At 63.3% G+C, this 54,120-nt stretch carries 60 protein-coding genes and 1 tRNA gene (1 of these 61 only partly in view); 24 read left to right on the plus strand and 37 right to left on the minus strand.

Annotated elements, in window-relative coordinates:
- Positions 1-107 precede the first annotated feature (107 nt).
- Complete coding sequence (gene xylF, locus NKI06_RS23305) at positions 108-1,148, minus strand: D-xylose ABC transporter substrate-binding protein (protein WP_352987381.1); 1,041 nt, start codon at positions 1,146-1,148, stop codon at positions 108-110.
- 265 nt (positions 1,149-1,413) lie between these two features.
- Between xylF and NKI06_RS23310 the strand changes: the two genes are divergently transcribed.
- Positions 1,414-2,649: an ROK family protein gene (locus NKI06_RS23310; RefSeq protein WP_023683969.1), complete on the plus strand. Its 1,236-nt coding sequence runs from the start codon at positions 1,414-1,416 to the stop codon at positions 2,647-2,649.
- 30 nt (positions 2,650-2,679) lie between these two features.
- Here the strand turns inward: NKI06_RS23310 and phoB are convergent, their stop codons facing one another.
- The 7 genes from phoB to NKI06_RS23345 all read right to left on the minus strand — a co-directional run bounded on the left by phoB (position 2,680) and on the right by NKI06_RS23345 (position 13,929).
- Positions 2,680-3,369: a phosphate regulon transcriptional regulator PhoB gene (gene phoB / locus NKI06_RS23315; protein WP_023822590.1), complete on the minus strand. Its 690-nt coding sequence runs from the start codon at positions 3,367-3,369 to the stop codon at positions 2,680-2,682.
- 16 nt (positions 3,370-3,385) lie between these two features.
- Positions 3,386-4,090 (minus strand): phosphate signaling complex protein PhoU, encoded by a 705-nt coding sequence (phoU, locus tag NKI06_RS23320; protein WP_352519829.1) that lies wholly within the window; start codon positions 4,088-4,090, stop codon positions 3,386-3,388.
- A 40-nt stretch (positions 4,091-4,130) separates the two neighbouring features.
- Positions 4,131-4,955: a phosphate ABC transporter ATP-binding protein PstB gene (gene pstB, locus NKI06_RS23325; RefSeq protein ID WP_023715020.1), complete on the minus strand. Its 825-nt coding sequence runs from the start codon at positions 4,953-4,955 to the stop codon at positions 4,131-4,133.
- A gap of 17 nt (positions 4,956-4,972) precedes the next feature.
- Positions 4,973-6,289: a phosphate ABC transporter permease PstA gene (gene pstA / locus NKI06_RS23330; protein ID WP_023715021.1), complete on the minus strand. Its 1,317-nt coding sequence runs from the start codon at positions 6,287-6,289 to the stop codon at positions 4,973-4,975.
- Positions 6,286-7,746 carry a phosphate ABC transporter permease subunit PstC gene (gene pstC, locus NKI06_RS23335; protein ID WP_023806534.1) on the minus strand — a complete coding sequence of 487 codons (1,461 nt, stop codon included), beginning with the start codon at positions 7,744-7,746 and terminating at the stop codon, positions 6,286-6,288. The genes pstA and pstC overlap by 4 nt, the downstream gene beginning before the upstream one ends.
- Positions 7,747-7,841: 95 nt before the next feature.
- Entirely contained in the window at positions 7,842-8,870 is a 1,029-nt protein-coding gene (locus tag NKI06_RS23340; protein WP_023670113.1) for a substrate-binding domain-containing protein, read from the minus strand.
- A 496-nt stretch (positions 8,871-9,366) separates the two neighbouring features.
- Positions 9,367-13,929 (minus strand): PAS domain-containing hybrid sensor histidine kinase/response regulator, encoded by a 4,563-nt coding sequence (locus NKI06_RS23345; protein ID WP_502900609.1) that lies wholly within the window; start codon positions 13,927-13,929, stop codon positions 9,367-9,369.
- A 188-nt stretch (positions 13,930-14,117) separates the two neighbouring features.
- On the opposite strand from NKI06_RS23345, the gene NKI06_RS23350 reads away from it, so the two are divergent.
- Positions 14,118-14,474, plus strand: a complete 357-nt coding sequence (locus tag NKI06_RS23350) for a hypothetical protein (protein ID WP_050485907.1) — start codon at positions 14,118-14,120, stop codon at positions 14,472-14,474.
- Between the two features lie 118 nt (positions 14,475-14,592).
- Here the strand turns inward: NKI06_RS23350 and NKI06_RS23355 are convergent, their stop codons facing one another.
- Positions 14,593-15,504, minus strand: a complete 912-nt coding sequence (locus tag NKI06_RS23355) for a DUF2865 domain-containing protein (RefSeq protein ID WP_352987384.1) — start codon at positions 15,502-15,504, stop codon at positions 14,593-14,595.
- A 291-nt stretch (positions 15,505-15,795) separates the two neighbouring features.
- Between NKI06_RS23355 and NKI06_RS23360 the strand changes: the two genes are divergently transcribed.
- The gene (locus NKI06_RS23360) at positions 15,796-16,011 is read left to right on the plus strand and encodes a hypothetical protein (protein WP_352987385.1); all 216 of its coding nucleotides are present in this window, start codon (positions 15,796-15,798) and stop codon (positions 16,009-16,011) included.
- Positions 16,012-16,144: 133 nt separating this feature from the next.
- Here the strand turns inward: NKI06_RS23360 and tolA are convergent, their stop codons facing one another.
- From tolA to NKI06_RS23390, 6 genes are all read right to left on the minus strand, one after another.
- On the minus strand, positions 16,145-16,513 hold the full coding sequence (tolA, locus tag NKI06_RS23365) for a cell envelope integrity protein TolA (protein WP_023690097.1): 369 nt from the start codon (positions 16,511-16,513) through the stop codon (positions 16,145-16,147).
- Positions 16,514-16,733: 220 nt separating this feature from the next.
- Positions 16,734-17,615, minus strand: coding sequence for a glutathione S-transferase family protein (locus NKI06_RS23370; RefSeq protein ID WP_352987386.1), 882 nt, complete (start codon positions 17,613-17,615; stop codon positions 16,734-16,736).
- 24 nt (positions 17,616-17,639) lie between these two features.
- The gene (locus NKI06_RS23375; protein WP_023818427.1) at positions 17,640-18,221 is read right to left on the minus strand and encodes a VOC family protein; all 582 of its coding nucleotides are present in this window, start codon (positions 18,219-18,221) and stop codon (positions 17,640-17,642) included.
- Positions 18,222-18,810: 589 nt separating this feature from the next.
- Positions 18,811-18,885: transfer RNA gene (locus NKI06_RS23380), tRNA-Glu, on the minus strand.
- 92 nt (positions 18,886-18,977) lie between these two features.
- Entirely contained in the window at positions 18,978-19,385 is a 408-nt protein-coding gene (locus NKI06_RS23385) for a VOC family protein (RefSeq protein WP_352522072.1), read from the minus strand.
- A gap of 13 nt (positions 19,386-19,398) precedes the next feature.
- Positions 19,399-19,779 carry a hypothetical protein gene (locus NKI06_RS23390; RefSeq protein ID WP_023690093.1) on the minus strand — a complete coding sequence of 127 codons (381 nt, stop codon included), beginning with the start codon at positions 19,777-19,779 and terminating at the stop codon, positions 19,399-19,401.
- Positions 19,780-19,804: 25 nt separating this feature from the next.
- Between NKI06_RS23390 and NKI06_RS23395 the strand changes: the two genes are divergently transcribed.
- Together NKI06_RS23395 and rpoH are read left to right on the plus strand one after the other, a co-directional pair.
- Positions 19,805-20,863 carry an RluA family pseudouridine synthase gene (locus tag NKI06_RS23395; protein ID WP_352987387.1) on the plus strand — a complete coding sequence of 353 codons (1,059 nt, stop codon included), beginning with the start codon at positions 19,805-19,807 and terminating at the stop codon, positions 20,861-20,863.
- A 188-nt stretch (positions 20,864-21,051) separates the two neighbouring features.
- Entirely contained in the window at positions 21,052-21,963 is a 912-nt protein-coding gene (rpoH, locus tag NKI06_RS23400; protein WP_023670124.1) for an RNA polymerase sigma factor RpoH, read from the plus strand.
- A gap of 308 nt (positions 21,964-22,271) precedes the next feature.
- Here the strand turns inward: rpoH and NKI06_RS23405 are convergent, their stop codons facing one another.
- The 4 genes from NKI06_RS23405 to NKI06_RS23420 all read right to left on the minus strand — a co-directional run bounded on the left by NKI06_RS23405 (position 22,272) and on the right by NKI06_RS23420 (position 24,790).
- Positions 22,272-23,144, minus strand: a complete 873-nt coding sequence (locus NKI06_RS23405; RefSeq protein WP_352987388.1) for an MBL fold metallo-hydrolase — start codon at positions 23,142-23,144, stop codon at positions 22,272-22,274.
- Between the two features lie 145 nt (positions 23,145-23,289).
- Complete coding sequence (locus NKI06_RS23410) at positions 23,290-23,949, minus strand: peroxiredoxin (protein WP_023670126.1); 660 nt, start codon at positions 23,947-23,949, stop codon at positions 23,290-23,292.
- 190 nt (positions 23,950-24,139) lie between these two features.
- The gene (locus NKI06_RS23415; protein WP_023670127.1) at positions 24,140-24,505 is read right to left on the minus strand and encodes a cell division protein ZapA; all 366 of its coding nucleotides are present in this window, start codon (positions 24,503-24,505) and stop codon (positions 24,140-24,142) included.
- A gap of 12 nt (positions 24,506-24,517) precedes the next feature.
- Positions 24,518-24,790, minus strand: a complete 273-nt coding sequence (locus NKI06_RS23420; protein WP_023670128.1) for a DUF4164 domain-containing protein — start codon at positions 24,788-24,790, stop codon at positions 24,518-24,520.
- Between the two features lie 273 nt (positions 24,791-25,063).
- Between NKI06_RS23420 and tkt the strand changes: the two genes are divergently transcribed.
- From tkt to NKI06_RS23460, 8 genes are all read left to right on the plus strand, one after another.
- On the plus strand, positions 25,064-27,055 hold the full coding sequence (gene tkt, locus NKI06_RS23425) for a transketolase (protein WP_352987389.1): 1,992 nt from the start codon (positions 25,064-25,066) through the stop codon (positions 27,053-27,055).
- Between the two features lie 155 nt (positions 27,056-27,210).
- Complete coding sequence (gene gap / locus NKI06_RS23430; RefSeq protein ID WP_027050775.1) at positions 27,211-28,221, plus strand: type I glyceraldehyde-3-phosphate dehydrogenase; 1,011 nt, start codon at positions 27,211-27,213, stop codon at positions 28,219-28,221.
- Positions 28,222-28,426: 205 nt separating this feature from the next.
- A complete protein-coding gene (locus tag NKI06_RS23435) occupies positions 28,427-30,313 on the plus strand; it encodes a potassium/proton antiporter (RefSeq protein ID WP_352987390.1) in 1,887 nt (628 codons plus the stop codon).
- 145 nt (positions 30,314-30,458) lie between these two features.
- Positions 30,459-31,661 carry a phosphoglycerate kinase gene (locus tag NKI06_RS23440; RefSeq protein WP_352987391.1) on the plus strand — a complete coding sequence of 401 codons (1,203 nt, stop codon included), beginning with the start codon at positions 30,459-30,461 and terminating at the stop codon, positions 31,659-31,661.
- Positions 31,662-31,782: 121 nt separating this feature from the next.
- Entirely contained in the window at positions 31,783-32,808 is a 1,026-nt protein-coding gene (locus tag NKI06_RS23445) for a class I fructose-bisphosphate aldolase (RefSeq protein WP_352987392.1), read from the plus strand.
- A gap of 173 nt (positions 32,809-32,981) precedes the next feature.
- Positions 32,982-33,722, plus strand: a complete 741-nt coding sequence (locus NKI06_RS23450; RefSeq protein WP_352987393.1) for a DUF899 domain-containing protein — start codon at positions 32,982-32,984, stop codon at positions 33,720-33,722.
- A 63-nt stretch (positions 33,723-33,785) separates the two neighbouring features.
- Positions 33,786-34,499, plus strand: coding sequence for an SGNH/GDSL hydrolase family protein (locus NKI06_RS23455; RefSeq protein ID WP_352987394.1), 714 nt, complete (start codon positions 33,786-33,788; stop codon positions 34,497-34,499).
- Positions 34,500-34,524: 25 nt separating this feature from the next.
- Positions 34,525-34,845: a hypothetical protein gene (locus NKI06_RS23460; protein WP_156941061.1), complete on the plus strand. Its 321-nt coding sequence runs from the start codon at positions 34,525-34,527 to the stop codon at positions 34,843-34,845.
- A gap of 9 nt (positions 34,846-34,854) precedes the next feature.
- Here NKI06_RS23460 and NKI06_RS23465 read toward each other — a convergent pair whose 3' ends face one another.
- The gene (locus NKI06_RS23465) at positions 34,855-35,016 is read right to left on the minus strand and encodes a hypothetical protein (RefSeq protein WP_023670137.1); all 162 of its coding nucleotides are present in this window, start codon (positions 35,014-35,016) and stop codon (positions 34,855-34,857) included.
- 204 nt (positions 35,017-35,220) lie between these two features.
- On the opposite strand from NKI06_RS23465, the gene NKI06_RS23470 reads away from it, so the two are divergent.
- The 3 genes from NKI06_RS23470 (at position 35,221) to NKI06_RS23480 (ending at position 36,828) form a co-directional block, all read left to right on the plus strand.
- Complete coding sequence (locus NKI06_RS23470) at positions 35,221-35,391, plus strand: hypothetical protein (RefSeq protein WP_023670139.1); 171 nt, start codon at positions 35,221-35,223, stop codon at positions 35,389-35,391.
- A 181-nt stretch (positions 35,392-35,572) separates the two neighbouring features.
- On the plus strand, positions 35,573-35,983 hold the full coding sequence (locus NKI06_RS23475; protein WP_031205930.1) for a hypothetical protein: 411 nt from the start codon (positions 35,573-35,575) through the stop codon (positions 35,981-35,983).
- 125 nt (positions 35,984-36,108) lie between these two features.
- Complete coding sequence (locus NKI06_RS23480) at positions 36,109-36,828, plus strand: helix-turn-helix transcriptional regulator (protein WP_023683994.1); 720 nt, start codon at positions 36,109-36,111, stop codon at positions 36,826-36,828.
- A gap of 63 nt (positions 36,829-36,891) precedes the next feature.
- Here NKI06_RS23480 and NKI06_RS23485 read toward each other — a convergent pair whose 3' ends face one another.
- The 3 genes from NKI06_RS23485 to NKI06_RS23495 form a co-directional block, all read right to left on the minus strand.
- Positions 36,892-37,584, minus strand: coding sequence for a DUF1013 domain-containing protein (locus tag NKI06_RS23485; protein ID WP_023670142.1), 693 nt, complete (start codon positions 37,582-37,584; stop codon positions 36,892-36,894).
- A gap of 326 nt (positions 37,585-37,910) precedes the next feature.
- Positions 37,911-38,051: a DUF1127 domain-containing protein gene (locus NKI06_RS23490; protein WP_023670143.1), complete on the minus strand. Its 141-nt coding sequence runs from the start codon at positions 38,049-38,051 to the stop codon at positions 37,911-37,913.
- Positions 38,052-38,407: 356 nt separating this feature from the next.
- Positions 38,408-39,418: an NAD(P)H-quinone oxidoreductase gene (locus NKI06_RS23495; RefSeq protein ID WP_032903975.1), complete on the minus strand. Its 1,011-nt coding sequence runs from the start codon at positions 39,416-39,418 to the stop codon at positions 38,408-38,410.
- 136 nt (positions 39,419-39,554) lie between these two features.
- On the opposite strand from NKI06_RS23495, the gene NKI06_RS23500 reads away from it, so the two are divergent.
- The 3 genes from NKI06_RS23500 to NKI06_RS23510 all read left to right on the plus strand — a co-directional run bounded on the left by NKI06_RS23500 (position 39,555) and on the right by NKI06_RS23510 (position 41,380).
- Positions 39,555-39,749, plus strand: a complete 195-nt coding sequence (locus tag NKI06_RS23500; RefSeq protein WP_023670145.1) for a DUF1192 domain-containing protein — start codon at positions 39,555-39,557, stop codon at positions 39,747-39,749.
- A 96-nt stretch (positions 39,750-39,845) separates the two neighbouring features.
- Positions 39,846-41,084: an MFS transporter gene (locus NKI06_RS23505; protein WP_023683997.1), complete on the plus strand. Its 1,239-nt coding sequence runs from the start codon at positions 39,846-39,848 to the stop codon at positions 41,082-41,084.
- A gap of 32 nt (positions 41,085-41,116) precedes the next feature.
- Entirely contained in the window at positions 41,117-41,380 is a 264-nt protein-coding gene (locus NKI06_RS23510) for an ArsR/SmtB family transcription factor (protein WP_023690079.1), read from the plus strand.
- A gap of 29 nt (positions 41,381-41,409) precedes the next feature.
- Here the strand turns inward: NKI06_RS23510 and NKI06_RS23515 are convergent, their stop codons facing one another.
- The 5 genes from NKI06_RS23515 to NKI06_RS23535 all read right to left on the minus strand — a co-directional run bounded on the left by NKI06_RS23515 (position 41,410) and on the right by NKI06_RS23535 (position 44,227).
- Positions 41,410-41,874, minus strand: a complete 465-nt coding sequence (locus NKI06_RS23515) for an SRPBCC family protein (protein WP_023690078.1) — start codon at positions 41,872-41,874, stop codon at positions 41,410-41,412.
- Between the two features lie 16 nt (positions 41,875-41,890).
- A complete protein-coding gene (locus NKI06_RS23520) occupies positions 41,891-42,265 on the minus strand; it encodes a nuclear transport factor 2 family protein (RefSeq protein ID WP_032904808.1) in 375 nt (124 codons plus the stop codon).
- Positions 42,266-42,288: 23 nt separating this feature from the next.
- Complete coding sequence (locus tag NKI06_RS23525; RefSeq protein WP_031197100.1) at positions 42,289-42,615, minus strand: ArsR/SmtB family transcription factor; 327 nt, start codon at positions 42,613-42,615, stop codon at positions 42,289-42,291.
- A gap of 5 nt (positions 42,616-42,620) precedes the next feature.
- A complete protein-coding gene (locus NKI06_RS23530; RefSeq protein ID WP_023690076.1) occupies positions 42,621-43,277 on the minus strand; it encodes a glutathione S-transferase family protein in 657 nt (218 codons plus the stop codon).
- A gap of 116 nt (positions 43,278-43,393) precedes the next feature.
- Positions 43,394-44,227 (minus strand): alpha/beta fold hydrolase, encoded by an 834-nt coding sequence (locus NKI06_RS23535; RefSeq protein WP_352840773.1) that lies wholly within the window; start codon positions 44,225-44,227, stop codon positions 43,394-43,396.
- Between the two features lie 114 nt (positions 44,228-44,341).
- Between NKI06_RS23535 and NKI06_RS23540 the strand changes: the two genes are divergently transcribed.
- The 3 genes from NKI06_RS23540 (at position 44,342) to NKI06_RS23550 (ending at position 45,789) form a co-directional block, all read left to right on the plus strand.
- The gene (locus tag NKI06_RS23540; RefSeq protein WP_023754138.1) at positions 44,342-44,869 is read left to right on the plus strand and encodes a winged helix-turn-helix transcriptional regulator; all 528 of its coding nucleotides are present in this window, start codon (positions 44,342-44,344) and stop codon (positions 44,867-44,869) included.
- 79 nt (positions 44,870-44,948) lie between these two features.
- Positions 44,949-45,182 carry a hypothetical protein gene (locus NKI06_RS23545; RefSeq protein WP_023684002.1) on the plus strand — a complete coding sequence of 78 codons (234 nt, stop codon included), beginning with the start codon at positions 44,949-44,951 and terminating at the stop codon, positions 45,180-45,182.
- 175 nt (positions 45,183-45,357) lie between these two features.
- Entirely contained in the window at positions 45,358-45,789 is a 432-nt protein-coding gene (locus tag NKI06_RS23550) for a GlcG/HbpS family heme-binding protein (RefSeq protein ID WP_023690074.1), read from the plus strand.
- Positions 45,790-45,911: 122 nt separating this feature from the next.
- Here NKI06_RS23550 and NKI06_RS23555 read toward each other — a convergent pair whose 3' ends face one another.
- The 4 genes from NKI06_RS23555 to NKI06_RS23570 form a co-directional block, all read right to left on the minus strand.
- Positions 45,912-46,313 (minus strand): hypothetical protein, encoded by a 402-nt coding sequence (locus tag NKI06_RS23555; RefSeq protein ID WP_023670154.1) that lies wholly within the window; start codon positions 46,311-46,313, stop codon positions 45,912-45,914.
- A gap of 193 nt (positions 46,314-46,506) precedes the next feature.
- Positions 46,507-47,454: an agmatinase gene (locus NKI06_RS23560; protein ID WP_023733045.1), complete on the minus strand. Its 948-nt coding sequence runs from the start codon at positions 47,452-47,454 to the stop codon at positions 46,507-46,509.
- A 196-nt stretch (positions 47,455-47,650) separates the two neighbouring features.
- On the minus strand, positions 47,651-47,833 hold the full coding sequence (gene rpmF, locus NKI06_RS23565) for a 50S ribosomal protein L32 (RefSeq protein WP_008834724.1): 183 nt from the start codon (positions 47,831-47,833) through the stop codon (positions 47,651-47,653).
- Positions 47,834-47,986: 153 nt separating this feature from the next.
- On the minus strand, positions 47,987-48,694 hold the full coding sequence (locus NKI06_RS23570) for a biosynthetic peptidoglycan transglycosylase (protein ID WP_352987399.1): 708 nt from the start codon (positions 48,692-48,694) through the stop codon (positions 47,987-47,989).
- 131 nt (positions 48,695-48,825) lie between these two features.
- On the opposite strand from NKI06_RS23570, the gene NKI06_RS23575 reads away from it, so the two are divergent.
- On the plus strand, positions 48,826-49,743 hold the full coding sequence (locus NKI06_RS23575; RefSeq protein WP_352987395.1) for a polyprenyl synthetase family protein: 918 nt from the start codon (positions 48,826-48,828) through the stop codon (positions 49,741-49,743).
- A 96-nt stretch (positions 49,744-49,839) separates the two neighbouring features.
- Here NKI06_RS23575 and NKI06_RS23580 read toward each other — a convergent pair whose 3' ends face one another.
- Both NKI06_RS23580 and NKI06_RS23585 read right to left on the minus strand, forming a co-directional pair.
- A complete protein-coding gene (locus NKI06_RS23580; RefSeq protein ID WP_352987396.1) occupies positions 49,840-50,841 on the minus strand; it encodes an NADP-dependent oxidoreductase in 1,002 nt (333 codons plus the stop codon).
- A 68-nt stretch (positions 50,842-50,909) separates the two neighbouring features.
- A complete protein-coding gene (locus tag NKI06_RS23585) occupies positions 50,910-51,725 on the minus strand; it encodes an oxidoreductase (RefSeq protein WP_352741129.1) in 816 nt (271 codons plus the stop codon).
- Positions 51,726-51,827: 102 nt separating this feature from the next.
- On the opposite strand from NKI06_RS23585, the gene NKI06_RS23590 reads away from it, so the two are divergent.
- On the plus strand, positions 51,828-52,412 hold the full coding sequence (locus tag NKI06_RS23590) for a TetR/AcrR family transcriptional regulator (protein ID WP_352987397.1): 585 nt from the start codon (positions 51,828-51,830) through the stop codon (positions 52,410-52,412).
- 112 nt (positions 52,413-52,524) lie between these two features.
- Here the strand turns inward: NKI06_RS23590 and NKI06_RS23595 are convergent, their stop codons facing one another.
- The 3 genes from NKI06_RS23595 to NKI06_RS23605 all read right to left on the minus strand — a co-directional run.
- A complete protein-coding gene (locus NKI06_RS23595; protein ID WP_352459715.1) occupies positions 52,525-53,382 on the minus strand; it encodes a sigma-70 family RNA polymerase sigma factor in 858 nt (285 codons plus the stop codon).
- A complete protein-coding gene (locus NKI06_RS23600) occupies positions 53,382-53,855 on the minus strand; it encodes a carboxymuconolactone decarboxylase family protein (protein ID WP_023673089.1) in 474 nt (157 codons plus the stop codon). Before NKI06_RS23600 ends, NKI06_RS23595 begins: the two co-directional genes overlap by 1 nt.
- A gap of 98 nt (positions 53,856-53,953) precedes the next feature.
- Positions 53,954-54,120: the end of an ABC transporter ATP-binding protein gene (locus tag NKI06_RS23605; RefSeq protein ID WP_352987398.1), read on the minus strand. 934 nt of this gene lie beyond the right edge of the window; only the last 167 of its 1,101 coding nucleotides appear in the window; its start codon lies beyond the right edge, outside the window — the gene reads right to left on this strand; it ends in the stop codon at positions 53,954-53,956.

Consider the following 54,120-nt stretch of genomic DNA (forward strand, 5'->3'; position numbering starts at 1 on the left):
GCCCCACCCCCTTTATGTTGCCCGCCTTGGGGTAAAACAAAAATTCCTGGAATAAAACCCGCCGGGGGTTCCCCCCCGGGGCGCCTCATTTCTTCAAGTCGTCGAGATCAGTTGCAAGCCGCGACGCTGCCGGCGGCGACGCCCGTGCAGACTTCGTCCTTCTTGATCCAGCCGGCGTCAATGACGACGTTGAGGTTGTCCTTGGTGATCGCGACGGGGGTCAGGAACAGCGACTTGACGGTGTTGCCGCCAGGCGTGGTGAAGTCCTTGGCGCCGGCAATGTCGCCCGTCTTCTTGCCATCGGCAAGCTGCGAGGCGATCTCGGCGGCGTTCTTGCCGAGTTCGCGCGCGTCCTTCCACACCGACACCGTCTGCGTGCCGAGCGCGATGCGGTTCAGAGCGGCATGGTCGCCGTCCTGGCCCGAGACCGGAACCGTTCCGGCAAGGCCCTGCGCCGTCAGCGCGGCGACAACGCCGCCGGCGGTGCCGTCATTGGCCGCAACCACGGCATCGACCTTGTTGTCATTGGCGGTCAGGAACTGTTCCATGTTCTTCTGGGCATTGGCCGGCAGCCAGCCATCGGTATAGGCCTCGCCGACATTCTTGATCTTGCCCGAGTCGATGGCTTCCTTGAGCACTTCCATCGAGCCCGAGAACAGGAAATCGGCATTCGGATCCGAGCCCGAGCCCTTGATGAAGACATAGTTGCCTTCGGGCTTCGCCTTGAACACTTCGCGGGCCTGCATGCGGCCGACTTCCTTGTTGTCGAAGGTCAGGTAGAAGACGTCCTTGTTCTCGATCAGGCGGTCATAGCCGACGACCGGAATGCCTTCGTCCAGCGCCTTCTGCACCGCCGGGCCGACGGCCGAGGCGTCCTGCGCCAGGATGATCAGCGAGTTGGCGCCCTGCGAGATCAGGCTTTCGACGTCGGTCAGCTGCTTGCCGGGATTGGACTGCGCGTCGGCCGAAATGTACTTGTCGCCGGCAGCCTCGATCGCCGTTTTCATCGCCGCCTCGTCGGTCTTCCAGCGCTCTTCCTGGAAGTTCGACCACGACACGCCGATGACCTTGTCCTTCGCCTGCGCGACCGACATCAGCGCCAGCGACATGGCGACACCCGCCAGCATGGCGGCTGCAAATCTGTTCATTATAACCCTCCCTGCGCCGCCCACGGCGCGACAAAACCGGCCCGAAGGCCTGCACAAAGAGGCTCCATTTTTTCGAGCCTCGAAAAAATACTGGTTCAATGATAAGGCACTGTCAACATCGATTATGATGGATTCTGATGGCGTTGCCGAATTTTTTCGAGCTCCGCAATAAACAATGACAGGGCTGCCGGCGTCTGCCAATATTTGGCTGGTGCCGTCGAACGCCTTCACTATCATGAGGCGCGAGGAGGCCGGGAGGAAACAAATGTCGGTTGGGATCCGCCACGACGATCTGCGCCGTCGCAACCGTGCGATGGTGATTTCGGCCGTGCGCCGGGCCGGCCAGCCGTCGCGGACCGAGATTGCGGCGACCACCGGCCTCAGCCATTCGACGATATCGGCAATCTCGTCTGATCTAATTCAAGAAGGCATCCTGATTGAAGGCAAGCCTGGCGAGACCGGCTCGCTGAAACGCGGCCGGCCGCAGGTCGGCCTTGGCCTCAACCCGGAAGCGGCGGCGGTCATGACCGTGGTGCTGTCGCTGAACTTCCTCTCCGTCACCGTCATCGACTATGCCGGCCAGGTGGTCGCGGAAGAACAGCGCCGGCTCGACACGCTGACCATGCCGCGCGACGAGCTGATCGGCGAATGCGTAGCAATCGTCGGGCGGCGTCTCGCGGACCCGGACCTCGATGTCCAGAGCATCGCCCGCATTGCCATGGGCATCCAGGGCATCACCGATTCGCAGGCGCGGGCCATGCTGTGGTCGCCAATCACGCCACTGACCGACATTGCCTTCGCCGACATGTTGGAAGCGGAATTCGGCATTCCTGCCACCATGGAGAACGACTGCAATATGATGGCGGTGGCCCTGCAATGGCGCCAGCCCGAGCGCTACCGCGACAATTTCATCGCGATCCTCTTGTCGCACGGCATCGGCATGGGGCTGGTGCTGAAAGGCGAACTGTTCACCGGCACCCATTCCTCGGGCGGCGAGTTCGGCCACATGATCCACCGTCCGGGCGGCGCGCTCTGCCGCTGCGGGCGGCGCGGCTGCGTCGAGGCCTATGCCGGAAACTACGCCATCTGGCGCAGCGCCAAAATGATGAGCGAAGATGCCGAGCCGGTCGATATCGGCGACGCTGATATGCGCGCACTCGCCGCGCGCGCCCGCGAAACCGATGGCCCGGAGCGCGAAGCCTATCGCAAGGCCGGTGAGGCGCTCGGCTTCGGCCTCGGCAGCCTGTTTGCGCTGATCGACCCGGCGCCTGTCGCCATGGTTGGCGTCAGCGCCGCCGCCTTCGACCTGATCGAGCCGGCATTGCGCGAAGCGATCGCCCAGACCGCCGGCGGCCAGCACTCGAAGTCGATCTCCTTCGACACCGAGCCCAACGAGCTGCCGCTGATCCGCGAAGGCTGTGCCATGCGCGCGCTCGGCTTCGTCGATCAGGAGATTTTCGCGCCGGGCATTCAGGCCAAATCCGGCAAGCATGTCGCCTGAATGGCCGGCAACGGCGCGACGCGCAGCATCCTAGTCTTCCCTGATCGCGTAGCCGGCGCCGCGAATGGTACGGATGACATCCGGCATGCGGCCGTTGTTGACCGCTTTGCGTAAGCGCCCGACATGGACGTCGACGGTTCGCTCGTCGATATAGATCGTCTCGCCCCAGACATTGTCGAGCAGTTGGCTGCGCGAGAACACGCGGCCGGGATGGCGCATCATGAATTCGAGCAGCCGGAACTCGGTCGGTCCGAGCCTGATCTCGCTCTTCTTGCGGTAGACACGGTGCGACTCGCGGTCGAGCACGATGTCGCCGACCTTGAGCACGCTGGACAGCACTTCCGGCTTGGCCCGGCGCAGCAGCGCCTTCACGCGCGCCATGAACTCCGGCGTCGAGAATGGCTTGACCAGATAGTCGTCGGCACCGGTGGACAGGCCGCGCACGCGATCGCTTTCCTCACCGCGCGCGGTCAGCATGATGATCGGCAGCCGCTCGGTTTCGGGCCGCACTCTAAGCCGCCGGCAGAGCTCGATGCCGGAAACAGCGGGCACCATCCAGTCGAGCACCAGGAGATCGGGCACGTTTTCCTGCAGGCGGATCTCGGCCTCGTCGCCGCGTGTCACCACCTCGACCTGATAGCCTTCGGATTCGAGGTTGTAGCGGAGGAGCACGCCCAGCGGCTCCTCGTCCTCCACGACCATGATGCGTGGCGCGATCATAGGCAGTTCACCCTCATCAGGCCGGCGTGGCCATCGCCGTCTCGTCCTGCTTCGGACGATTGGCGGGCAATTGCTGGCCGGTCAGCACATAATACGCATTTTCGGCGATGTTGGTGACATGATCGCCGATGCGCTCAAGATTCTTGGCGCAGAACAAGAGATGCGTGCAGGCGGTGATGTTGCGAGGGTCTTCCATCATGTAGGTCAAAAGCTCACGAAACACGGACGTGTATTTGACGTCGATGCGCTCGTCGTCATTCCTGAGTTTTGCAAGAGCTGCCGCATCGGTGGCGGCATATTCCTCGACGACGCCTTGCACCTGGATCAGCACCAGTTGCGCCATGGCATCGATGGAGTGCGAGAAGTCGCGCGGCGTGACGCTCAAGCCCACGGTGCCGACGCGTTTGGCGATGTTCTTGGCGAGATCGCCGATGCGCTCGAGGTCGCCCGCCATGCGGATCGAGCCGACCACGGCGCGCAGATCGTTGGCCATCGGCTGGCGCTTGGCGATCAGCGTGATGGCGCGGTCGTCCAGTTCGCGCTGGCGCGCATCCATGATGGCGTCGTCGGAAACGACACGCTGTGCCAGCGCATTGTCCGAATTGAGCAGCGCCCTGGTCGAGCCGCTGACCATCGAGCCTGCCAGATCGCCCATGTCGCGGATCAGCTTGCTGATCTGCCCGAGCTCTTCATCGAAGGAGGCGACGGTATGTTCACCCATGATCTTGGTCCTCGTGCCTGAAAATTCACCCGCCGGAGGCTCAGCCGAAGCGGCCGGTAATGTAATCCTGGGTGCGCTTGTCGTCGGGGTTGGTGAACATCTTGTCGGTTGCGCCCTCCTCGACGAGATAGCCGAGATGGAACATCGCCGTGCGCTGCGACACGCGCGCCGCCTGCTGCATCGAGTGGGTGACGATGACGATCGTGTAGTTCTGGCGCAGTTCGTCGATCAACTCCTCGACACGGGCGGTGGCGATCGGATCAAGCGCCGAGCAGGGCTCATCCATCAGGATCACCTCCGGCGACACGGCGATGGCGCGCGCGATGCACAGGCGCTGCTGCTGGCCGCCGGACAGGCCGGTGCCGGGCTCCTGCAGGCGGTCCTTGACCTCGTTCCAGATCGCCGCCTTCTTCAGGCTCTGCTCGACGATCTGGTCCATGTCGGACTTGCGCTTGGCCAGCCCATGGATGCGCGGGCCGTAGGCGACGTTCTCGTAGATCGACTTCGGGAACGGATTGGGTTTCTGGAACACCATGCCGACGCGTGCGCGCAGTTCGACGACATCGATGTTCTTGTCGTAGATGTCGTCTTCATCGAGCGTGATCTTGCCGGTCACCCGCGCCGAATCGATGGTGTCGTTCATGCGGTTGAGGCAGCGCAGGAAGGTCGACTTGCCGCAGCCGGACGGGCCGATCAGCGCCGTCACCTGGTTCTGGCGGACGTCGAGATTGACGTCGAACAACGCCTGCTTCTCGCCGTAGAAGACGCCGACCTTGTCGCCGCGCATCTTGATGACTTCGTTCGACTTGGCGTTCATTTTGTCGCCCACTGCATGCTCAAGGGACTGTTCGGTCATGATGTTCATACCAAATTGCCTTTTTTCTACCAGCGCCGCTCGAACCGGCGCCGGAGCACGATCGCGGTGATGTTCATGGCCATGAGGAAGACGAGCAGGATGATGATGGCGCCGGACATGCGCTCGACAAAAGCGCGCTCAGCCTCGTTTGCCCACATATAGATCTGAACCGGCAGCGCGGTCGCCGGATCGAAAGGCGTCGCCGGATAATCGGCGACGAAAGCGACCATGCCGATCAAGAGCAGCGGTGCTGTCTCGCCGAGCGCACGCGCCAGGCCGATGATGGTGCCGGTAAGGATGCCTGGGGCGGCAAGCGGCAGGATGTGATGGAACACCATCTGCATCTTGGAGGCGCCGAGACCTAGGGCCGCCGAGCGGATCGACGGCGGCACCGCGGCGAGGGCGGCGCGCGTGGCGATGATTATGGTCGGCAATGTCATCAAGGTCAGCACCAGGCCGCCGACGAAGGAAGCCGAGCGCGGCATGCCGAGGAAGTTGATGAACACGGCAAGGCCAAGCAGACCGAAGACGATCGACGGCACCGCCGCGAGATTGTTGATGTTGACCTCGATCAGGTCGGTGAAGCGGTTCTTCTTGGCGAATTCCTCGAGATAGATCGAGGCGGCGACGCCGATCGGCAGCGCCAGCAACAGCACGATCACCATCATGTAGAACGAGCCGATGATCGCCACGCCCATGCCCGACGTTTCGGGCCGGCTGGAGGCGCCATAGGTGAACAGGCCGGTGTTGAAATGCTCGGCCATCACGCCGTCGGCTTTAAGCTTGTTCATCCAGTCGATCTGCTGGTTGGACACCTTGCGGCGCGCTTCATCGACGCCGAGGTCGATCTGACCCTTGAAGGCCGAGTCGAGGTTCGCGGCAGCCAGGATGTCGACGTCACGCGTCCTGCCGATCACCGACGGATCGGCGGAGACGATGTCGCGCAGCTGGACGCGGGCGCCTTCCGACAGGAAGCCCTTGAGCTTCAGCATCATCGGCTTGTTGGCCGGATCGATGCCGAGCCTGGCCACCAGCGCGTTTTCGGCGAGCTTGGGATAGTTCGCCTTGATCAGCACGGTAGGGTCGGTGGCGCGCTTGCCGGAGGGATCGATCACCTTCTCGTCGAAGGTGACCGGCAGCGTCACCGTCGTCTGCCAGAAGGCGGTGTAGCCTTTCGAGACGATGGTGATCAGCATGATGGCCAGGAACGCCAGGCCCACCGAGATCGCAATCACGCCATAGATGCGGAACCGGCGTTCGGCGGCATAGCGCGCCTTCAGCCCGATGTCGCGGCGCGGACGCGCGACGGCACCCGCCATCGTGTCCAGGGGGATGTCGGTCATTCGTACTGCTCCCGGTACTTGCGCACGATGTAGAGGGCGACGATGTTCATCACCAGCGTCAGCGCGAACAGCGTCAGGCCGAGCGCGAAGGCGACCAGCGTCTGCGGCGAGTTGAACTCGAGATCGCCGGTCAGCTGGTTGACGATCTTGACGGTGATGGTCGTCATCGCCTCGAACGGATTGGCCGTCAGATTGGCGGCGACGCCCGCCGCCAGCACGACGATCATCGTCTCGCCGATGGCGCGCGACGCCGTCAACAGGATGGCGCCGACGATGCCGGGCAGTGCCGCCGGCAGGATCACCCGCTTGATCGTCTCGGAGCGCGTGGCGCCGAGGCCGAGCGAGCCGTCACGCATTGCGCGCGGCACCGCGGTGATGATGTCGTCGGACAAAGAGGACACGACCGGGATCAGCATGACGCCCATCACCAGACCGGCGGTGAAGATGCTCTGGCCCTGGATGAAGGGCGAGCCGCCGGTGAGTGCCGCCGACAGGTCGCGCAAGAACGGTCCGAGCGTGACAACGGCGAAGATGCCGTAGACGATGGTCGGAATGCCGGCCAGCAGTTCCAACGCCGGCTTGACCACCGAGCGCACACCGCGCGAGGCATATTCGGACATGTAGACCGCCGACATCAGCCCGACCGGCACTGCCACCAGAAGGGCGACGGCGGCGATGTAGAGCGTGCCGGCGAGAAGCGGGATCAGGCCGAACTGACCCTGGCTGCCGCCGGAACCGGCGGCGGCGAAACGCGGATCCCACACCGTGCCGAAGAAGAAGCTCATCGGCGACACGCTCTCGAAGAAGGTGATGGTCTGGAACAGCATCGACAGCACGATGCCGACCGTGGTCAGGATGGCGATGGTCGAGGCCGCAAGCAGCCCCCACAGCATCAGCTTCTCGACATTGTTGCGCGCCCTGGCGCGCGGCGCGATCTGCCTCAGCGCATAGAAGGCGCCGGCGACCGACAGCGCGAAGGTCAGCACGGCGCTGAACAGGCCGAGCCGGTCCTGGACCTGGTTCGCCTCGACCGCGATCGGAATCATATAGTCCTGGGTGTCGCTGGCCAGTGCCACGCCCTTGGCGGCGAGCAGCGGCTGCAATTCGGCGAAAGTAGCGGGAAGTGCGGTATCGCCATCGAGCCGGCGCAGGCCCTTGGCCAGGCTCTTCACCAGGCTGGCGTCGAGCGCTTCGCTGGCCACCTTTGTGTCGGCGGTGCGCTCGGGCAAAGCGGCATGGATATGCCGGTCGAGATAGAAGGAAGAGCCGATATCCCAGACGGCGAGCAAAAGGACGGCAGGCAGGACCGCGAGCAGAAAGGCCCACCAGCCATGATAATGCGCGCGCGAATGCGGCTTGACCTTGCCGGTATCCTGCGCCGCGGCGCGCTGGCGGCCGACCACAAAAGCGACCACGCCTATGGCGATGACTATGGCGAGTACGAGCAAGGACGACATAACCCACCCCAGGGAAAATTCAGATCGCCGCAGCCGTTGCGGCAAGCGGCGAAGTCAGGGCGCGGAGTTCATCCGCGCCCTGATCCGTCCGTTGATTACATTGTCTTTCCAGCGGCGAAGGCGTCGCGCTGGCCCTGACGTTCGGCGTCGGGAGCGGAAACCAGGCCGTACTGGGCGAGCGGGCTTTCCGGGCCGATCATCTGGTCATCAAGGAAGAACTCGACATATTCCTTGAGGCCGGGAACGACGCCCAGATGCGCCTTCTTGACGTAGAAGAACAACGGCCGCGACACGGGATACGTGCCATCGGCGATGGTCTGCGTCGAAGGCACGATGCCTTCCACGGTGGCGACCTTCAGCTTGTCGGCATTGTTCTCGTAGAAGGCGAGGCCGAACACGCCAACGCCGGTCTTGTTGGAGTCGATGCGGGCCAGCGTCTCGGTGTAGTCGCCATCAATGTCGACAGCCTTGCCGTCTTTGCGGATGGCGATGCAGGTCTTGCCGATTTCCTTGTCGTCGGCGATGCCGGCAGCCTTCAAAGCGGCCTTGTCGCAGCCGGCGTCGAGCAGCTTGGTCTCGAACACTTCACGGGTGCCGTGCTTCTCACCCGGGATATAGGCGGCGATATCCCAGTCGGGCAGCTTCGGATTGACCTGGTTCCACTTGGTGTTCGGGTTGTCGACCAGCTTGCCGTCGACCACCAGCTTGGCGGCGAGCGCCTTGTAGATGTCGGCGGGAACCAGCGCCCAGTCCGGACCCTTGATGTCGGTGGCAAAGACGATGCCGTCATAGCCGATGCGGACTTCCTGGACGTCCTTGACGCCGGCGTCGGCGCAGGACTTCAGCTCGTCCTTCTTGATCGGGCGCGAGGAGTTGGCGATGTCGATCGTGTCTTCGCCGACGCCCTTGCAGAACTCCTTGATGCCGGCGCCGCTGCCGCCGGACTCGACCACCGGGGTCTTGAAGTTGGTGAAGGTTTCGCCGAACTGCTCGGCGACGATCTTGGCGTAAGGCAGCACGGTCGACGAACCGGCGACCTGGATCTGGTCACGCGCAGCGGCGACACCGGACGATGCGGCGAACGCTACCGCCACGGCCGATGCCGTAACGAGGAATTTCTTCATGTGGCCTGCTCCTGTTCGGAAGATGGTCTCTTGGCGCCCTCTTCAAACCGGCGCCCGCTGAGGCCAATAGCCTTCGATTATTACAGTCGCATGACAGTTTCGTGTCAGCCCGGTAACGTCGCACAGACGTCTTGTGGGCCGCACCCTTTAAGCCGGTTGGTGGGAATGGAAGTTGCCGCTGGAATCAGACGCTTGCGCAATTCGTGCTGGCATCAAGTCCCGGCACACCGCAGGCCGCGATGCCGAGAAAGAAAAACCGGACGGGAGCGCGTTGCCCGTGGCCAGAGCGAATCTTGGCCGAGCCATCGCCAAAAACAGGTCCGTTGGGGTAGATTCGACGCTGTTTCTTGTCGGCGGTCGCTTGCTCCCGCCCGTAACTGAATGAGCGGTTTCGTTGCGACCATTGTCCTGACTGGGCGCTAGCTTTGATATGGTGCGATCGCACCATAGCCTTGGCTGTTGCGGCGCGGCCGAATCCCGGCGGCGCCGCAGGTTGCTATCCAGCGTCTCGTTGGGCTTCGCCTGATATGCCGACCCAGCGCTCGACCTTTTCGAGCAGCGCCCTGGGGCTGATCGGCTTGGGCAAATAGTCATCCATGCCGGCTTCCAGGCAGCGCTCGCGGTCGCCCTTCAAGGCATGCGCGGTGACGCCGACGATCGGGATATGCATACCCGTATGTTCTTCAAGCCGGCGAATTGCGGCGGTGGCCTCGAGCCCGTTCATCTCCGGCATCGAGACGTCCATCAGGATCATGCGCGGATTAAGCCGGCCGAAGGCATCGAGCGCCTTGCGCCCGTTGCCGACGATTTCGAAACTGTAGCCGGTTTCGCCGATTATCTGGGTGAACACCATCTGGTTTACTTCATTGTCCTCCGCAACGAGGATGTCGAGCCGGCGTTCATCCCCGGCGGCCCGGGCGCGGGCACGAACCGGCGGCGGTTGCAGTAGGGCCCGTTCCGAGGCAGCGAGCGGCGGCTTTGCCGGCGACGGTTCGTTCCTGCCGCCGCCGGAACCGCTGCTTGCCGCCGGCAGCACACGGCCACCCGTGATATTGTGATGGTGGCGCTGGATGGTGGCGACCAGCGTTTCCAGAAGCACCGAGGAGCGCGCCGGCTTGATCAGCTGGGCGTCGATGCCGAGATCGCGATAGCTGGTGTTGGCGAGCGACTGGTCGACCGAAGTCAGCATGATGATCGGCGTGTCGGCCAGCCCTGCGGTGCTGCGCACGACGCGCGCCATTTCGGCGCCGCTCATCCCCGGCATCTGATAATCGAGCACGACGCAATCGACCGGCACGCCACAGGCAGCCGCGGCAACCAGCACCTTGAGCCCTTCGGGTCCGCTTTCGGCGGCGCAGGAATCGAAGGTCCATGACGCCATCTGCTCGCTCAGGATCGATCGGTTGACGGCATTGTCGTCGACGATCAGCACCCGTGAGCCGGTCACGTCGACCGGCATGATCCGCCGTCCGGTCTGTTCCTCGGCCCTGGGCAATGTCACGGTGAACCAGAAGGTCGAGCCCTTGCCTTCGGCGCTCTCGACACCGATCTCGCCGCCCATCAACTCGACCAGCCGCGAGGTGATGGCGAGCCCGAGCCCTGTGCCTTCGTGGCGTCTGGTCGACGAGGTGTCGGCCTGACTGAATTTTTCGAAGACGAGCTTCAGTTTCTGCTGCGGAATGCCGATGCCGGTGTCGGTGACCGAAACGGTAAGCTTTGTCCCCGTCGGCCCCCTTTGTCCGGTCACGTCGACCAGCACGTGGCCTTCGTCGGTAAACTTCACCGCGTTGCCGACCAGATTGGTGACGATCTGCCTGACGCGACCGACATCGCCGACGAACAGGCTTTCCAGGCCCGGCTCGACGCGCACGATGAGCTCGAGGTCCTTCTCCTTGGCGCGGGTCGATATCAGCGTCGCCACGTCCTCGATCGCTTCGGGCAGGTTGAAGGGCGCAGGGTCGAGCACCAGCTGTCCGGCATCGATCTTGGAGAAGTCCAGTATGTCGTTGATGATGGTCAAGAGCGCGTTACCCGATTTGACGATGATGTCGGTGAACGTCTTCTGCTTGGGATCGAGGTCGGATTTGGCCAGCAACTCGGCCATGCCGAGTACGCCGTTCATCGGCGTGCGGATCTCGTGGCTCATATTGGCCAGGAATTCCGACTTGGCGCGGTCGGCCAGCACGGCGCGCTGGCGCGCCTCGCGCAGTTCGGCCTCGCGCAGCTTCAGTTCGGTGATGTCGGTGGTCGACCCAATCAGATAGAGCGAACCGTCGGACGCGATCATCGCGCCCTTGCGGGCGAACTGGTGGCGCACGCTGCCGTCGGCAAGCGTCACCGTTTCCTCGATCTCCTGTGTATCGCCTGTGCGCAGCACGGCGAGATCGCTGTTGACGAAGGCTTCGCCGTCCTCGCCGAAAATCTCGATGTCCGTTTTGCCGATCGCGTCTTCCCTGCGGAGGCCGGTGAGATCGCACCAGCCCTTGTTGACGTAGAGCTGCCTGAGGTCGGAGCGCTTGGCGTAGATCGACACCGGCACGTTGTCGATGAGATTGCGGAACACCTCGTTCTCGCGCATGCTCTCTTCCAGCGCCTGCTCGCGCGCCTTGACGTCGGTGATGTCGGTGCTGGAGCCGACCAGGTGCACCGACCCGTCGAGCGCCACCAGCCGGCTCTTGCGCGTCATCAATTGCCGCACCGTGCCGTCGCGATGGGTAACGGGCTCCTCGATCTCGCGGCCGCGGCCGGTGACGACGACCTCGGTGTCGTCATGGGTGTAGGTTTCGGCGTCGTCGATGCCGAAAAGCTGGAGATCGGTCCGGCCGATGACCTCCTCCTTGGGGATGCCGGTCAACGCACACCAGGCCTTGTTGACGAATTCCATGCTCAGATCCTGCGCCTTGATGAAGGCGGCGACCGGCAGTTCGTCCATGACGTGGCGGAACAGGTCGATCTGGCGCATGCTTTCCTGCAGCGCCTTTTCGCGGCTCTTGATCTCCGAGATGTCGACGCGCACGCCGATGAAGGTGCCGTCCTCGGTGCGCATATCGTAGACCTGATACCAGCGGCCGTCGGGATTGCACCGTTCGTAGGAGGAGTTCGGCAGGCGGTAGCGGGCGAGAATGGCATCCAGCCAGATGTCTCGATCGCCGTCATAGAGCTTGTCGGTCTCCGGATCGCCGCTGAAGCGGAAATATCCCACGGAATGTCCGAGTTCCAGGGCCTCGCGGAAGCTGCGGCCGGGCTGCCATGCCGGTTTCAGCGCCGGCAGCGTGTCCTGCAGCTTGCGATTGGCAAAGATGAACTTGTCGTCGCGGTCATAGATGATGACGGCCGCCGGCAGCGACTCCAGCACCGTGGCGAGGTTCTTGCGGGCGTCCTCGGCCTCGGTCTCGCGGCGCTTCATGTCGGAAATGTCGAACAGGAAACCGGCGACATAGTTGCGGCCACTGGGCATGCCGACGCGGTTCTTGCGCACGATGCGCGAGCGGCTGGCGCCCTCGGCGTCGAAAGTCTCCTCGACCTCGTAGGGCGTGCCGGTCGCCAGCACGGCGCGTTCGCTGTCTTCGAATTGCGCGGCGTCCTTTTGCTTGAGGAAGTCGCCGCCGGGCCTGCCCAGCATCGCTTGCGGGCTCTGTCCGAACAGTGCCGAAAACGCCTCATTGACGAAGACGAAACGCAGATTGTCGTCCTTGACGAAGATCGGGTCCTTGACGCCGTTGATCACCGCCTCGGCCAGCCGCGATTTCTCCAGCGCTTGGGCGAGTTCAGCCTCGCGATCCTTCATGTTGGTGACGTCGACATAGGAGATCAGCCTTTTGCCGCCGGCGAGCGGCGCCAGCGAGGCAATCAGCGTACGGCCGTCATTGCGTGGCAGTTGCCTGGAGCCAACCAGGCCGGCCGAGATTTCTGCTTCGCGCTCGGCGATGTGGCCCTGCCATTCGGCATCGTCAGCACCGTAAGGGTCCATATCGCGGCTGGCCTGCATCAGTTCGCGGAAGCCGCAGCCGATGCCGGCGCGTCGGGGATCGATTTCCCAGAAATCATAGAAGGCGCGGTTGATCACCTCCGCGCGCATCTCCGCATCGAGGACGAGCACGCCGATCGGCATCTGGTCGACCATCGTGCGAAGATTGGCGAAGGTCTCCGTAATTTTGGCGTTGGCACTCTCGATCTCGGCGTCGCGACGCTTGAGCTCGGAGACGTCGTAGTAGGTCAACAGCCGCTTGCCGCCGGACAACGCCGTCACGGAGAACATCATCGTCCTGCCATTGGCATGGAGAAATTCGCGTGGCGCAACCGAGCCGGCGCTGATCTCCTCGATGCGGGTGGCTAGGTAGTGCTGCCACTGCTGTTCATCGAGATCGCCGTAGATGCCGTTGCGGCGGTTGAGTTCCATCAACAGGCTGAACGGCGCGCCGACCGTGACGGCGCCGTCGGGAATCCTGGAGAGCTCGCGATAGGCCTTGTTGACGATGAGCGTGTCGAACTTCGCGTCAAGCACCACGACGCCCATATGCATGGCATCCATTGTCCGCTCGAGATCGGCGAGGTGCTGCGTAGCCTCGCCGGCCGGCGGATCGCTCTCGTCCTGCCGCAGTTCGTCCAGCGCACCGGCCAGTGCCGTGACGTTGCGGCCGATGCCGCGATAGCCGATGAATTCGCCTTCGCCGTCGAACCGCGGGGAACCGGTGATCGAAACCCAGCGGCAGCCGGGACGGCCGCCCTTCAACTCATAAACAAAGTCGCGAAACGGCCGATGCGCCTGCAGATCCTCCAGATGCGCGGCGGCGTGTCGATTGCCGTGCACCATCTGCTTGAGGAAATCGAAGCGGAAACGGCCAAGAATGCTGGCGGGATCGATGCCGGTGGCGGCCTGGTAGTTCTCCGAAAGCCAGGAAAAGCGCAGCTCGGCGTCGGTCTCCCAGACCCAGTCGGCGCCGGCCCCGACCAGTTCGCGCAGCGCTTCGGGCGAACCCCCGACGGACGTATCCTCGCCGTTCACCACCCCTTTTCGGGAACCGCGTCCGCCGCGTGTTCCAACAGTCCCGTCAGCCATCCCGTTCCCACCCCGAAAGCCAAGGCCGAACCCCCTCAGCGGTTCGCCGGCGGAATGTGCCCGAGAAGCATTAATGATCCGCTAACCATAACCAATCCAGACTGCGGCCAGAGCCACATTGCCCTGCGGTATTCCGCCGGTTGTCGGCGGAACCCCGGCCGGGCTATAAGTCGGCGGGGGTGTTGCTGATGACGGGTTGGATCGTGCCTTGTTTCCTGTGCCTGGCGCTGCTTGCGGGCAGCGGCTGCGCACGCAGCTATGACGGCACGGTGGTGATCCCGAAGCCGCTCGATATCAGGCGGGTCTGGGATCGCGATCCGTCGCAGACCGAGGCCAGCCGGATGCAGGCGGAAGCCGGTGTGTTTCCGACGCCGCCGCCGCAGGAGCCCTACCGGCCCGCGGCACGCAGGCACACAACGCAAATTGCCGCGCCAAGGCGGCACGTCAGGTCCAGCCCGCCCAGCATGGCTTCCGAACCGGCCAATCCGCTCACCTGCAAGAATGTCAGCGAACCCGGCAAACGCTACAGGATGGTTTGCGAATAGCTGGTACTTGAGCAATTCCAGGAAAAGTGTGAAACGGTTTTCCGTCCGGAATTGCGTAAAACAAAGACATAGAGCGGTTCGCCGTTTCGGTGAAACGGTGAAACGCTCTAGGCGCAGGTTACTCCGCCGGGAAGAAAGCCGGCCCGACCACCCTGACCGGCCGCGAGCCGGCCAATAGCTCGACCGACTCTCGCTGGGCGGCGCCCCTGGCCTCTGCAGCGTCTGCGCCAGGCTGGGGAATTTGCGCCACGGTGCCAAGATCCGGCTTCGCTGACGGAAAAGGAATGATCGCGTTGGCCATATTGGCTGGCGTCACCGTGCGCGCTCTCAGCTCGGCAACGCGCCGGTGATAGCGCTTGAGGTCGCAGGCCCTGAAGTTCGCATCACCGCGATATTTGAAGGCCGTCGGCAGGTCCTTGTAGGATGTGCGCGTATCGAGCGCGACCATCTCTTCGGTTTCAAGGCTTGGGTCCCTGAGCGTGTACAGGTCGACGCCGGCATCGTCGCAGATGTAGCGGCACTGGTCGACCATCTCCTTGACATCGCCGCCTTGCACGAACTGCGATTTCGGCGCCGGGAAGAAATAGCCGTCGGTGAGACGAACGCAAAACAGCATCGAATTGCTGCCGATCATGGCGCCAGCCGGACGCTGTCTTTGTTGCCCGGCGGCGGGCGTGCAGCCGAGCGCGACGAGCCTGGCCTGCAGTCCGGACGCATCCCGGCGCGAAACCGCGGCGCCGGCGATCTGGCGTTGCACCTGTGTGCGGCTTTTGGCGAGGTCGGCGCAAGCATTGAAGAACCCGCCCACCGCACTTTGCGCCGTGCACCGGCGTTGCCTCTCCAGCCCCTGGATCGCCGCAAGCTGGCGACGCAGCTGCGCAAGCTCGGGGCTGATCCCGCCGCTGCGGCCGGACGGTGCCAGCTGGCTCCTGAGCGCGGCGCATGGATCGGCAAGGGAAGCCGAAATGCCGAGGACGCTTGCCGCTACCGACACCAGTGCAAAGGTCACGACAAGCCACAAACGCATCATCGGCGACACCTGGTCCTTGTACCCCTGTGGAGCCGATCGCCGCTCCAGCCGATTGAGCCTCAATGCGTGAGGCAAGTCTAATTGAAGAGACGCCAACAACCGCCAGGTATTTTATGCCGAGTGTATTATGCGGTTCCTGTAAATTCGCTATTACACTTTTGTTTCAAGATTGAGACGTAGCCAGGCTTGGGCGAGCCCAGGCCGCCGCAATCATCGATCCCGCGTTATCGGCCCTTGCGGATGAAACCTTTCTCCGGTGTCTCGCGTTGTGTCGGGCAAAGGAGACCGAAGATGTCTATTCACTTCACTGTCTCTGGCCTGACCAGGAACCTGTTCCACTCGCTGGGGCTGGACCATGAGCGGGGGCCGAGAGCGCTCGATCCCGAACAGAGCCTGCTGCTGGAATGCTATCTGGCCGGACAGATTCCGGAATCCGCCTGGGCCGACTACGTCTTCGAGACGCCGGAACTGCAGCGGCATGTCGATATCAGACGGCCGCACAGCTGATCAGAGCAATTTCAGCAAAAGTGTGAGCCGTTTTCCGGGAAAAGCGCGTAGCGCTTTCCCCTGGGAATTGCGTCAAGACAACGAGAGAGCGGGTCGCCGTTTCTGTGAAACGGTGAAACGCTCGCCCGCTCGCCTACTGCTTGGGCGAAGCGAATTGCACGGTGAAGACATTGCCCGCGACGCCTTGCGCCAGCGTCGGCGAAAAGCTCAACGGCAAGCACTTTTGCAGGGCAGTGGTTGCGGCGTCGACGAATGATTTCCTGGTATCCGCATCGCCATCGACCTTGATCGCCGTCGGCCGCGGCGGACCGATCAGCGTGCCGTCGCGCTTGAAGCTGAAGCTCAAGGTGACGCTGGCATTTCCAACACCCGCCGGCGGCGTCCAGCACGCCTGGATGGCATCGCCGACCTCCGCCATCGTGTCGAGCGGCGCGGCATTGCACGGGTAGCCTCCGACCAACACAACACCGGCAATCGCAAACACTCTCGCTACGCCCTTCATCGCAAAGCTCCTCGTGTGTCGTCCGCCGACCATGATGGTAGGGTCGAAGCAGACGATGGCAATATGCCTGATGTCGGACTTTACGGCAGGAGACGCGCCTGATGGCGCATCGGCGAAAAGCAAAAGGCCGGCATTGCGCCGACCTTTCCCTTCACCCTTGCGCCAGTACATCCGTGGTCGCGCGGTGCCTTCAATAGACAGCGTTCTGGTTAATGAATCCTTAGCGTTGCGCGCTGGCCTGCGACTTCACATAGGCGATGTAGCCGCGCACGTCGCCGGCCGGCTCGGCATAGGCCTGGCCGAGTTTCTTCTCCATCGCCTCGACATACTCCTTGGCCCATTTGGGCAGCGCATAGTCGATGACGGCCAGGAACTCCAGCGTCGATGCCAGGCGTATGTCGGCGATCGACGGGTGCTTACCGCCGATGAACGGCTTGCCGTCCCTGAAGAAGGAGTGAAACACCTCCAGCGGCTCGGCAATTGCTGCCATGGCGGCCTTCTGCGCCTCGGACTTCTTCTCCGGATGGGCGTCGCTATGGCCGACTTCGCCGGCATAGTGCGGGAAACCCAGCGCCGGATAGGTGGCGCGCGCCACATACGGGTAGAGCGTGCCGATCAGGTAGAACATGGCGCTGTCGACCATCGCCCGCTTGGCCGGCGCCTTGGGATAGAATTTCTCCAGCCCGTGCTTGTTGGCGAGATACTGCATGATGGCACAGCTCTCCCACAGCACGCCGCGCGGCAGCCCCTTGTCCTCGATCATCGGCGTCAGATGCGCCGGATTGCGCGCCATATATTCCGGCGACCGCGTGTGGCCCCAGGCGTCGGTCTCGGCGGCGTCGAACCCGGCTGCACGGGCAAACACCCGGACGGTCATGTTGTTGACGCTCGGCTTCAGCATCGAGAGCTTCAGCGCCGGTTTTTTCGCCGCCTTGGCCTTCGGCCCCGACATCTTAGTAGCCGGCTTTGTCGCGGCTTTCGCGGCCGGCTTTTCGGCTGCCTTCGGCGCGGCCTTTACGGCCGCCTTTGCGGCCGGCTTCGCAGCCGCTTTTGCCGCAGGCTTGGCCGCTGATTTGCCAGCGCTCTTAACTGTCTTTGCCATTGGGTCCTCCCCTTTTGCTGGCCGTCAGTATGGATTCTTCGGCGTCCGGTCGTCTGACAAGGTCGCGCGCGACCATTCGACCAGCGTCTGGATCGCGTCGGCAAGGTGCACTTCGGCGATGTTGTAGTCGCCGCGCGCAACGCGCAGCTTGTGCGCCTGCATCAGCACATCGGCGTGGGTGAAGCCGGCCGGCGGCTCAAAGCGATAGGACGCTAGCTCGATCAACAGGCCGAGCGGATCCTCGAAATAGATCGAATCCATGAAGCCGCGATCCTTGACACCGCTGTGCTTGATGGCGCGCTCGTCGAGCCGGGCGACCGCCTGCAGGAAGGTCACGCGCGACACCGAGAACGCAATATGATGGACGCAGCCCGGTTCGGTGGGCGTGCGCCGCTTGACCGGCGTGCGGCTCTCGTCGGTGAAGACGGTGATCAGCCTGCCGTCGCCGGGATCGAAATAAAGATGGCTTTCGCTTGGCTTGTCGAGATTGGGTTGCTCGAAAATGAACGGCATGCCGAGCACGCCCTCCCAGAAATCGATCGAGGTCTGGCGGCCGGCGCCGACGAGCGTGATGTGATGGACGCCCTGCGACTGCAGTTTCTGCATCGGTCTCCTCCTCGCCGGCCCTCGCCTATGTTCCCCGGCGTCTTGCGCGCCGCAACGCCCTTTGGCGAGGCTTCGTACATGATGCTAGTGCAATTGGCCGCGCCGCGCCAGAAGCTCGCGGAAACTGCCGGCGCTGGATGGTGAACGGGCTTGAGTTGCATGACCTGAGGCTATGCAACAGCTCTGAGCTCGGCCTCCGCCAGCGTTCCCAGGCCCGCGCATTCGGCGCATGCCATCGTCTGCCCGGGACAGCCGGCCCGGTGCGTGCCTTGCGGGCAGCAATGCCCTTTCGACTCACGCCATTTCAAGCAATCGAAAACCTGCCCGCTGCCGTGACAGCACGGGCATATCATTTTTGCCGAATTCATGCCTGCTATGCCAAACCAAATCCGCGTTGCCGCAGATGCTATCCCCGCACCGCAAGTAACAGAGATCGCTACGCTTTCAAGCGTCGCGGCCTGACTTAAATTGGGTGTATTCGGGTGCGCGGACTTGCCGAATTTCGCTGATGCGCCGACCCTCGCGGTCACACGCGATCCGCGCGGCTGCTGCCCGAAATTTTCGATGATGCGGAAGGAAAGTCGTTGCTTGGTACGCCCAAGGGGAATCGAACCCCTGTTCCCGCCGTGAGAGGGCGGTGTCCTGACCGCTAGACGATGGGCGCGTTCAAGAACCGGCGATATAGGCTGACGGTTTGGAAAAAGCAACTGGGCTTGGAACGGCCGGACCGCTTCTGTGTAATGTCGCTTCGCGAACCTAGCGTTTCGGCTCGATCAGGTCCCACAGATTGCCGTAGAGATCGGCGAAAACCGCCACGGTACCGTAGGGCTCATGGCGTGGCGTTTCGTGGAAGTCGACGCCGTTTTCCAGCATGGTCGCATGGTCACTGTCAAAATCATCGGTTTCGAGAAACAAAACCACGCGGCCTCCGGTCTGGTCGCCGACGCGGCTCTTCTGCACATCGTCCAATGCTTCCGCCAGAAGCAGCCGGGGCCCTTGCCCGACCGCCGGCGTTACCGTCACCCAGCGCTTGCCGTCGCCGAGCTCGATGTCGTCGCAAAGGACAAAGCCAAGCTTGCCGACATACCAGGCGATCGCCTCGTCATAGTCGGCGACGACGAGCGTGATGGTTGCGATGCGGCGATGTTCGGCAAACCCGGTCATAGTTTCGGCCCGGCTATTTGTTGCGGATGGCGAAGCGGCCGATGATACGGCGCTCGGCGATGTCGTAGACGAAGATGGTGCGGCTGCCGTCGCTGAGCTCGGCGTCGATCGAAATGCGATTGCCCGACAGAGCCTGGCTGATCACCTTGGCTCCGACCGGGAGCACTATGTCGGCCGCGAGCGGCTCGCCGGGCGGAACTGGAATGTCGTTGGCGAGCGGCGGGTTCGCGGGCGGCGCCTTGCGCGATTTGTAGACAATGGCCGCGATCACCACCATAAGGGCCAGCAAAAGCAGGCCGAGATTGATGGCCATGAAGCGGATGAGCCTGCCGCGCACCTTTTCGATCTCGGGATCGAGCGGCTTTTCTTCTTCATCGGCAACGGGCCGGGCCATGGCAGAACTTTCCGGAACTTTTTCGATGAGCGCTCATAACGAAGAGACCCCTGAATTGATAGAGGCTGGACAATTCATAGAGGCGGCGCCGACCGTGCTCGAAGCCGGCGCGGAAGCGGCCGGCCAGCGCCTCGACCAGTGGCTGGCGAGCGCCCTCGGGCCTGACATGTCGCGCAGCCGGGTGCAGATGCTGATCCGGCAAGGTGCCGTTTCGATCGACGGCAAGCCGGTCGACGAGACCAAGCGCAAGATGAGTGCCGGCGAGCGCGTATCGGTCGTCATGCCCGAGCCGGAACCGGCCGAACCGCAAGGCGAGGCCATCGCGCTCGACGTGCTTTATGAGGACGACGAGCTGATCGTCATCAACAAGCCGGCCGGCCTCGTCGTCCATCCCGGCGCCGGCAACTGGACCGGCACGCTGGTCAATGCCCTGATCCACCACTGCGGCGACAGTCTTTCAGGCATTGGCGGCGTCAGGCGGCCGGGCATCGTCCATCGGCTGGACAAGGAAACCAGCGGCGTCATGGTGGTGGCCAAGACCGACCGCGCCCACAAGGCGCTGTCGGAGGCCTTTGCCGACCACGGCCGCACCGGCGACCTCGAACGTGCTTATTTGGCGCTGGTTTGGGGCATCCCTCCACGGCCGACCGGAACGGTCGACGCGCCGCTTGGCCGTGCCGCCGACCGCGTGCGCCGCGCCGTCGTGCCGGAAGGCCGTGACGATGCCCGCCACGCCGTGACCCATTTCACCGTCAAGGAGCGTTTCGGCGAGGGCCAGCAGTCGTTCGCCACCGCCAGCCTGGTCGAATGCCGGCTGGAAACCGGCCGCACCCACCAGATCCGCGTTCACATGGCCCATATCGGCCATCCCGTCATCGGTGACCCCGATTACGGCCAGGCCTTCCGCACCAAGGCCAACCGGCTGCCCGAACTGCTGAAGGGTCAGGTCAAGGCATTTTCCAGGCAAGCTTTGCATGCCTGGCTTCTTGCATTTCGGCACCCGGCTACCCATTTATCGATGAGGTTCGAGGCGCCGATACCGGGGGACATGGAGGAACTCGTCGGCGGCTTCCGCAAGCTCTGAACCAGCCAGCTAAAACCTGAGCGGCATTGTTCACTTCAGCGTGACACACTGTTTCGTGTTGAACAAATGCCTGTCTTTTCTGGTTTTGTTCCTATATAAATCAGTTGCCGCGGGCGAGCCTTTTGGTGCTCGCGTCACATGCCCGCCGCGTTTCGGGGGCATAACTCCAATAGAGAGGGGGCGCAATCATGGCCCAGTCACTACCCAGTATTGTTTCCGGCGAAGGCGGCCTCAGCCGCTACCTGGAAGAAATCCGCCGCTTTCCCATGCTTCAGCCGCAGGAAGAGTACATGCTCGCCAAGCGCTACGCCGAGCATGAAGACACCAGCGCTGCGCACAAGCTCGTCACCAGCCACCTTCGGCTCGTTGCCAAGATCGCCATGGGCTATCGCGGCTACGGCCTGCCGATCGGCGAAGTGATCTCGGAAGGCAATGTCGGCCTGATGCAGGCCGTCAAGAAATTCGAACCCGAGCGTGGCTTCCGCCTCGCGACCTACGCCATGTGGTGGATCAAGGCCTCGATCCAGGAGTACATCCTGCGCTCGTGGAGCCTGGTCAAGATGGGCACGACCGCCAATCAGAAGCGCCTGTTCTTCAACCTGCGCAAGGTGAAGGGCAAGATCCAGGCGCTGGACGATGGCGACCTCAAGCCCGACCAGATCACCGAGATCGCCACCAGGCTGAACGTGTCGGAAGCCGAAGTCGTGTCGATGAACCGCCGCCTGTCGGGCGACGCGTCGCTGAACGCGCCGATCCGCGCCAGCGAAGGTGAATCCGGCGAATGGCAGGACTGGCTGGTCGATGACCACGAAAGCCAGGAAGACATGCTGATCGAGCAGGACGAGCTGGAAAACCGCCGCGGCATGCTGTCGGGCGCTCTGGCCGTGCTCAACGATCGTGAGCGGCGCATCTTCGAGGCCCGCCGCCTCGCCGAGGAGCCACTGACGCTGGAAGAGCTGTCGTCCGAGTTCGACATCAGCCGCGAGCGCGTGCGCCAGATCGAGGTGCGCGCCTTCGAGAAGGTGCAGGACGCGGTCAAGGCCGCCGCCAAGCGCCAGATGCAGGCGCTGCGCACGATCGAGGCGCAGCCCGCGGCGTAAAGCCGGGTTCGGCTAAGGAACAGAAGGCGGCGTCGGGAAACCGGCGCCGCCTTTTTTGTTTTGTCGTCCGTCGGTGGTTAGCGAAAGTCGGGCAACAGCTGATCTCCCCCCTTGAGGGGGAGATGTCCGGCAGGACAGAGGGGGGCGTGACGGATCGCAGCTTGCGATTTTAACTATCCCCAACCTGGAATTGTTCGAGCACACAGCAAAGGTCGGCGGGACAGCACCCCCCTCTGCCCTGCCGGGCATCTCCCCCTCAAGTGGGGAGATTGGCAGCTTCGGCGACGGCGCCTACAGCATGAACCGATCTACAGCCCATCCAGCGGAAACTTGAGATACCTTCGGCCATTGGCCTCTGGTTCCGGCAGCCTCCCGCCATTCATGTTGACCTGCAGCGCATGCAGGATCAGCCGCGGCATCGGCAGTGTCTTGTCGCGCGCTTCGCGCAAGGCGACGAACTCGGCTTTGCGGCGCGCCGCAACGAGGTGGATATTCTTTGCCCTCTGCTCGGCGACCGTGCTCTCCCAGCACGGCTCGCGCCCGCCGGCCTGATAGTCGTGGCCGACGAACACCCGCGTATCGTCCGGCAGCGCCAGAATGCCCTCAATCGAATGCCACAGCCGCGCGGCACTGCCGCCGGGAAAGTCCGTCCTTGCCGAGCCGCTGTCGGGCATGAACAGCGTGTCGTGGACGAAGGCTGCGTCGCCAATGACATAGGTGATCGAGGCGAGCGTGTGGCCGGGCGAGAACAGCACCTTGACCGGCAGGTTGCCGATCATGAACGTTTCGCCTTCCCCAAACAGCCGGTCCCACTGCGAGCCGTCTGCGGGGAAATCCGGCCAGTTGTAGATCGCCTTCCACAGCGCCTGGACTTCGATGATCCTGTCGCCGATCGCCGTCGGCGCGCCGGTCTTTTCCCGGAGATAGTGCGCCGCCGAGAAATGATCGGCATGCGGATGGGTGTCCAGGATCCACTCGAGCTCCAGCCCGTTTTCGCGGATAAAATCCAGCAAGGCGTCGGCATTCTTCGTCGCCGTCGCGCCGGATTTTTCGTCGAAATCGAGGATCGGGTCGATGACGGCGCAGCGTCTCGTCACCGGGTCGGTGACGACATACTGGATGGCGCCGGTCGGCTTGTCGTAGAAGCCGGCGACCTCAGGTTTGGCCGAAGCGATGTCCAATGTCCGGCCCCCCTGCCCCTTGCCCGACAGGAACCGTTTTCTCCGTCGGGTTGAACAAGAGCATGGTCATCTGGCAAAGCGCGCCGGTCAAGCACGCCTTGCCACAAATAGGACTGAAGCCCCAAATAGCTCCGACGGAGAAAACCTAGGCTGACGGCTGCTTGGTCTTCCTGAGATAGGGCAGGATCGTCTCGAAAGCGCCAAAACGCTTGACCGCATCTTCGTTCGAAACCGCGGCGGTGATGATCACATCCTCGCCCTGCTTCCAGTTGGCCGGCGTCGCCACCTGGTGCTTGGCCGTCAGCTGCATGGAATCGACCGCGCGCAGGATCTCGTCGAAGTTGCGGCCCGTCGTCATTGGGTAAGTCAGCACCAGCTTGATCTTCTTGTCCGGCCCGATGACATAGACCGAGCGCACCGTGGCGTTGTCGGCCGGCGTGCGGCCTTCCGACGTCTCGCCGGCGCCCGCCGGCAGCATGTCATAAAGCTTGGCCACCTTGAGGTCCTTGTCGCCAATCAGCGGGTAGTTCACCGTCTGGCCGGTCGCCGTCTTGATGTCGGCCTGCCACTTGTCGTGGCTCGCAACGGGATCGACGGAAATGCCGATGACCTTGACGTTGCGCTTCTTGAACTCGCCTTCGAGCCCCGCCATCGTGCCCAGCTCGGTGGTGCAGACCGGGGTGAAATTCTTCGGATGGCTGAACAGGATCGCCCAGCCGTCGCCGATCCAGTCATGAAACTTGATCGGCCCTTGCGTGGTCTCGGCGGTGAAGTCAGGCGCGATGTCGTTGATACGAAGGCTCATGGCATTATTTCCCCAGCAACAGATTTCGTCAGGAGCGGCCGTGGACGGCGTCAACGCTCCGGCATTCCCGCATCTTAGCGCAAAAATCGCGGCTGCAGGACAATAGAAAACTATTATTGGCGACGGAACGAGCACTTTCGTTCTACGGACCGACGTTGGGCCGACAATCTTTCGTTTGTGCGGGAAAGGCTCAGGCCTTGTTGACCGCCAGCGACGTGGCCAGGTCTTCCATGCGCTGGGCGAGCGCGCCGAGCGCGCTGGTCAGCACAGTGTCGTTCTTGTCGGCCTTGGTCAGCGCTTCGTCGCGCGTCTTGCGCAGCGTCTGCACTTCGGTCTCCATGCCCTTGACCCGCTTCTGCAGCTCCGAAAGCTCGTCCATCACCATGATGCCGGCCATCACCGTCAGCCGCTGGTCGCCGATCTCGCCGAACGAATCCTTCAGATGCGAGACATAACGGTCGAACCGCTCGGCGAGGTCGATCAGGTGCTCTTCCTGACCCTCGTCGCAAGCCATGCGATACTGCTTGCCGTCGATGGAAACCGTGACCTGTGCCATGGCCTGCAGCTCCTACCTGTCCAGCACCGCGCGGATGGTTTCCATGGCGGTCACCAAGCGGCGCGACACTTCCTTGTTGGCATCTTCCAGCCGTTCGGCGCGGGCTTCGGAATTGTCGAGTTCCTGCGCCAGCCGTGAACGGTCGGCGTTCATGCGCTGCACCTCAGCCTCGGCTTCGGAATAGTCGCGCTCGTGCTCGAGCTTGGCCGCGACGGCGTTTTCCAGCCCCTCGATGGCCTTGCCCAGCCTGTGGATGACTTCCTTGAGTGTGGTTTCGCCGGTCATGGCCTTCGTCCTGTGCCCTGCCCATCACCGAATCGCTTCGCGTTCAGAACGCGTTAACAAGGAAACATTAGGCACCGGGTGAAGGCAACGTCAACAAAGCTCTCGCGACTGTCCCCCGCTAACGCTAATGTAGGTCGCCCCATAAGGTCTCAAAGCCATCACAAGACCGGCAAATGTGCAGCCGATTTGTTGACTAAAAGCCCGTGGCTGCTATGTGTCGCGCACTCTTTCCTGGGCTCTGCCAAGCCCACAAATCCCCACCCCGGAGGTACCATGACGTCGCGTGAACAACATGACCGGATGGCCAATGCGATCCGTTTTCTCTCCATGGACGCCGTCGAGAAGTCCCAGTCCGGCCATCCCGGCCTGCCCATGGGCTGCGCCGACATCGCCACAGTGCTGTTCACCCGCTTTCTGAAATATGATCCGAAGAACCCCCATTGGCCGGACCGCGACCGCTTCATCCTGTCGGCCGGCCATGGTTCTATGCTGCTCTACTCGCTGCTGCATCTGACCGGTTACGAGGACATGACCCTCGACCAGATCAAGCATTTCCGCCAGCTGGGTTCCAAGACCGCCGGCCATCCCGAATACGGCCATGCCACCGGCATCGAGACGACGACCGGCCCGCTCGGCCAGGGTGTCGCCAATTCGGTCGGCTTCGCGCTCGGCGAGCGCATCATGAACGCCGCCTTCGGCAACGACCTCGTCGACCACTACACCTATGTCCTGGCCGGCGACGGCTGCCTGATGGAAGGGGTTTCGCAGGAAGCCATCGCGCTGGCCGGGCACCTCAAGCTCAACAAGCTGATCGTCTTCTGGGACAACAACAACATCTCGATCGACGGTCCGGTTTCGCTTGCAGACAACACCGACCAGGTCGCCCGCTTCCAGGCCTCGGGCTGGAACGCCAGCCACATTGACGGCACCGACCCCGAGGCGATCGCCTACGCCATCGAAGCCGCCCGCCATTCCGACAAGCCGACGATGATCGCCTGCAAGACGACCATCGGCTTCGGCGCCCCGACCAAGGCCGGCACCAACAAGGCCCACGGTTCGCCGCTCGGCGCCGACGAGATCGCAGGCGCGCGGAAATTCTTCAACTGGGACTCGCCGCCCTTCGAAATTCCGGCCGACATTCTCGACGCCTGGCGCACCGCCGGCAAGGCCGGCGTCAAGCCGCGCACCGACTGGGAAGGCCGCCTGGCCAAGGCCAAGCCTGAGTTGAAGACCGAGTTCGAGCGCCGCCTCGCCGGCAAGCTGCCGTCGAATTTCGATGCCGTCATTGCCGACTACAAGAAGAAGCTGTCGGCCGACAAGCCGAAGGTCGCCACCCGCAAATCGTCGGAAATGGCGCTGGAAGTCATCAATGGCGCGGTGCCGGAAACCATCGGCGGCTCTGCCGACCTCACCGGCTCCAACAACACCAAGACCAGCCAGACCAAGAACATCACGCCGGACGATTACGGCCAGCGCTATGTCCACTACGGCATCCGCGAGCATGGCATGGCGGCCGCCCTCAACGGCCTGACGCTGCATGGCGGCCTCATCGCCTATGGTGGCACCTTCATGTGCTTCTCCGACTATGCCCGTCCGTCGATGCGGCTGGCGTCGCTGATGGGCATCCGCTCGATCTTCGTCATGACCCATGATTCGATCGGTTTGGGCGAAGACGGCCCGACCCACCAGCCGGTCGAGCACTTGGCGGCGCTCCGCGCCATCCCCAACCACAATGTCTTCCGCCCGGCCGACGCGGTGGAAACCGCCGAATGCTGGCAGATCGCCATTGAATCGGAAAAGACCCCGTCCACCCTGGCGCTGACCCGTCAGAACCTGCCGACGGTGCGCACCGAGCACTCGGCCAGGAACCTCAGCAGCCAGGGCGCCTATGAACTGGTCGCGGCGAGCGGCGAAGCGGCGGTGACGATCTTCGCCACCGGCTCCGAGGTCGAGATCGCGCTCGGCGCCCGTGATTTGCTTGAAAAGCATGGGCACCCGACCCGCGTCGTCTCGGTGCCTTGCTTCGAACTGTTCGACCAGCAGAGCGACGCCTACCGCAAGGAGACGATCGGCAACGCGCCGATCAAGATGGCGATCGAGGCCGGCATCCGCCAGGGCTGGGATCACCTGATCGGCTCCGACGGCATCTTCATCGGCATGACCGGCTTCGGCGCTTCCGGCACCATCGAGCAGCTCTACCCGCATTTCGGCATCACCGCCGAAGCCGCGGCCAAGGCGGCGGAAGCCCGCCTGCACGGCAAGTAAGATCAGGGTCAGTCCCGCGCACCTTCGAGGCGGATTCGCGGGGCTGGACCAACCTAATCGATTTAAATTCGGCCTTCTGCGGCTGGATTCTTGTGCCATCCGCCGCTATGAAGCTGCGGACCCATCTGCCGCCTCCAGCTCCCAGGGAGAGTAAAATGACCGTCAGAGTTGCCATCAACGGATTTGGCCGCATCGGCCGCAACATCCTGCGCGCCATCCATGAATCCGGCCGCAAGGACATCGACGTCGTCGCCGTCAACGACCTCGGCCCGGTCGAGACCAACGCGCATCTGCTGCGCTATGACAGCGTGCACGGCCGCTTCCCGCACGAAGTGTCGGTCTCGGGCGACCAGATCACCGTCGGCAAGGAGACCTTCAAGGTCACCGCGATCAAGGACCCGGCGCAACTGCCGTGGAAGGAACTCGGCATCGACATCGCGCTCGAATGCACCGGCATCTTCACCGCCCGCGACAAGGCTGCCGCGCATTTGACCGCCGGCGCCAAGCGCGTCGTCGTCTCCGCGCCTGCCGAAGGTGCTGACCTCACCGTCGTCTACGGCATCAACCACGACAAGCTGACCAAGGACCACATCGTCATCTCGAATGCGTCCTGCACCACCAACTGCCTGGCGCCGCTGGCCGCAGTGCTGCACGAGACCGTCGGCATCGAAAAGGGCATGATGACGACGATCCACTCCTACACCGGCGACCAGCCGACGCTGGACACCATGCACAAGGATCTCTACCGCGGCCGCGCGGCTGCCCTGTCGCAGATCCCGACCTCGACCGGTGCGGCCAAGGCGATCGGCCTGGTGCTGCCCGACCTCAAGGGCAAGCTCGACGGCATCTCGATCCGCGTGCCGACCCCCAACGTCTCGGTTGTCGACTTCAAGTTCATCGCCAAGCGCGCCACCTCCGTGCAGGAGATCAACGAAGCGGTGATCGCCGCCTCCAACGGCAAGTTGAAGGGCATTCTCGGCGTCACCCATCACCCGAATGTGTCGATCGACTTCAACCACGATCCGCGCTCGTCGATCCTGGCGCTCGACCAGACCAAGGTCATGGACGGCAACTTCGTTTCGGTGCTGTCCTGGTACGACAATGAGTGGGGCTTCTCTAACCGCATGGCCGACACCTCGGTCGCCTTTGGCAAGACCATCGCCTGACCTGAAGGCATCGTCTCGCAGCTTCGAACGCCCGGCTTGTCCGGGCGTTTTTCGTCAGGGCGGCGGGCAAGGCGCGCCAAGCCGCCAAACCCCGGAAAATCAGCGGCATCAGGCAAAAAGCCATCCTTGCGCCTTGCACCGGCCATGCCTTCGCCCCACTCTCCCGTGAATCGGTAGAAAGAGGAATTCGAGGGGCAAATCACGGATGGAGCATGCGATCTATCTCGTCACGCTGGTCGGCACAGCGCTAGTCGTCGCCGCAGCGTTCTCGAGCCTGATCGCCTTCCGCTTCGGCGCCCCTTTGCTGCTGCTCTTCCTCTGCATCGGCCTCGCCAGCGGCGTCGATGGTCTCGGCATCGAATTCGACAATGCGCGCGTGGCATATTTTGCCGGCTCACTGGCGCTGGCGGTCATCCTGTTCGATTCCGGTTTCGGCACGCCGCTCAACGCGCTGCGCCAGGCGGCCGGACCGGCGCTGTCGCTGGCGACCTTCGGCGTAATCCTGACCACTGGCCTGTTTGGCGCCGCCGCCTATTACCTGCTCGACCTCAGCTGGCTGGAATCCTTCCTGCTTGGAGCTGCCGTCGCCTCGACCGACGCGGCTGCGGTGTTCTTCCTGCTGCGCGCCGGCGAGATCAATCTGCGCGAGCGCGTGCGCGCGACACTGGAAGTCGAATCCGGCACCAACGACCCGATCGCCATCTTCCTGACCATCACGCTGGTCGAGATCATCGCTGCCCACGCCAATCCCGAGACCCATGTGCTGGTCACCGACCTGATCCTCGGCTTCCTGCTCAATATGGGGCTCGGCGCCGTCGTCGGCGTGCTTGGCGGGCTCGGCATCGTGCGCCTCGTCGACCGGCTCAACCTCGACCATGGCTTGCTGCCGATCTTCGTGCTGACCCTGTCGCTGATGGTGTTCGCCGCCGCCGGCGCCATTGGCGGCTCGGGCTTCCTGGCGGTCTATCTCGCCGGGCTGATTGCCGGCAACTCCGACATCCGCGCCGTCACCATCCTGAAGCGCTTCCAGGACGGCATGTCGTGGCTGGCACAGATCATCATGTTCCTGATCCTCGGCCTGTTCGCGACACCCTCGCAGTTTCCGGCGATCATGGTGCCGGCGGTGCTGCTCGGCCTGTTCCTGATGTTTGTCGCGCGCCCTGTCGCCGTCTGGCTCTGCCTGATCCCGTTCCGCCTGCCGCGTCCCGAGATCGCCTTCGTCTCCTGGGTCGGCCTGCGCGGCGCCGTGTCCATCCTGCTTGCCATCACTCCGCTGCTCGGAGGGCTGGAGAACGGCCGCACCATCTTCAACGTCGCCTTCATCATCGTTCTGGTATCGCTGGTGGTGCAGGGTTGGTCGGTCGGTCCGCTGGCGCGCCGGCTCGGCCTGATCGTGCCGGCGAGGCTCGGGCCGCTCGACAAGGTCAAACTCGAACTGCCGGGCTCCGCCCACCACGAACTGCTCGCCTACCGCGTCGCGCCCGGCAGCCCGGTGGCGCGCGGCGAGCGCATCCCGCGCTGGGCACGGCCCTCGCTGGTGCTGCGCGACGGCCGCTCGATGCGTTTCCAGGACATGGGCCGGCTCGCGGCCGGCGACCAGGTCTACATCTTCGTGCCCGACCGCTATCCGCGCCTGCTTGACAAGCTGTTCGCCAGCCGCGCCGTGGTCGACCCCGAGGATGCCGACTTCTTCGGCGCCTTCGCCGTCGATCCCGCCCGCTCGGCCGCAGAGCTCGAGGCCGCATACACTCCGGGATTGAGCGAAGCCGAGCAGAAGCTCACCGTCGGCGCGCTGGTGACGGCGCGGCTCGGCGGCCATGCCGAATATGCCGACCGGGTGCTGATCGGCCCGATCGAATTGATCGTCCGCGACGTCGACGACAAGGGCAAGATCACCGGTCTCGGCCTCTCCTTCGAGCCGACCGCGCCGGTGGCGCGGGTTCCGGTGTTCCTGAGCGCCGGCGAGATCGGCGATCGTGTCTCCGCCTTCATCCGCAACTGGCGCAAGCCGACCGAGACGCAGACTGCAGAGGCGACAGCCAATGAGAAGGCCCTTGAGCCGACGGCGGAAAAGATAACGACCGAAGGCTGACAAGCGATCGGTTCACGCTGACGTCCCGCATCATCACGACAGCCTTCGCCTTGATCTCAAAATTTAGCTCGCACCCCGGCTCAAGCCTTGCATCGTCATCGATGCGAGGTATGGTCCCGGCGATTTTCCACGGAAAGGAACCCGCATGGCCGCCTTCAAGACACTCGACGATATCGGCAATATCAGCGGCAAGCGCGTGCTGGTGCGCGTCGACCTCAACGTGCCCGTCGCCGACGGCAAGGTCACCGACGCCACCCGCATCGAACGCATTGCGCCGACCATCGCCGAACTGTCCGGCAAGGGCGCCAAGGTCATCCTGCTCGCGCATTTCGGCCGCCCGAAGAATGGTCCCTCACCCGAATTCTCGCTGGAGCCGATCGCCAAGGCTGCCGCGGAGGTGCTTGGCCGCCCCGTCGGCTTTGCCGGCGACTGCGTCGGCGACACGGCGGGCAGTGCGGTCGCCGCCATGAACAAGGGCGATGTGCTGCTGCTGGAAAACACCCGCTTCCACAAGACCGAGGAGAAGAACGACCCGGCCTTCACAGAGCGGCTCGCCGCCAATGGCGATATCTTCGTCAACGACGCCTTTTCCGCCGCCCACCGGGCACACTCCTCGACCGAAGGCCTGGCGCGGCTGTTGCCGTCCTATGCCGGCCGCACCATGCAGGCCGAGCTCGAGGCGCTGGAGAAGGGGCTCGGCAATCCGGTCCGCCCTGTCGTCGCCATTGTCGGCGGCGCCAAGGTGTCGACCAAGATCGACCTGTTGATGAACCTGGTGAAGAAGGTCGACGCGCTGGTGATCGGCGGCGGTATGGCCAACACTTTTCTCGCCGCGCGTGGCACCGCTGTCGGCAAGTCGCTGTGCGAGCATGACCTTGCCGCGACCGCCAAGCAGATCATGATCGAGGCCGCCGAAGCCGGCTGCGCCATCATCCTGCCTGTCGACGGTGTCGTCGCCAAGGAATTCAAGGCGGGTGCGGCCAGCGAGACCGTTGCCATTTCGGATGTCCCGGCTGACGGCATGATCCTCGATGTCGGCGAAAAGACCGTGAAGACGATCGGTGAATGGATCGACCGCGCCGCGACGCTGGTCTGGAACGGCCCGCTCGGCGCCTTCGAGATCGAGCCTTTCGACCACGCCACGGTGGCGGCGGCCAGGCACGCGGCGTCCCGCACCAGGGCCGGCAAGCTGGTCTCGGTCGCCGGTGGCGGGGACACGGTGGCCGCCCTCAACCATGCCGGCGTCGCCGACGATTTCACCTATGTCTCGACCGCCGGCGGCGCTTTCCTCGAATGGATGGAAGGCAAGCCGCTGCCCGGCGTCGACGTGCTGAAGAAACAAGCCTGACCGGATTGGGGGGCACAAAAACGGACGCCAGGAACTTTCAACCGATTCGAGCTTTCCGATGCCATTCCTTTGGCGGTAGAGTTCCGTTAAGCGCGGAACAACGCCGTCAAGGAGAAGCAAAATGAGCGAACGTCTCGAAGACATTGCCGCCGCGATGGTGGCCGGCGGCAAGGGCCTGCTGGCCGCCGATGAGAGCTCCGGCACCATCAAGAAGCGCTTCGACGTTATCGGCGTCGAATCGACCGCCGATAGCCGCCGCGACTACCGCGAGATGATGTTCCGCGCCAAGGACGCAATGACGAAGTACATCTCCGGCGTCATTCTCTACGACGAGACCATCCGTCAGAAGGCTGCCGACGGCACGCCTCTGGTCGACATCATCAAGGCGGCGGGCGCCATTCCCGGCATCAAGGTCGATGCCGGCGCCAAGCCACTCGCCGGCTTTCCCGGCGATACCGTTACCGAAGGCCTCGACGGCCTGCGCGAACGGCTCGCGGATTATTACAAGCTCGGCGCCCGCTTCGCCAAATGGCGCGCGGTGATCGACATCGACACAGGCAAGGGCGTGCCCTCGGTCAATTCGATTGGCTCCAACGCCCATGCGCTGGCCCGCTATGCCGCACTGTGCCAGGAGGCCGGCATCGTGCCGATCGTCGAGCCGGAAGTGCTGATGGATGGCGCGCACGACATCGACACCTGCTACGACATCTCGAAGGCAACGCTGATCAAGCTCTATGACGAGCTGCATGCGGCGCGCGTTTTGCTGGGAGGCACCATCCTGAAGCCGAACATGGTGCTGGCCGGCAGGAAGTCGGGCAAGGTGAGCAGCCCCGAAGAGGTCGCGGAAAAGACCATAAAACTGTTCCGCGAAACCGTACCGGCAGCGGTGCCGGGCATCGCCTTCCTTTCGGGCGGGCAGTCGGACGAGGAGGCGACCGCCAACCTCAACGCCATCAACGCCATCGGGCCGCATCCGTGGAAGCTGACCTTCTCCTATGGCCGGGCCTTGCAGGCCGCCCCGCAAAAGGCCTGGAGCGGCAAGGCATCGAACGTCGCCGCCGGCCAGGCCGCCTTCACCCATCGTGCCCACATGAACCATCTGGCGGCGCTGGGACAATGGACGGCGAGCCTCGAACAGGCCGCCTGAGCGCAGTCCTCCCGTTGTCATACAACCCGGGCCGATGCGCCCGGGTTTTGTTTATGCAAAGCCCGGCTTGGGCGGAGTTCGTCCATCCTTATCTACCTTTCGGCAAAAGCTGACGGCGATGTCGGTTCCTGCCCACTCCGAACGTCCTTGGGTGAGCAGACAGGGAGAACTTCATGACTCGCAGCAAGGTGGTTTCGCGTGAAGACTGGTTTGAGGCGCACAAGGCGCATCTGGCGCGCGAGAAGGAATTGACACGGTTGCGTGAGCGCATCGCCGCCGAGCGGCGTGAACTGCCCTGGATGAAAATCCGCAAGGACTATGTCTTCGAGACCGAGCAGGGTCCGAAGAACCTGGCCGGACTGTTCGGCGCCAACAGCCAACTGATCGTCTACCACTTCATGATGACGCCAGGATCGAACCACCGCTGCGAAGGATGCTCCTTCCTTGCCGACCATATAGACGGCGCCGATCAGCATCTCAGGCACCACGACGTGTCGCTGGTGGTGGTTTCGCGCGCGCCGCTGGAGGAACTGCTGCCTTACAAGCAGCGTATGGGCTGGAAATTCGACTGGGTGTCGTCCTACGCCTCGGATTTCAACTTCGACATGCAGGTCTCCTTCACCGACAAGCAGATCGCGGCCGGCGACACCACCTACAATTTCGAGACGCGTCCGCGCACGTCAAAGGACCTTCCCGGCACCAGTGTTTTCTACAAGGAAGAGAACGGCGACATATTCCTTACCTTTATGTCGCGCGCCCGCGGCGGCGAGGCGCAGATCGGCACTTACGACTATCTCGACATGACACCGAAGGGCCGCGGCGAAAATGGCCCTTACCATAGCCTGATGGACTGGGTGCGGCTGCATGACGAATATCAGGACAAGCAGGCGGACAAGCCGAACTGCTGCGACTAGAAGCTCGTTCACCTCAGGCGAAACTTGCGCTAAGGCTGCCGCTGATCTCTAAACGGTATCGCCATGCGCTTCCCGGCCCTTCTCACCTGGCTTGCCTACCCCGTTTATGTCTGGCAAGGGCTCGGCGTGCGCCGCCGCACCACCCGCATGCTGCCGGCACAAGGGCCGGTGATGCATGAGATATCCGGCAAGCCGCCGGCGATCTCGCTGCTGGTGCTGGGGGATTCCTCCGCCGCCTCGGTCGGCATCGGCAATTCCGAGGACGGGCTTGCCGCGCAGCTTGCCATGCTGATCGCAAAACGAACCGGCCTTGCCGTGCGCTGGCGCGCCGCCGGCTTCAACTCGGCAACGTCGGGCCAGATCCGCGACCACGTCCTGCCCAATCTGTCGGCCGATCCGTGGACGCACATCGTGCTCGCCATCGGCACCAACGACACCAAGAATTTCCATTCGGTACCGCGCTTCAAGAAGGAGTTCGGTGGCCTGCTCTACGCCTCGCGTGCCAAATGGCCGGAGGCGCGCGTGGTGTGGTCGCCGGTGCTGGAGTTCACCCGCGCGCCGGCCATGCCGCCGCTGCTCGGCAAGATTCTCGAAATCCGCGCTACCGCAATGAACCGCATGGGCGAGCGCCTCTGTTTCGAGCGCGGCGCCGTGCCGGCGCCACGGCTGCCGATCACCAACCCGGAGGCCGGCTTTGCCTCCGATGGCTTTCATGCCTCGGAAGCCGGTTACCGCGCCTGGGCCGAACATCTGGTCGGATGGGTGCTCGCCGATTGACCTGAGGGGGCACAAGCTCGGACTGGTGGGCTTCAGAGAACTGACGCGAGTATTTCCAAATACTGTTGATTGCAGCCTGCTTCCAATGGATCTGAGCCAGAATATCATCCAGCAGCAATGGATGAGCTACGGCCTGGATTCCGAAACCGGCAACGACACCTGCACGCTGACCGGCAACCGCGCCGAATCGAGCAAGCATGTCATTCCGGCCGGCCCGGCCAACGCCACGCCTTTTATTGCGGCGAACCTGCCGGAATTCATGACGACGCGCGGTGGCGATTACTTCTTCGTGCCCAGCCTCAACGCCATCCGGATGATTGCCATGGGAACGATGGACCCGACCTGACCCTCAAGGCTATGTCCAGTGCCCCAGCGCACCCGCCAGCGCGATGGCCGCCATGGCGATCAGGGCCAGCTTCCAGAAATCGCCGCGCCGCTTCAGGCCCGGCCAGCCGAGCGGCTTGATCAGCTGAATGGCCATCATGCCGATGATGACGAGCGCGAGGAGTTTCGACATGCCCGCCTTTGAGCAGCATCGCGACAGGCTGTCAAAGCGGTTCTTGCATGGTCTCGGTCGACTTGGCCATTCCTGACAAAAGGCTCGTTTCCGAACCGACCGCCAAGCACCTCGCAGCTTTCTTCAACGACCTGACATGCTCCTGACAGACTGCTGTCAGGAGGGGTATGCAATAGTGTCTCCATCAGAGAAGAGGAGATGGTCATGAACAGCTTTGGTATTTTGAACAGCGTACAGCACTATGTCGGCAAGATCCGCACGATGCGCAATGAAGTTCGTACCCAGCGCTTCCTGAACTCCTTGCCCGCGGACATCCGCAAGGACATTGGCTGGCCGGATATGTATGAGGGTCACAGCCGCATTCGCGAGATCTGAGGCGTTTTACATGACAATGCTTGGATGCGAACCCCGCAACGCCCGGATCATTGACATGGCCCCCCGGGCGGCGACCCCTCGGGCTGGCGCAAAAACTTTGGCGCCTGCTACGGACAATGCTGAAGGCTCCTGACAGAATGCTGTCAGGAGCACCATGCCATAAACGTGTCAGGAGACATGAATGGTGAAAAGCTGGAACGACAGGCTGAACACGCCGGGCGTCAACGGCGTGAAGCCGACGCCACGCACAATGGGCGACGTCGTCGAGGGCCAGCCGATGCTGGTGCCGACGCCCCGTCAGGTCGATGATTTCATCCGCACGATCCCCAACGGCCTCGAGATGGATGTACGCGCCTTGCGCACCGCGCTCGCCATCGAGCATGGGGCGCAAGTGACATGTCCGGTCACCATCGGTTATCATCTGCGAACCGTCGCCGAAGCCGCCAATGAGGATCTCGAACGCGGCATGACGCTGAACGATATCACGCCGTACTGGCGTGTGCTCGACGTGAACACGCCGACAACGAAGAAGTTGTCCTTCGGCGCGGAATTCGTCGCCGTGCAGCGCAGGCGCGAAGGACTTAAACCATAATGCGTGTCGCCCAAAGTGCGCAGCGGTTTTTGGGAGAACGACAAGCATAAAACAGGACATGGATGTCACCCGGAACCGGTTTTGGGACCATGACATTCATAGACAAGCAGTCGAGGGACCATACGATGCGACGTGCCGACAGGCTCTTTCAGATCGTGCAGCACCTGCGTGGCGGCCGGCTGGTCACCGCCCAGAAGCTCGGCACATGGCTCGAGGTTTCCGAGCGGACCATCTACCGCGATATCGCCGATTTGCAGTCGACCGGAGTGCCAATCGACGGCGAGGCCGGCGTCGGCTACATGATGAGGGAGGGTTTCGACCTTCCGCCGCTGATGTTCACGCGTGACGAAATCGTCGCGCTGGTCGCCGGCGCCCGCATGGTGCGGGCCTTTGGCGGCGCGGCCATGGCGCGTGCGGCCGACGAGGCGCTGGTCAAGATCGGCGCCGTCCTGCCCGACGCCGAGAAGGACCGCATCGCCCGCACCGAGATCCACACGCCGATGTGGGTGGTGAGCGACGCCGCGCGTGAGGCGATCGACGTGATCGAGCGCGCTGTCGAGAAGCGACAGGTGCTGACCATCGACTACCGCGACGAGGCCGGCCGCGGCACCGGGCGTGACATCCGTCCGCTCGGTCTGTGGTTCTGGGGCAAGGTATGGACGCTGGTTGCCTGGTGCGAGATGCGCGACGATTTCCGCGCCTTCCGCATCGACCGCATCGCCTCGGTGGTCATCGCCGGCCGCATCTTCAAGCCTGAGCGCGGCAAGCAGCTTGCCGACTTCTACCGCGCCGTCGAACGCTCGGAGGACTATGGCATGACGCCGGACCGGGCGGCGCGCAGCTGAGACTTCGATAATCAATGAAAAAGCCCGCTCGAAGCGGGCTTTTTTGATGAACTGTCGCAAACCTTACTCGTCGTCCGCATCTTCCTTCTTGGACTTGAGCGCCGAGAGCTTGGCGAACACGGCGTTTGCGTCGAGCTCGGCATCCTCGTCCTTCGGCTTCTCCGGCGCCGGCACCAGGCGCTCGGTCACGGCAGCCGGCAGCAGCGTGTCGCCGACAGGCTGCGCCTGCTCGCGGCCGCGCGAGGCGCGGTTGACTTCCATGTCGAGGTCGATCTGCGAAGCGAGACCCAGCGTCACCGGGTCCATCGGCTGCAGATTGGCCGAATTCCAGTGCTTGCGCTCGCGGATCTGTTCGATCGTCGACTTGGTCGTGCCGACCAGGCGCGAAATCTGCGCGTCCTTCAATTCCGGATGGTTGCGGACCAGCCACAGGATGGCGTTGGGCCGGTCCTGGCGCTTCGACAGCGGTGTGTAGCGGGGACCCTTGCGCTTGGATTCCGGCACCCGCACCTTGGGGTCGGACAGTTTCAGGCGCTGGTTCGGATCCTTCTCGGCGCGCGCGATCTCGTCGCGGGTCAGCTGTCCGGTCATGATCGGATCCATGCCCTTGATGCCCTGCGCCGATTCGCCGTCGGCGATCGCCTTGACCTCGAGCGGATGCAACCCGCAGAACTGCGCGATCTGCTCGAAGGAAAGCGCGGTGTTGTCGACCAGCCAGACGGCGGTCGCCTTGGGCATCAGCAGCGTATTGGCCATTTCAAAAATCCTTCTCGTTCGCCCGCGTTCCCGCGCGGGCGGTGGTTTAGAGCCACCAAAATGGGAAATTCGCGGCCTGTATAACCGCTCCGCTGCCGTTTCGCAATGTTTTTGGCGCAGGGCGCAGCCGTCGGACACCGGACAGCGGGGGAGGCCAGGAGGACCTCGGCTCCGGCGATCATTGATGCCGAGTTGTACAGGGGGTCCAAAACGACAAAACCCGCCGGACAGGGTCCAGCGGGCTCGGAACCGGCGACGGGATACCGTCTGCGGCGGCTCTTGCTTCTGCCGCGTGGTCAGGCCTCATCGGCCGACCAGGCTTCGAATTAGATGGCCTTGCGGGCAATCCTCTCGATGTCGCCGCGGCTGATGCCGAGGTCGCTGAGCTGACGGGCGTTGAGCTTGTTCAGCTCGCGCACGGTTTCGTTGTACATACGCCAGTTACGGAAAGCGCGGATCGGGTTCATGGTTGTCCTCCAGTTGTTGGATCAAATCGTTTCGATGACGCTTAGATAGGCAGTGCTGCCCACGAATTGAACAGACGTCTTTGCATAGCCGCAATGCAAATGCTGCATTGCAGCATTAAGCTTCTGTTCATCTTGCCGACAGGCTGAGCGCGGAGCATGGCGCGAGGTTCAGGTCAGGCCGAGCAGAGAATGGCGGCTCCCGAGAACCGGAGCGGAGCGTACTTCAGTACGAAGCACCGGCCTACGCCGGCCGTAGCCTTAACTGCCGCAACGCCTCATGAGGGCTTCGGCCGGCGAAGGCCGGAAGCGCAGGGAGCCGCCATTCGCAGGCCGGCCTCACCTGAATCTCGCCCCATCTAGCCGACGTCGAGAACGATCTTGCCTATATGCTCGCCCTCTTCCATGCGCTCATGCGCCCGCCATGCGTCGGTCAGCGGGAAGATCATGTCCATCACCGGCGCTACCTTCCGGGTGCCGAGCAGCGGCCACACCTGTGCTTCCAGTGCGGCGGCGAGCGCCGCCTTGAACTCGACCGTGCGAGGCCGCAGCGTCGAGCCGGTGTGGGTCAGCCGCTTGACCATGATTTTCGAGAAATCGGCGCTCGCCACCGCGCCGGCCTGGACGGCGATCTGGACGATCCTGCCCTCGACCGCGGCGGCCTCGTAGTTGCGCGCGATATAGTCGCCGCCGACCATGTCGAGAATGACGTCGGCCCCCTTGCCGCCGGTCGCATCCTTGACCGCCGCGACGAAATCCTCCTCGCGGTAGTTGATCGCCCGGTCGGCGCCGAGTTTCAGGCAGGCGTCGCATTTTTCCTTGCTGCCGGCGGTGGTGACGACATAGGCGCCGAAGGCCGACGCCAGCTGGATCGCCGTGGTGCCGATGCCCGATGAGCCGCCATGGACCAGCAGCGTCTCACCCTTTTTCAGGCCGCCGCGCTCGAACACATTGTGCCAGACGGTGAAATAGTTTTCCGGAACCGCGGCCGCCTCCGTGTGGGTGAAGCCGGCGGGCAGCGGCAGCACGCTGCCGGCATGAACCTTTACATATTCGGCATAACCGCCCCCCGGCGTCAGCGCGCAGACCCGGTCGCCGATGCGCCAGCGCGATATGTCGTCGCCAAGGACGGCCACTTCGCCCGATGCCTCGAGACCGGGCAGGTCGGAAGCGCCGGGCGGCGCCGGATAGGCGCCCTTGCGCTGCTGCACGTCGGGGCGGTTGACGCCGGCCGCACGCACCCGGATCAGGATTTCGCCGGGACCAGGCACCGGCACGTCGCGCGTTTCCGGTTTCAGCACCCGCGGCCCGCCCGGTTGCGAGATTGCAATGGCCGTCATCGTGGCTGGAATTTTATGTCCGCTCGCCATGAAATTTCCCGTCTCGGTCCGCCGGCTGCCAGCTTCTTGCCGGCTGTTTGCATCTACGCCCCTGCCCTATGTATGCTGATTGCCGGATCAGGCAAATGGACAAATCAGCCCCAATACTGAATAGGGAGGAGCGACGATGGCGATCTTCGACGACGAACCCAAGAAGAAAGCCCGCCCGCATGAGATCGGACAGGATCTGTCGCTGCTTTCGGTCGGTGACCTGACCGAACGGATCAGCATCCTGCGCGAGGAGATTGCCCGGCTCGAAGCCGAGCTCCAGACCAAGGGCAGCACCAAATCGGCGGCCGAAGCCCTGTTTCGCCGCGGCTAGTTTTCGCGTTAGTTTCGGCGTTGAGCATCCGCCGCCGAAAAGCCCGAATGCGCCTGTCTTCAGACCCCGCCACCGAATCTCCAGACGGATCAAACAATGTTTGCAAGCTACAGGCCGATCCTCTCGCTGCTTCGCGGCACCGCTTTCCTGCTCGCGGCTTCGGGATTGCACGGCCTGTTGTTGCCGTTGCGCGGCCAGCTCGAAGGGTTTTCGACCGCATCGCTCGGCCTGATGGGCACGGCCTGGGCCGGTGGCTTCGTCACCGGCTGCTTCTTCGCACCGCGCCTGGTGCGCCGCGCCGGCCACGTCCGGGCGTTCGGCGCCTTTGCCGCTTCGGGCGCCATCGTGGCGTTGCTTACCGGCCTGATCATCGACGAATATGTCTGGATCCTGCTGCGCGCCTTCACCGGCTTCACCATGGCCGGAGCCTTCATGGTCATCGAAAGCTGGCTGAACGAGAAGGCCACCAACGAGAACCGCGGCACCGTCTTCGGCCTCTACATGATGGTCACCTATGCCTCGATCATGGGCGGCCAGATGATCGTTGCCGGCGGCGACGTCAGATCGGCATCGCTGTTCATGATCACCGGCATATTGTTCTGCCTGTCGCTGATCCCGACCGCGGTGTCGTCGGCTTCGTCTCCCAAGCCTTTGCAGGACGTCAAGCTCGACGTCAAAGGTCTCTACGCCAACTCGCCGGTGTCGGCGATCGCCTGCCTGTTGGTCGGCATCGCCAATGGCGCCTGGGGCACGCTTGGCGCCGTCTACGGCGCCCGTATCGGCATCTCCACCGCCCAGATCGCACTGATGATGAGCCTTGTCGTTATTGCCGGCGCGGCCATGCAGCTTCCGGCCGGACGCCTCTCCGACAAGACCGACCGCCGTTTCGTGCTGGCGGGCGCGGCTTTCGGCGCCGCACTGTTCGCCATCCTGATCTTCCTGTTCGAACCGCGTTCCGCCGTCCTCGTCATTGTCTTCGCCGCTGCCTACGGCGCCTTTGCCTACACGCTCTATTCGATCGCCGTGGCGCATGCCAACGACCACGCCCGATCGGAGGATTTCGTCAAGGTCTCGGGCGGCCTGCTGCTTCTGTATGGCTTCGGAACCATGATCGGGCCCTTGCTGGCTGCCGCCCTGATGGGCTGGCTCCGCCCCGAAGGCCTGTTCCTGGCCACCGCGCTGGCGCATCTCAGCCTCGCCGCCTACACGTTGCTGCGCATCAGCCGCCGCGCGCCGGTGCCGATCGAAGACCGCGATGCCTTCAAGACCCAGCCGGCCGATCGCTCGGTCACCCCTGAAGCACTGCGGCTCAGAAAAGCGGAAGCCGACGGTTGAGATTTGAAAAGCTTTGCCCCACAAGTATAGGCATGATCTTTTCTGACGCCTTCATGGCGATTGCCGACCCCAACCGGCGCTATCTTCTGGAAGAGCTCCGGCGTGGCCCGAAAACCGTCAACGAGCTGGCTTCGGGCCTTCCAGTCTCCCGCCCGGCCGTGTCCCAGCACTTGAAAGTGTTGCTGGACGCCGGTCTGGTTCAGGCCAGGGCCGAGGGCACGAGGCGCGTCTATACAGTCAGCAGTGCCGGCTTCCTCAAGCTCAATATTTGGCTTGATCAGTTCTGGGAAGCATAGGCCGAGATTCCAGCTCGCCTCCCTGGCTTTCAAGTGTCCGTTGCCAGCGCCTTGCCCAGCGCATCGAGCAGGAATCGGGTACCATGCTCGCGCGATGACGGTGTGTCGTGCCCATCGAGAAACGCGCCCTGCTCGGTGAGCACCAGACGCGTGCCCGTGCCTTCCGGGCGAAGCTCAATTGTCGCCAGCGAAACCGAGATTCTGACATCACCGAACAGCATGTCGTAGCTGTAGACGATGCGCTGGTTGGGCACGATGTCCTGATAGGTGGCGGTATAGGTGTGGATCGGCCCGTTCTTCGGCCCGCCGGCATTGACCTCCTGGCCGCCGACGCAAAAATCCATTTCGTGCCTGTGGGTCATCGGGTTGTCGGGGTCGGCGAACCAGCGCCGCTTGGCGGCCGGATCGCTGAGCGCGAAATAGACTTTCGCCGGCGCAACTGGATAGAGGCGCTCGAGGACGAAGGTGGAGTGGACGACGGATCGTTCGGCCATGGTCGGGTCCTCTTGGTCAGCTTGATGGTTTCTGCGCGACGAAGACGCCGTCGCGATAGGACGCGCCGAAATAGACTTCGACGGCGCGCAACCTGTCGCCATGGAACAGATGCAGTTCGGTGTTGCGGAAGGTCTTTCCGTCCGCCGTCTCGCAGCGATAGAGGACAAAGGCGGCGTCCTCGTCCTCGCATATCCGCTCGATGACGATCGAGCTGAAGGCCGGGCTGTCCGGCCAGCAGCGCTCGAAATAGGTCGCACGGTCGATGGCGTCGTCATAGGGGCTGGTGAAGGTGAAATCGTTGGCGAGCACCGCCGCGACGGCAGGCTTGTTATTCGCCTGGTAGGCGGAAAAATAGCCGCGGATCAACTCCGCTCTGCTTTTGCCGGGCATGGTCATTTCTCCTCTGCTTCAGGTCATTCGGTCTCGGCGAGAAAATCGCCGAGTCGGTCGAGCCGACGCTCCCATGTCAGCCGCCGTTCGTTGATCCAGTGTTCTGCGCTGCGCAGCGCCTGCGGCGCGATCTGGCAGGTGCGCACACGGCCGAGCTTTTCCGAGCGCACCAGCCCGCTTGCTTCGAGCACGTTGAGATGCTGGACGACGGCCGACAGCGACATCGCCAGCGGTTCGGCCAACTGGCTGACCGAGGCCGGCCCACGCGACAGCCGTTCGACCATGCTGCGCCTGGCCGGGTCTGCGAGCGCCTGGAACATCAGGTCGAACTGGGCGGGATCGTGCAGCATCGCGATCAGCCGTTATTGTAGGGAAAGAACTTGAAGTAGGGCTGCGCCTCCTCGACCACCCGGGCGAAGGACGGCCGCTTGAGCAGGCGGTCGTGGTAGTGTTTCACGGCCGGATAGCTGTCGCCGAATGGCTCGACCTTGTTGGCGTAGAACAGCGCCGGCGAGGCCGCGCAGTCGGCCATGGTGAAGGTAGGCCCGGCCGCCCAGAGTTTCGAGCGCATCTCCTCCTCGATGATCGCATAGGCGTTGCGCAGTTGCGCGCGCGCCTCATCGACCCCGAACGGATCGGTCTTGTCCTGCGGGCGCAACCTGTCGCCGACGATCTTCTGCATCGGCGCCTGCACGTAGAAATCGTAGAAACGGTCGGCCTGGCGGACCTGGAGGGCAAGGTCGGCCTCGGCCGGGATGAGCTCGACCGGCCCGGGATAATGCGCCGCCAGATATTCGATGACGATGGTCGATTCCAGCACCGTGCGGTTGCGTGCATCGTCACGCAGCGCCGGCATCTTGCCGGTCGGGGACACCTTCAGGAACGCTGCCCGCGACTGCTCATCGCCGAGGTCGACGATAACCGGCGTGAAGGGCGTATCGTTCTCGTAAAACGCTATCAGCGGTTTCCAGCAGAACGATGCCAGCGGATGGAAATGGAAGGTCAGGGACATTTTTTGCTCGTCTGTTTGCGGTTCGTCGATGCTGGAGCGGTGCCAGCCAGCGCCAACACTGAAGCATTTACTTAACTATTTCCGTGAGGCGAATGTGTCAAGGTTCCAGACTGCCTTCAGGGTTTGGTATGCGCCACGATGGCGGCGACGATCGTGCCCCAGTCGTCGGGATGCAGTTCGTGGCCACCGCCTTCGATGCGGACAAGCCGCCCGCCGGCAACAGCGTCGGCAAGGGCTGCGCCATGGTCGACCGGAAAGATCGGATCCGATGTCCCGTGAATGACGAGCAGCGGAACCTTGATCTCGCGCAGGCGTCCTTTCAGATCCTCGCCGCCCTTCAGCATGAAATGGTTAGTCGCGCTCAGGAAGCCGCCGGATCGGTCGTAGTCCTGTTGGACGAACGCGCGCATCGCCTTCTCGTCGAAGGGATGCGCGGTGCTGGCGATCGCACGCGCATCCTTGACGACGAAGCCGATCACCTGGTCGCGGTCCGACCAATCGACCTTGGCGCCATCGGCCGAGTGCTCCATATAGGCCTCGGTCGTCCCCGGCAGGTGCGATGTATCGATCCCCACCGGCGAACTGCTGATCACCGTCAGTGTGATGACACGCGAGGGATGTTTCAACACCAGTCGTTGCGCGATCATGCCGCCCATCGACATCCCGACCACATGCGCCTTGCCGATGCCGCAACCGTCGAGGACGCGCACCGCATCGTCCGCCATGTCGTCGAAGGTATACGGCGGCTCGCCCGGCGCATATTTGGTCGACAGGCCGGTATCGCGATTGTCGTAGCGGATCACGAAACGGCCCTCGCCGGCGAGTTTTTTGCAGAGCGCCTCCGGCCCCCACAGCATCGAGGCCATGGCGCCCATGATCAGCAGAACGGTTGGATCGACGGGATCCCCAAACGTCTGGGAGACGATTTCGGGTGCTGCTGCCCGTGTCATGGGACTCTCCTCGCATGGGCCAATCAAAGGCCAATCAAACTGATTGCGTTTTGCAATCGGTTGCACGATAATAAAACTGATACGCTAATGCAACTGGTTTTTGAGGAGAGTCGGATGAAAACCGAACACCGCTCGGGATGCCCTATCAATCTGTCGCTGGAAGTGTTCGGCGATCGCTGGAGCCTGATCATCCTGCGCGACATGATTTTTGGCGGCAAACGCCACTTTCGCGAACTGCTCAACGGCTCGATCGAGGGCATCGCTTCCAATATCCTGGCCGACCGGCTGAAGCGGCTGATGGAACTCGGCATGCTGACCAAGGCCGACGACCCCTCGCACAAGCAGAAGGCGATCTACAGCCTGACCGAGATGGCCATCACGCTGGTGCCGATCATGGCGCATCTCGGCGCTTGGGGCCGCGTCTGGCTGCCGGTGAGCGAGGAGCTTTCGATCCGGGCCGAGCTGCTGGAGAAAGGCGGACCGCCAATGTGGGAGCAGTTCATGGACGAGTTGCGCCACGACCATCTGGGCACGCCTGTCGCCACACCCGCGCGGCCTTCCGTCCGCGCTACATTGCAGGCCGGATATGAGGCGGTGGTCGCCCGCAAGGCGTCGAGCGGCATCGAGGCCCCCGCCGCTTGACCAACTTATTTCCCCATTATCAGGCCGGCTCTGCTATCAAGGGGCTGAAAAACATAATTTACGGGATTGGATAACGCTCTTGGTCGAGAACTCTAAGGATACTGCCCGCGCCCGGGCGGATATGCGTTTCAAGAAGCAGGAAGAGGCAGCCACGGTGCGGCAAAAGGCGATGGCGGAGTATGTCGCCGAGGCCGACGCCCGCCAGGCCAAGACCAACAAGCTCCGGGCATTGCGCCTTGCCAAGGAAGCGGAAGACCTCGCCAACGCCCCTGCCGTTCCGGTCAAGAAAGCGCCCCGAGCCAAGAAAAAATAGCGCGGCCTTCTTCATCGACGCCCGATCTGGATGCCGGCGGATCGTATCCGCCATGTGCCACGATCAGCAATGCCCGCCATTTCCGCTTTCCCACGCGAAGCAATTTCAACCGCAACCGGGATTTCGCATCCCGCATGTCAGGCGATGATTGACGCGTTTTGATCAGGAGACAGCCATGACCGCACTGACCCTCGAAAAAGCCAAGCACATCATCGACGCCGCCTTCGCCAAGGGCGCCGAGCTGAAGCTCAAGCCGCTCGGCGTTTCCGTGCTGGACGCCGGCGCGCATCTCGTCGCCTTCCAGCGTCAGGACGGAGCCTCGTTCCTGCGCCCGCAAATGTCGGCCGGCAAGGCCTATGGCGCGCTCGCCATCGGGATGGGCTCGCGCCGTGTCGAGGCTTTCGCCAAGGAGCGGCCGCATCTCGTCGCCGGCATTTCCGACGTCTCGGGTGGACGCGTGTTGCCAGTCGTCGGCGGCGTGCTGATCCGCGACAAGGCAGGCGCCGTCATCGGCGCCGTCGGAATTTCGGGAGATACGTCGGACAATGACGAAGCCGCCGCCATCGCCGGCATCGAAGCCGCCGGCTTCACTGCCGATCCGGGCTGAGGGGGAGCTTCGTCATCCCAGGGCGAAGCAGGAGCGAAGCTACGCGGCGCAGACCCCGGGATGACGACCAGAAAGAGCAGCCACGCCAATCGCGAACGGATGCGACCATCCAACGAAGGCGGCTAGTTCAAATTTATGTCTCTACTCGCCGACCGCATCGACACCGAAAACCCGGCCAGCACATCGAACAGGGCGATCACCATCAGCGTGAAGAAGACGGAGTGCGCCGCGCCCTTCACCAGCAGGAACTCGACCAGGAACGCCACGAAGACCAGCGTCGACAACAGATGGTCCATGATCGAGGCGTTCGTGGTGCGCACCGACTTCACCATTTCGAGGAACAGGAAGATCAGCCCGATCACCACCATCAGGTCGCCGAGCGTCATCGAGAACACCCCGCCCGACATCATGCTGAACGAGAAGATCTCGGTCGCCCACGGATCGTCGCCGCTGCCGAATATTCCGAGGAGTCCGAGATTGTAGGCCACGAAGGGCACGATCAGCAGCGGGATGGCACCGAACATCAGGCGTCTCCTCTAGCAATTCCAGGAAAGCGGTTTCCCAAGGAATTGCCTAAACAATGGGGGCACCTTCTGTAGAATGCCCCGCAGGCACGCCGTCAAGATTTTTCGCTAGCGCCCGCAAACACGGAAAAAGACCGCGCGAAACAACCCTGTCAGCCACAGTTGCCCCGGCTGACCACCGACACGCCGGGATTCAGCGCTTGAACTGGCCTGTCCGCACGGCGGCGCCGATAGCGTTGAGGATGAAAAGGCCGGCGGTCATCGAGGTGATCTCGTTGACGTCGCGCGCCGGCGCGATCTCGACGATGTCGATGCCGACGACACGTCCCTTGGCGAACAGCCCCTTGATCAGTTCGATCGTCTGCCGGTAGCTGATGCCGCCAGGCGCCGGGCCTTCGACCGCCGGCATGACAGCGGGATCGAGACCGTCGGCATCGATGGTCAGGTAATAGCGGCCACGGTCCGGGATGCGCTTGAGCAGCGCCGCCGTACCGATATCCTGCCATTCATTGGCGGTGACGATGTTGGAGCCGTAGGCGCGGGCCGCCTCGACCTCCTCGAGCCGGGCGCTGCCCTGGCCGCGGATGCCGAGCTGGAAAATCCCGGCTATATGCGCCATCTCCGAAGCGCGGCGGATGGGGCTGGAATAGCCTTCCCTGACCCCGTTGACATTGTCGCGCCAGTCGAGATGGGCATCGATCTGAACCAGGGTGATCGGCCCTTCGCCGTCAAGCGCCCGCAGGATCGGGATCGGAATGCCGTGATCGCCGCCAATGGTGATCGGCAAGGCGCCGGCGACGCGGATCTTTCGGATCGCCGCTTCGGCCAACCTGTAGTGGCCGCCGGCGGCATCGCCGGGGACATCGCCGACATCGACCACCTTGACGTCCTGCCCGTCAAACAGGGTTCCGCCAATGTCGAAATCATAGCGGTCGAGCCCGAGGCTGATGCGCTGCGAGGCGCGCCGCACCGCCGTCGGCGCGTTGGTCTGGTCGTTGACCAACTCGTCGATCGTGTAGGGACTGCCGTAAGGCATGCCGATGATGGCGACATCCGCCTTCAGCGCATCGAGGTCCTCGACCAGCGGGAAGTTCATGAAGGTCTGGAAGATATCGCGCGGTGCTGTGGTGAGCTTGGTCATGCGGTCCCTCTGAAGCCGGCCGATCATCGCGCGGAAGCGCCGCGACAAGGCATCACTCAATACAGCACCGCCGCCGCAGCTTGTATCGCCACGGACGCCCGGTCTTTGGCATAGTTGGCGGCGCGACGCGCACCAAACGCAAAAAAACCGGCCAATGGCCGGTTCTTTTGGCATTCAAACCCTTCGAAAGCTGGTCTCAGCTTTCCTTGGGCGTCAGCACCTGGCGACCGCGATACATGCCGGTCTTCAGGTCGATATGGTGCGGGCGGCGCATTTCGCCGGAATTCTTGTCCTCGACATAGGTCGGGGCCTTGAGAGCGTCGGCCGAGCGGCGCATGCCGCGCTTGGACGGAGAGGTTTTTCGTTTCGGAACGGCCATGGATATGCTCCACTACATGGTCAAAATGCCCCGATAGCCCTCGTGAAAGGGCCGCGTCAGGGCCATAATCTGAGAAAGTCGGGTGCCTATACACGCCCTGCGCCGTTTTGGCCAGCACCGTGGCGATTTTTTTTGAGCCGGCAGCGGTTCGACCTAATCAAGACAACCGACATACGCGCCCGAACGGCCGGCGCGGCGTTCGATCAGCGACGCCAGCCGCCGCAGACCCGGACCGGGCTTGGCCGGATTGCGGGCGATCGGATTGGGCAACGAGACGGCGAGCAAAGCCGCCTGCCGCCGCGACAGCTGCTTGGCCGAAACGCCGAAATGATGCTGGGCCGCCGCCTCGATGCCGTAAACGCCCGGCCCCCATTCGGCGATGTTGAGGTAGATCTCCATGATCCGCCGTTTCGACATCACCGCGTCGAAATAGACGGCCAGCGGCAGTTCGACCACCTTGCGCACCGAGCCCAGCGGCCGCGACCACAGGAAAAGGTTCTTCACCGTCTGCATGGTGATTGTCGAGGCGCCGCGCGGCGCCACGCCGGCCAGCGCATCGTCGACGACGCCGCGCAATTCGCCAAGATCGATGCCGCGATGGAAGCAGAACTGACCGTCCTCCGACATGATCACCGAATTGGCCAGCACCGGCGACACATCGTCGATCGACACCCAGCGCCGGTCGTAGCCGGAAAATGTCGCGAGGTCTTTGACCATCAAGGTCGATATCGGATGCACGAAGGACGGCAGATAGAGGAAGGTCAGCCCAACGGGTATCGCCGCCAACACGGCGGCGACGACCAGGCAACGCCGTGCCAGGCGCTTCAGACCGGCGCGGTTCACGCGCCTCGGTCGCGCCATCTCAAACCCTTCGGTTTCATGATCGACGATCGGTTCCGTCAAGCCGCCCCACCCGCGCCATTCTCCCGCCTCCGGCATAATGGCGCGAGGCTTCTTGCGCAACGTCTGAGTGTCGGCTACCGCTCCCGGCCATGACGAAAGACGAGCAATTGGCCTTTGAGGCCGCACTTCTGGGGCGGGCGGCGGCGATCGAGGCCGGGCTCAGGCTGCTGCTCGACGGCCGCACGCTTGCCGGCGAGATCGCCCGGCCGGAGCGTCTGATGGCGGCCATGCGCCATGGCGTGCTGAACGGCGGCAAGCGGCTGCGCCCCTTCCTGGTCATGGAAAGTGCCGCCCTTTTCGGCGCCGATGGCGAGGCGTCGCTTCGCGTGGCGACAGCGCTCGAATGCGTGCATTGCTATTCGCTGATCCATGACGATCTGCCTGCCATGGACGACGACGATCTGCGCCGCGGCCAGCCGACCGTGCACAAGGCCTTCGATGAAGCCACCGCCATACTTGCCGGCGATGCGCTTCTGACGCTTGCCTTCGATGTCCTCGCCGATGAGGCGACGGCGCTGCCGGAGGAGCGCAGGGCGGCACTGGTGCTGGCGCTGGCGCGCGCGGCCGGCACTGGGGGCATGGTCGGCGGGCAGACGCTCGATCTCGAAGCCGAGCGCAACAGGCCGGACGAAGCCGGCATTATCCGGCTGCAGGCGATGAAAACCGGCGCGCTGATCCGCTTCGCCTGCGAAGCCGGCGCGATCATTGCCGGCGCCGCACCGCAGGACCGCGACCGGCTGGCCGAATTCGGCTCGGCGGTCGGGCTTGCCTTCCAGCTTGCCGACGACCTGCTCGACCTGACCGCCGATGCCAGCCAGATGGGCAAGGCGACCGGCAAGGACGCAGCCGCCGGCAAGGCGACGCTGGTCGCGCTGCATGGCGCGAACTGGGCGCGCAGCCAGCTCCATGGGCTGGTCAAGCAGGCCCATGAATTGCTTGAGCCTTACGGTGAACAGGCAGCCTTGCTGAAGGCAGCGGCAAGCTTCGTGGCAGTCCGCAACAACTGAGGTTTGGGCAATCGGATGCCGAACCGTTTTCGGAATTTGTCGGCCTTGCGCTGCCTTGCTTGGTGTCTCTCAAATGCCCCAAAGCAACTGGGCGCGCTATCTGACCTTGACGACGACCTTGCCCTTGGCGCGTCCTGTTTCGACGTAAGCCAGCGCCTCATTGGTCACTTCAAAAGGAAAGACCCTGTCGACGACCGGGCGAATCGCCCCATCTTCGATGAGGGACGTGATTTTGCTCAGCTGCTCACCTTGCGCCGACATGAACAGGAACGAAAATCCCACGCCCCGGCGCTTGGCTTTGGTCCTGATACCACGGCTCAGCAGCCGCAGCAGCAGACTTAGCACCACGTTCAGTCCCTGTTTCCAGGCAAATTCGGGATCCGGAGGACCGGAAATCGAGATGAGCTTCCCACCCGGTTTCAGCACAGTCAGGGATTTCTCAAGCGTCTTGGCGTCCTGGCTGTTCAGGACGACGTCGTAGCCCGACAGGATTTTCTCGAAGTCGTCCTTCCTGTAGTCGACGACGACATCGGCGCCGAGATCCCTGACCAGATCGTTGCTTGCCGCGCCCGCTGTTGTCGCAACGATCGCGCCGAGGTGCTTTGCCAACTGGATGGCGAATGTCCCCACGCCGCCGGAGCCAGCCTGGATGAAGATCTTCTGGCCTGTCTTCAGACCCGCCCTCTCGATGAGAGCCTGCCAGGCGGTCAGACCGACCAGCGGGATCGAGGCCGCCTCTTCCATGCTGAGGTTCGCCGGCTTCAGCGCCACGTCGGCTTCATCGATTGCGATGAATTCGGCGAATGTCCCGATCCGGCCGTCGCGCGGCCGCGCATAGACGGCGTCGCCGGGTTTGAATTTGCGGACTTTCGAGCCCACCCTGACAACCCTCCCGGCAACGTCGTGACCGAGGATGAAGGGCCGGCGATAGGGAAGGACGAATTTGAATTCGCCGGTCCTGATTTTGGAATCCAGCAGGTTCACCCCGGCGGCATGGACCTCGACCAGGACGTCATTGTCCAGCAGCTCCGGCTCCGGCATCTCGGCCAGCCGCAAAATGCCTTTCTTGCTATATTTATCGACAACGAATGCCTTCATGGCAGTGACTTTCTGAGAGTGTCCGTTGGTGTGCCGTTTGTGTGTGAAATTCTCCGTCCCACCGTTGTTCAGACCGGCAGGCGGAACTGCTTGCGCAAGGTCTTGTCGAACATCCCCGCGGGGGCGAAGCGGCGCAGCAGGCTGACCTGGCGCGCTGCCTTCCCTGCGGTATAGCGCCGTCGCGGACGGGCGTCGGTCGCTGCCTTGACGACCACATCCGCCACCACTTCCGGCCGATCGGCTTTGGGCATCACATCGGCAAGCAGCGCCTTGAGACCGGCGCGCGCCTGATCGTAGTCCTTCAACAGGGAATCCGGCTCGATGCCGTTCTGGTCGAAGACGGTGCGCACGAATGCCGGCTCGATGACCGAGACGCGAATGTTGAAGGCGCGAACCTCATGATCGAGCGATTCCGAATAGCCCTCCAGCGCGTGCTTGACCGCCGAGTAGTGCGCTGAGTATGGCGCGGGCACCAATCCTAGAATCGAGCCGATGTTGACGATGCGCCCTTGGCCGCGGCGCCGCATCGACGGCAACACCGCATTGGTCATGCGCATGACGCCGAACAGATTGACGTCGAACAGAGCCTGCACCTGTGCGACCGAAGATTCCTCGGCGCCGCCAAGCAGGCCGACACCGGCATTGTTGACCAAGAGGTCGATGCGGCCGGTCTGGGCCAGCACGGTTGAAACCAGGGCGCTGACCGACTCTCCGTCGGTCACGTCGCAGGTCAGCATGGACACCTGCGCCGGGCCGTTGCCAGCCTTGCTGCGGCTTGTCCCGAAGACGGTATACCCCGCCCGCGCCAAGGCCTCGGCACTTGCGCGGCCGATGCCCGAGGAGGCTCCGGTCACGACTGCGGTTCTTCCCGAAAGGGTACTCATTTGATACTCCACAGACATGAGGGCTAGCTTTTTGCCGTTGATTGAATTATGATCGTAATATCATATTACACCCATAATGCAATAGCAGAAAGGAAGAGCGCCATGCGCTACGAAAAGGGCCGAAAGGACGCCTCCCGCGATCGCATCGTGGAGGTCGCAGCCCAGCGTTTTCGCGGTGACGGCATCGCCGCGTCCGGATTGGCAGCGATCATGGGCGACGCCGGACTGACGAACGGAGCCTTCTATCCGCATTTCCAGTCCAAGGCGGAGCTCGTGCGTGAAAGCCTCGTAGCGGCACTGGAGAGCCAGTCGCAGCAACTGCAGGAGGTATTGACCACCGGTGGCCCGGAGATGGGCATAGCGGCGTATTTGTCAGCTGAGCACCGGGACAACCCGGGAGCCGGCTGCGCGTCGGCCGCCCTGTTGCCGGAACTCGCGCGTCAGCCGCTCGAAACGCGACAAGTCTATACCGAACGCTTGCTGGTTCTGGTGCGCCAGTTGTCTGCAGCGCTTCCGCAGGCCAGGGATCCGGAAGGCGTTGCCCTGGGCGTCTTTGCGACCCTCATAGGCACACTTCAGCTGGCCCGCGCGGCAGCGGGGACGGATTTGTCGGATCGCATCCTTGCGGCAGGAGCAGACGCCGCGCGCAGCCTGATCCAGCCACGTGACGGCGAGAAGGCATCCTAGAGGTCGGTGGCGGCAGCGGCAAAGGACCCTGACATCGTCCTGCGGGTCGCACACAGGAAGGGCCGGCTTTTGAGGCGGGCCGAACCGGTATTTCGCTCCGATTCAATCGGGTCTAACGCAGATGCCTGAGCTTGTCGGGATTGCGCATGACATAGACGGCCGCGATCTTCCCGTCCTCGATGTCAAGCGCGGTCGTCTGCAGTTCGCCATCGGCCTCCCGCGTGACGAACCCCGGCAGTCCGTTGACGAAGCCGATGCGCACCAGCGTCGAGCGATTGTCGCGCAGCCAGGCCGCGACTTGCGCGTATTGCTTCATGACGGCGTCGAAGCCCAGCACCGGCGCCAAAGCCGCCGGACGCTTGCCGCCGCCATCGGCATGAGCGCTGACATCTTCCGTCAGCAGCGCGCCGAGCGCCTGCATGTCGCCGCTGCGCGATGCCGCGAAAAAAGCTTCGGCGATCTCCAGGCCACGCTGCTTCTCCACCTTGAAGCGGGGCCGCGCCTGGCGGACATGGCCCCGTGCGCGAGCGGCAAGCTGGCGGCAGGCGGCTGAATCGCGCTCGATGGCGGTCGCGACCTCCTCGAATTCCAGCCCGAACACATCGTGCAGGAGAAAGGCCGCCCGCTCGAGCGGCGAAAGCCGCTCCAGCGCCAACATCAGCGGCAAGGTGACATCTTCAAGATCGTCCTCTTCGACGATCGGCTCGGGCAGCCAAGGGCCGATATAGGTCTCGCGCTGGCGCCGCGTGGATTTGAGCTGGTCAAGGCAAAGCCGCGTCACCGTGCGGCGCAGGAACGCTTCTGGCTCGCGAACCTGCGAGCGGTCGGTCCCCATCCAGCGGATGAAGGCATCCTGCACGACATCCTCGGCGTCGCTCACCGAGCCCAGCATGCGATAGGCGACCCGCATCAGCTTCGGACGCAGCGGGCCGAAGCCCGCTGCCGCGTCGTCGGGTGCCGTCGCCGTCATCAGGCCGCCTTGGCGCTGGCGCGTATCGTTGCTGCGTCGGTGTAGAGCCCGAAGCCAACGGCGATGCGGTTCCAGCCATTGATGATGTTTATCAAAACGGTGAGCTTCACCTGCTCCTCCTCGGTGAAATGCGCCTTAAGATCATCATAGGCGCTTTCGCGGTCCTGTCCTTCCGAGAGGCGCGTCAGCGCATCGGTCCAGCCGAGCGCGGCACGCTCGCGGTCGCTGTAGCAGGGCGCTTCGCGCCAGGCCGGCAGCAGATAGATGCGCTGCTCGGTCTCGCCATTCTCGCGCGCTTCGGTGGCATGCAGATTGATGCAGTTGGCGCAGCCATTGATCTGCGACGCCCGAAGCTTCACCAGCTCGTTGAGGCTGTGCTCGAGCCCGGCGGCGACAGAGAGTTCGGTCGATGCGCGCTGCCACTGCTTGATCAGCGCAGGGGCGGCGGCGAAGAGGTCAATTTTGGCGGTCATGATTGCAGTCCTTGTGTTGGGTACGACATCATGACGAGACAAGACCGGCCGGTGTGACATTCAGGCTGGATTTTTTCGAAGGTGCTTTCCCGGCGTGTTCAATTGTCTTTGATCAGCACGATCTTCGCCGGATCGAAATCGATCCCGACCATCGTCCCTTCCGCCACGGCGGGTGTGACATCAGGCGATGTCGCGAACAGTTCGACCGCCGGATCGCTGATCGCGATTCGGTACTCCATGTGGTCGCCGAGATACGAGCTCTTGA

It is taken from the genome of Mesorhizobium sp. M0772 (assembly GCF_040320135.1).
Lineage (GTDB): Bacteria > Pseudomonadota > Alphaproteobacteria > Rhizobiales > Rhizobiaceae > Mesorhizobium.

Excerpts from the sequence above, each read along its gene's own strand:
- pstA (WP_023715021.1), bottom strand. The coding sequence starts at position 6,289 with ATGACCGACATCCCCCTGGACACGATGGCGGGTGCCGTCGCGCGTCCG.
- NKI06_RS23515 (WP_023690078.1), bottom strand. The coding sequence starts at position 41,874 with ATGGCCGAACGATCCGTCGTCCACTCCACCTTCGTCCTCGAGCGCCTC.
- NKI06_RS23590 (WP_352987397.1), top strand. The coding sequence starts at position 51,828 with ATGCGCTACGAAAAGGGCCGAAAGGACGCCTCCCGCGATCGCATCGTG.
- NKI06_RS23480 (WP_023683994.1), top strand. The coding sequence starts at position 36,109 with ATGCGACGTGCCGACAGGCTCTTTCAGATCGTGCAGCACCTGCGTGGC.
- NKI06_RS23395 (WP_352987387.1), top strand. The coding sequence starts at position 19,805 with ATGAGCGCTCATAACGAAGAGACCCCTGAATTGATAGAGGCTGGACAA.
- NKI06_RS23385 (WP_352522072.1), bottom strand. The coding sequence starts at position 19,385 with ATGACCGGGTTTGCCGAACATCGCCGCATCGCAACCATCACGCTCGTC.
- NKI06_RS23370 (WP_352987386.1), bottom strand. The coding sequence starts at position 17,615 with ATGGCAAAGACAGTTAAGAGCGCTGGCAAATCAGCGGCCAAGCCTGCG.
- NKI06_RS23525 (WP_031197100.1), bottom strand. The coding sequence starts at position 42,615 with ATGCTGCACGATCCCGCCCAGTTCGACCTGATGTTCCAGGCGCTCGCA.
- NKI06_RS23340 (WP_023670113.1), bottom strand. The coding sequence starts at position 8,870 with ATGAAGAAATTCCTCGTTACGGCATCGGCCGTGGCGGTAGCGTTCGCC.
- NKI06_RS23415 (WP_023670127.1), bottom strand. The coding sequence starts at position 24,505 with ATGGCACAGGTCACGGTTTCCATCGACGGCAAGCAGTATCGCATGGCT.
- NKI06_RS23310 (WP_023683969.1), top strand. The coding sequence starts at position 1,414 with ATGTCGGTTGGGATCCGCCACGACGATCTGCGCCGTCGCAACCGTGCG.
- phoU (WP_352519829.1), bottom strand. The coding sequence starts at position 4,090 with ATGGGTGAACATACCGTCGCCTCCTTCGATGAAGAGCTCGGGCAGATC.
- tkt (WP_352987389.1), top strand. The coding sequence starts at position 25,064 with ATGACGTCGCGTGAACAACATGACCGGATGGCCAATGCGATCCGTTTT.
- NKI06_RS23495 (WP_032903975.1), bottom strand. The coding sequence starts at position 39,418 with ATGGCGAGCGGACATAAAATTCCAGCCACGATGACGGCCATTGCAATC.
- NKI06_RS23345 (WP_502900609.1), bottom strand. The coding sequence starts at position 13,929 with ATGGCTGACGGGACTGTTGGAACACGCGGCGGACGCGGTTCCCGAAAA.
- NKI06_RS23585 (WP_352741129.1), bottom strand. The coding sequence starts at position 51,725 with ATGAGTACCCTTTCGGGAAGAACCGCAGTCGTGACCGGAGCCTCCTCG.
- NKI06_RS23600 (WP_023673089.1), bottom strand. The coding sequence starts at position 53,855 with ATGACCGCCAAAATTGACCTCTTCGCCGCCGCCCCTGCGCTGATCAAG.
- NKI06_RS23575 (WP_352987395.1), top strand. The coding sequence starts at position 48,826 with ATGACGAAAGACGAGCAATTGGCCTTTGAGGCCGCACTTCTGGGGCGG.
- gap (WP_027050775.1), top strand. The coding sequence starts at position 27,211 with ATGACCGTCAGAGTTGCCATCAACGGATTTGGCCGCATCGGCCGCAAC.
- NKI06_RS23520 (WP_032904808.1), bottom strand. The coding sequence starts at position 42,265 with ATGCCCGGCAAAAGCAGAGCGGAGTTGATCCGCGGCTATTTTTCCGCC.
- rpmF (WP_008834724.1), bottom strand. The coding sequence starts at position 47,833 with ATGGCCGTTCCGAAACGAAAAACCTCTCCGTCCAAGCGCGGCATGCGC.
- NKI06_RS23560 (WP_023733045.1), bottom strand. The coding sequence starts at position 47,454 with ATGACCAAGCTCACCACAGCACCGCGCGATATCTTCCAGACCTTCATG.
- NKI06_RS23580 (WP_352987396.1), bottom strand. The coding sequence starts at position 50,841 with ATGAAGGCATTCGTTGTCGATAAATATAGCAAGAAAGGCATTTTGCGG.
- NKI06_RS23540 (WP_023754138.1), top strand. The coding sequence starts at position 44,342 with ATGAAAACCGAACACCGCTCGGGATGCCCTATCAATCTGTCGCTGGAA.
- NKI06_RS23595 (WP_352459715.1), bottom strand. The coding sequence starts at position 53,382 with ATGACGGCGACGGCACCCGACGACGCGGCAGCGGGCTTCGGCCCGCTG.
- NKI06_RS23465 (WP_023670137.1), bottom strand. The coding sequence starts at position 35,016 with ATGTCGAAACTCCTCGCGCTCGTCATCATCGGCATGATGGCCATTCAG.
- NKI06_RS23475 (WP_031205930.1), top strand. The coding sequence starts at position 35,573 with ATGGTGAAAAGCTGGAACGACAGGCTGAACACGCCGGGCGTCAACGGC.
- NKI06_RS23570 (WP_352987399.1), bottom strand. The coding sequence starts at position 48,694 with ATGGCGCGACCGAGGCGCGTGAACCGCGCCGGTCTGAAGCGCCTGGCA.
- NKI06_RS23470 (WP_023670139.1), top strand. The coding sequence starts at position 35,221 with ATGAACAGCTTTGGTATTTTGAACAGCGTACAGCACTATGTCGGCAAG.
- NKI06_RS23375 (WP_023818427.1), bottom strand. The coding sequence starts at position 18,221 with ATGCAGAAACTGCAGTCGCAGGGCGTCCATCACATCACGCTCGTCGGC.
- NKI06_RS23445 (WP_352987392.1), top strand. The coding sequence starts at position 31,783 with ATGAGCGAACGTCTCGAAGACATTGCCGCCGCGATGGTGGCCGGCGGC.
- NKI06_RS23450 (WP_352987393.1), top strand. The coding sequence starts at position 32,982 with ATGACTCGCAGCAAGGTGGTTTCGCGTGAAGACTGGTTTGAGGCGCAC.
- tolA (WP_023690097.1), bottom strand. The coding sequence starts at position 16,513 with ATGAAGGGCGTAGCGAGAGTGTTTGCGATTGCCGGTGTTGTGTTGGTC.
- NKI06_RS23420 (WP_023670128.1), bottom strand. The coding sequence starts at position 24,790 with ATGACCGGCGAAACCACACTCAAGGAAGTCATCCACAGGCTGGGCAAG.
- NKI06_RS23485 (WP_023670142.1), bottom strand. The coding sequence starts at position 37,584 with ATGGCCAATACGCTGCTGATGCCCAAGGCGACCGCCGTCTGGCTGGTC.
- phoB (WP_023822590.1), bottom strand. The coding sequence starts at position 3,369 with ATGATCGCGCCACGCATCATGGTCGTGGAGGACGAGGAGCCGCTGGGC.
- NKI06_RS23550 (WP_023690074.1), top strand. The coding sequence starts at position 45,358 with ATGACCGCACTGACCCTCGAAAAAGCCAAGCACATCATCGACGCCGCC.
- xylF (WP_352987381.1), bottom strand. The coding sequence starts at position 1,148 with ATGAACAGATTTGCAGCCGCCATGCTGGCGGGTGTCGCCATGTCGCTG.
- NKI06_RS23530 (WP_023690076.1), bottom strand. The coding sequence starts at position 43,277 with ATGTCCCTGACCTTCCATTTCCATCCGCTGGCATCGTTCTGCTGGAAA.
- pstB (WP_023715020.1), bottom strand. The coding sequence starts at position 4,955 with ATGAACATCATGACCGAACAGTCCCTTGAGCATGCAGTGGGCGACAAA.
- NKI06_RS23360 (WP_352987385.1), top strand. The coding sequence starts at position 15,796 with ATGTCTATTCACTTCACTGTCTCTGGCCTGACCAGGAACCTGTTCCAC.
- NKI06_RS23490 (WP_023670143.1), bottom strand. The coding sequence starts at position 38,051 with ATGAACCCGATCCGCGCTTTCCGTAACTGGCGTATGTACAACGAAACC.
- NKI06_RS23440 (WP_352987391.1), top strand. The coding sequence starts at position 30,459 with ATGGCCGCCTTCAAGACACTCGACGATATCGGCAATATCAGCGGCAAG.
- NKI06_RS23500 (WP_023670145.1), top strand. The coding sequence starts at position 39,555 with ATGGCGATCTTCGACGACGAACCCAAGAAGAAAGCCCGCCCGCATGAG.
- NKI06_RS23505 (WP_023683997.1), top strand. The coding sequence starts at position 39,846 with ATGTTTGCAAGCTACAGGCCGATCCTCTCGCTGCTTCGCGGCACCGCT.
- NKI06_RS23350 (WP_050485907.1), top strand. The coding sequence starts at position 14,118 with ATGACGGGTTGGATCGTGCCTTGTTTCCTGTGCCTGGCGCTGCTTGCG.
- NKI06_RS23510 (WP_023690079.1), top strand. The coding sequence starts at position 41,117 with ATGATCTTTTCTGACGCCTTCATGGCGATTGCCGACCCCAACCGGCGC.
- pstC (WP_023806534.1), bottom strand. The coding sequence starts at position 7,746 with ATGTCGTCCTTGCTCGTACTCGCCATAGTCATCGCCATAGGCGTGGTC.
- NKI06_RS23455 (WP_352987394.1), top strand. The coding sequence starts at position 33,786 with ATGCGCTTCCCGGCCCTTCTCACCTGGCTTGCCTACCCCGTTTATGTC.
- NKI06_RS23555 (WP_023670154.1), bottom strand. The coding sequence starts at position 46,313 with ATGTTCGGTGCCATCCCGCTGCTGATCGTGCCCTTCGTGGCCTACAAT.
- NKI06_RS23390 (WP_023690093.1), bottom strand. The coding sequence starts at position 19,779 with ATGGCCCGGCCCGTTGCCGATGAAGAAGAAAAGCCGCTCGATCCCGAG.
- rpoH (WP_023670124.1), top strand. The coding sequence starts at position 21,052 with ATGGCCCAGTCACTACCCAGTATTGTTTCCGGCGAAGGCGGCCTCAGC.
- NKI06_RS23435 (WP_352987390.1), top strand. The coding sequence starts at position 28,427 with ATGGAGCATGCGATCTATCTCGTCACGCTGGTCGGCACAGCGCTAGTC.
- NKI06_RS23355 (WP_352987384.1), bottom strand. The coding sequence starts at position 15,504 with ATGATGCGTTTGTGGCTTGTCGTGACCTTTGCACTGGTGTCGGTAGCG.
- NKI06_RS23410 (WP_023670126.1), bottom strand. The coding sequence starts at position 23,949 with ATGAGCCTTCGTATCAACGACATCGCGCCTGACTTCACCGCCGAGACC.
- NKI06_RS23535 (WP_352840773.1), bottom strand. The coding sequence starts at position 44,227 with ATGACACGGGCAGCAGCACCCGAAATCGTCTCCCAGACGTTTGGGGAT.